The 41862-nt window shown below is 71.2% G+C and carries 43 protein-coding genes (1 of these 43 only partly in view); 24 read left to right on the plus strand and 19 right to left on the minus strand.

Features of this window, described 5'->3' with window-relative positions; all coding sequences use genetic code 11:
- Positions 1 to 622, plus strand: partial view of a LysR family transcriptional regulator gene (locus tag FV218_RS03520; protein WP_147708718.1) — the 3' portion only. Its footprint begins 257 nt before the window's first position; only the last 622 of its 879 coding nucleotides appear in the window; its start codon lies beyond the left edge, outside the window; its stop codon occupies positions 620 to 622.
- A gap of 76 nt (positions 623 to 698) precedes the next feature.
- The gene (locus FV218_RS03525) at positions 699 to 1427 is read left to right on the plus strand and encodes an amino acid racemase (protein WP_147708719.1); all 729 of its coding nucleotides are present in this window, start codon (positions 699 to 701) and stop codon (positions 1425 to 1427) included.
- A gap of 4 nt (positions 1428 to 1431) precedes the next feature.
- Here FV218_RS03525 and FV218_RS03530 read toward each other — a convergent pair whose 3' ends face one another.
- Positions 1432 to 3219, minus strand: a complete 1788-nt coding sequence (locus tag FV218_RS03530) for a hypothetical protein (protein ID WP_147708720.1) — start codon at positions 3217 to 3219, stop codon at positions 1432 to 1434.
- A gap of 104 nt (positions 3220 to 3323) precedes the next feature.
- A complete protein-coding gene (locus tag FV218_RS03535) occupies positions 3324 to 3650 on the minus strand; it encodes an iron-sulfur cluster assembly accessory protein (protein ID WP_056096100.1) in 327 nt (108 codons plus the stop codon).
- Between the two features lie 94 nt (positions 3651 to 3744).
- On the opposite strand from FV218_RS03535, the gene FV218_RS03540 reads away from it, so the two are divergent.
- From FV218_RS03540 to FV218_RS03590, 11 genes are all read left to right on the plus strand, one after another.
- Entirely contained in the window at positions 3745 to 4992 is a 1248-nt protein-coding gene (locus tag FV218_RS03540; protein WP_246684977.1) for a deoxyguanosinetriphosphate triphosphohydrolase, read from the plus strand.
- 86 nt (positions 4993 to 5078) lie between these two features.
- Positions 5079 to 6842 carry an arginine--tRNA ligase gene (gene argS / locus FV218_RS03545; RefSeq protein ID WP_147708721.1) on the plus strand — a complete coding sequence of 588 codons (1764 nt, stop codon included), beginning with the start codon at positions 5079 to 5081 and terminating at the stop codon, positions 6840 to 6842.
- 30 nt (positions 6843 to 6872) lie between these two features.
- Positions 6873 to 8318, plus strand: coding sequence for an SPOR domain-containing protein (locus FV218_RS03550; protein WP_147708722.1), 1446 nt, complete (start codon positions 6873 to 6875; stop codon positions 8316 to 8318).
- A gap of 119 nt (positions 8319 to 8437) precedes the next feature.
- Positions 8438 to 9439, plus strand: coding sequence for a beta-N-acetylhexosaminidase (nagZ, locus tag FV218_RS03555; RefSeq protein ID WP_147708723.1), 1002 nt, complete (start codon positions 8438 to 8440; stop codon positions 9437 to 9439).
- 234 nt (positions 9440 to 9673) lie between these two features.
- Positions 9674 to 9925 carry a twin-arginine translocase TatA/TatE family subunit gene (locus FV218_RS03560; RefSeq protein ID WP_056096112.1) on the plus strand — a complete coding sequence of 84 codons (252 nt, stop codon included), beginning with the start codon at positions 9674 to 9676 and terminating at the stop codon, positions 9923 to 9925.
- A 144-nt stretch (positions 9926 to 10069) separates the two neighbouring features.
- Positions 10070 to 10603 carry a Sec-independent protein translocase protein TatB gene (tatB, locus tag FV218_RS03565; protein ID WP_147708724.1) on the plus strand — a complete coding sequence of 178 codons (534 nt, stop codon included), beginning with the start codon at positions 10070 to 10072 and terminating at the stop codon, positions 10601 to 10603.
- A complete protein-coding gene (gene tatC / locus FV218_RS03570) occupies positions 10600 to 11400 on the plus strand; it encodes a twin-arginine translocase subunit TatC (RefSeq protein ID WP_056096118.1) in 801 nt (266 codons plus the stop codon). The genes tatB and tatC overlap by 4 nt, the downstream gene beginning before the upstream one ends.
- A 96-nt stretch (positions 11401 to 11496) precedes the next feature.
- Positions 11497 to 12774, plus strand: coding sequence for a serine--tRNA ligase (gene serS / locus FV218_RS03575; protein WP_147708725.1), 1278 nt, complete (start codon positions 11497 to 11499; stop codon positions 12772 to 12774).
- Positions 12774 to 13538: a 5'/3'-nucleotidase SurE gene (surE, locus tag FV218_RS03580; protein ID WP_056096123.1), complete on the plus strand. Its 765-nt coding sequence runs from the start codon at positions 12774 to 12776 to the stop codon at positions 13536 to 13538. The genes serS and surE overlap by 1 nt, the downstream gene beginning before the upstream one ends.
- Positions 13539 to 13570: 32 nt before the next feature.
- Positions 13571 to 14224: a protein-L-isoaspartate O-methyltransferase gene (locus FV218_RS03585; RefSeq protein ID WP_147708726.1), complete on the plus strand. Its 654-nt coding sequence runs from the start codon at positions 13571 to 13573 to the stop codon at positions 14222 to 14224.
- A 115-nt stretch (positions 14225 to 14339) separates the two neighbouring features.
- A complete protein-coding gene (locus tag FV218_RS03590) occupies positions 14340 to 15707 on the plus strand; it encodes a M23 family metallopeptidase (RefSeq protein ID WP_147708727.1) in 1368 nt (455 codons plus the stop codon).
- A gap of 81 nt (positions 15708 to 15788) precedes the next feature.
- Here FV218_RS03590 and FV218_RS03595 read toward each other — a convergent pair whose 3' ends face one another.
- From FV218_RS03595 to FV218_RS03625, 7 genes are all read right to left on the minus strand, one after another.
- The gene (locus tag FV218_RS03595) at positions 15789 to 16685 is read right to left on the minus strand and encodes a YncE family protein (protein WP_147708757.1); all 897 of its coding nucleotides are present in this window, start codon (positions 16683 to 16685) and stop codon (positions 15789 to 15791) included.
- Between the two features lie 74 nt (positions 16686 to 16759).
- Positions 16760 to 17293, minus strand: a complete 534-nt coding sequence (locus tag FV218_RS03600; RefSeq protein WP_147708728.1) for an SRPBCC family protein — start codon at positions 17291 to 17293, stop codon at positions 16760 to 16762.
- Between the two features lie 28 nt (positions 17294 to 17321).
- Positions 17322 to 17918 carry a DUF447 domain-containing protein gene (locus FV218_RS03605; protein WP_147708729.1) on the minus strand — a complete coding sequence of 199 codons (597 nt, stop codon included), beginning with the start codon at positions 17916 to 17918 and terminating at the stop codon, positions 17322 to 17324.
- 4 nt (positions 17919 to 17922) lie between these two features.
- On the minus strand, positions 17923 to 19530 hold the full coding sequence (locus tag FV218_RS03610; protein ID WP_147708730.1) for a DUF6513 domain-containing protein: 1608 nt from the start codon (positions 19528 to 19530) through the stop codon (positions 17923 to 17925).
- A complete protein-coding gene (locus tag FV218_RS03615) occupies positions 19527 to 20105 on the minus strand; it encodes a uridylate kinase (protein WP_147708731.1) in 579 nt (192 codons plus the stop codon). Before FV218_RS03615 ends, FV218_RS03610 begins: the two co-directional genes overlap by 4 nt.
- On the minus strand, positions 20102 to 20824 hold the full coding sequence (locus FV218_RS03620) for a (5-formylfuran-3-yl)methyl phosphate synthase (RefSeq protein ID WP_246684978.1): 723 nt from the start codon (positions 20822 to 20824) through the stop codon (positions 20102 to 20104). The genes FV218_RS03615 and FV218_RS03620 overlap by 4 nt, the downstream gene beginning before the upstream one ends.
- Positions 20825 to 20929: 105 nt before the next feature.
- Positions 20930 to 21460: a DUF3280 domain-containing protein gene (locus FV218_RS03625; RefSeq protein WP_147708733.1), complete on the minus strand. Its 531-nt coding sequence runs from the start codon at positions 21458 to 21460 to the stop codon at positions 20930 to 20932.
- 241 nt (positions 21461 to 21701) lie between these two features.
- Between FV218_RS03625 and FV218_RS03630 the strand changes: the two genes are divergently transcribed.
- From FV218_RS03630 to FV218_RS03670, 9 genes are all read left to right on the plus strand, one after another.
- A complete protein-coding gene (locus tag FV218_RS03630; protein WP_147708734.1) occupies positions 21702 to 22928 on the plus strand; it encodes an ABC transporter substrate-binding protein in 1227 nt (408 codons plus the stop codon).
- Between the two features lie 181 nt (positions 22929 to 23109).
- A complete protein-coding gene (locus tag FV218_RS03635) occupies positions 23110 to 24126 on the plus strand; it encodes a YVTN family beta-propeller repeat protein (protein ID WP_147708735.1) in 1017 nt (338 codons plus the stop codon).
- Positions 24127 to 24192: 66 nt separating this feature from the next.
- Positions 24193 to 24627, plus strand: a complete 435-nt coding sequence (locus tag FV218_RS03640; RefSeq protein ID WP_147708736.1) for a hypothetical protein — start codon at positions 24193 to 24195, stop codon at positions 24625 to 24627.
- A gap of 9 nt (positions 24628 to 24636) precedes the next feature.
- Entirely contained in the window at positions 24637 to 24879 is a 243-nt protein-coding gene (locus FV218_RS03645; RefSeq protein ID WP_147708737.1) for a hypothetical protein, read from the plus strand.
- 11 nt (positions 24880 to 24890) lie between these two features.
- Positions 24891 to 25634, plus strand: a complete 744-nt coding sequence (locus tag FV218_RS03650; protein WP_147708738.1) for an ABC transporter ATP-binding protein — start codon at positions 24891 to 24893, stop codon at positions 25632 to 25634.
- Positions 25631 to 26506 (plus strand): ABC transporter permease, encoded by an 876-nt coding sequence (locus FV218_RS03655; protein WP_056096155.1) that lies wholly within the window; start codon positions 25631 to 25633, stop codon positions 26504 to 26506. Before FV218_RS03650 ends, FV218_RS03655 begins: the two co-directional genes overlap by 4 nt.
- Positions 26503 to 27123, plus strand: a complete 621-nt coding sequence (locus tag FV218_RS03660; RefSeq protein WP_147708739.1) for a hypothetical protein — start codon at positions 26503 to 26505, stop codon at positions 27121 to 27123. The genes FV218_RS03655 and FV218_RS03660 overlap by 4 nt, the downstream gene beginning before the upstream one ends.
- Before the next feature lie 203 nt (positions 27124 to 27326).
- On the plus strand, positions 27327 to 27725 hold the full coding sequence (locus tag FV218_RS03665) for a calcium-binding protein (RefSeq protein ID WP_056096160.1): 399 nt from the start codon (positions 27327 to 27329) through the stop codon (positions 27723 to 27725).
- Between the two features lie 41 nt (positions 27726 to 27766).
- Positions 27767 to 28126 (plus strand): hypothetical protein, encoded by a 360-nt coding sequence (locus FV218_RS03670; protein ID WP_147708740.1) that lies wholly within the window; start codon positions 27767 to 27769, stop codon positions 28124 to 28126.
- 60 nt (positions 28127 to 28186) lie between these two features.
- On the opposite strand, the gene FV218_RS03675 is transcribed toward FV218_RS03670, so the two are convergent.
- From FV218_RS03675 to FV218_RS03690, 4 genes are all read right to left on the minus strand, one after another.
- On the minus strand, positions 28187 to 29497 hold the full coding sequence (locus FV218_RS03675) for a leucine-rich repeat-containing protein kinase family protein (RefSeq protein WP_147708741.1): 1311 nt from the start codon (positions 29495 to 29497) through the stop codon (positions 28187 to 28189).
- Positions 29498 to 29550: 53 nt separating this feature from the next.
- Entirely contained in the window at positions 29551 to 31092 is a 1542-nt protein-coding gene (locus FV218_RS03680) for an undecaprenyl-phosphate glucose phosphotransferase (protein WP_147708742.1), read from the minus strand.
- 125 nt (positions 31093 to 31217) lie between these two features.
- Positions 31218 to 32402, minus strand: a complete 1185-nt coding sequence (locus tag FV218_RS03685; protein WP_246684979.1) for a glycosyltransferase — start codon at positions 32400 to 32402, stop codon at positions 31218 to 31220.
- Between the two features lie 168 nt (positions 32403 to 32570).
- Entirely contained in the window at positions 32571 to 33158 is a 588-nt protein-coding gene (locus tag FV218_RS03690; RefSeq protein ID WP_082476657.1) for a polysaccharide biosynthesis/export family protein, read from the minus strand.
- A gap of 267 nt (positions 33159 to 33425) precedes the next feature.
- Between FV218_RS03690 and FV218_RS03695 the strand changes: the two genes are divergently transcribed.
- Complete coding sequence (locus FV218_RS03695; protein WP_147708744.1) at positions 33426 to 35723, plus strand: GumC family protein; 2298 nt, start codon at positions 33426 to 33428, stop codon at positions 35721 to 35723.
- A gap of 45 nt (positions 35724 to 35768) precedes the next feature.
- On the opposite strand, the gene FV218_RS03700 is transcribed toward FV218_RS03695, so the two are convergent.
- The gene (locus FV218_RS03700) at positions 35769 to 36932 is read right to left on the minus strand and encodes a GNAT family N-acetyltransferase (protein ID WP_147708745.1); all 1164 of its coding nucleotides are present in this window, start codon (positions 36930 to 36932) and stop codon (positions 35769 to 35771) included.
- 181 nt (positions 36933 to 37113) lie between these two features.
- On the opposite strand from FV218_RS03700, the gene FV218_RS03705 reads away from it, so the two are divergent.
- Complete coding sequence (locus FV218_RS03705) at positions 37114 to 38163, plus strand: polysaccharide deacetylase family protein (protein WP_147708746.1); 1050 nt, start codon at positions 37114 to 37116, stop codon at positions 38161 to 38163.
- A 34-nt stretch (positions 38164 to 38197) separates the two neighbouring features.
- Here FV218_RS03705 and FV218_RS03710 read toward each other — a convergent pair whose 3' ends face one another.
- The 5 genes from FV218_RS03710 to FV218_RS03730 form a co-directional block, all read right to left on the minus strand.
- A complete protein-coding gene (locus FV218_RS03710) occupies positions 38198 to 38569 on the minus strand; it encodes a hypothetical protein (protein ID WP_147708747.1) in 372 nt (123 codons plus the stop codon).
- 118 nt (positions 38570 to 38687) lie between these two features.
- Positions 38688 to 38900 (minus strand): DUF2842 domain-containing protein, encoded by a 213-nt coding sequence (locus FV218_RS03715; protein ID WP_056096178.1) that lies wholly within the window; start codon positions 38898 to 38900, stop codon positions 38688 to 38690.
- 183 nt (positions 38901 to 39083) lie between these two features.
- Positions 39084 to 39842, minus strand: coding sequence for an ABC transporter ATP-binding protein (locus FV218_RS03720; protein ID WP_187272953.1), 759 nt, complete (start codon positions 39840 to 39842; stop codon positions 39084 to 39086).
- A complete protein-coding gene (locus tag FV218_RS03725) occupies positions 39839 to 40591 on the minus strand; it encodes an ABC transporter permease subunit (protein WP_147708749.1) in 753 nt (250 codons plus the stop codon). Before FV218_RS03725 ends, FV218_RS03720 begins: the two co-directional genes overlap by 4 nt.
- Before the next feature lie 22 nt (positions 40592 to 40613).
- The gene (locus FV218_RS03730) at positions 40614 to 41624 is read right to left on the minus strand and encodes an ABC transporter substrate-binding protein (RefSeq protein WP_056096182.1); all 1011 of its coding nucleotides are present in this window, start codon (positions 41622 to 41624) and stop codon (positions 40614 to 40616) included.
- Between the last annotated feature and the right edge of the window lie 238 nt (positions 41625 to 41862).

Below are 41862 nucleotides of genomic sequence, written 5' to 3' on the forward strand. Positions count from 1 at the left end.
CGGATCGGGCGGTCCGGTGGTGCGTGTCGCCGCCCTGCACACCCTGGCCCTGGCCTTCTTCCCCGCCTGGGTCCGGGCCGTCGAAGCCCGCACCGGCCCCATCGGGACGCGCCTGCTGCCGGACGATTTTCACAATTGCCTCCAGGCCATCGCCGAGGGCGGCTGCGACTTCCTCCTGACCTTCCATCATCCGGGCGTGCCGATCCTCCTCGACCCGGACCTCTATCCGCACCGCGTCGTCGGGGCGGACGGGCTGGTGGCGGTCCGCAGCCCGGCCCTGTCCGGGGCCGACATGCCGCTCCTGGTTTATGCCGCCGACACCTTCCTCGGGCGCGTGAGCCTGTTCGCGCAGGCCGGGGGCGATGCCCCGCCGGGGCGGATCGTCCACACCAACCCCATGGCCGAGGCGCTGAAGGCCATGGCGCTCGAGGGGCACGGCCTCGCCTATGTGCCGCGCAGCCTCGTCGCCCGCGAACTCGCCGAGGGCCGGTTGGTCGCCGTGGGGACCGACGTCCCCCTGGAGATCCGGCTCTACCGCAACCGCGCCCGGACCCGCGCCGCCGTCGAGGCGGTGTGGGCGGCGGTCGAGCCTTGTTCGCCACCTTATTCTTCGACGGCATGAGGCGTTCCGATACGGCATTGGCCCTCGGCGCCACGCCGCGTCATGCCTCTTCCCGTCAGGCGATGGGGAGGGAACGATGCTGGGAATCCTCGGGGGCATGGGGCCGATGGCCACCGTGGACTTCATGCGCAAGCTCGTGGACGCCACCCCGGCGACGCGCGATCAGGACCATCTCGGCGCCCTGGTGCTCCAGGCCCCCGACATCCCCGACCGGACCCGGGCCATCCTCGGGGGCGGTCCCGATCCCCTGCCCGCCATGGCAGCGGGCCTGCGCCGCCTCGAGGCGGCGGGCGCCACCCGCATCGCGATCCCGTGCAACACCGCCCATCACTGGCACGCCGTGCTCCAGGCGCGGACGGCCCTGCCGATCCTGCACATCGTCGAGGCCGTGGCCGGCACGCTGCTCGCCCGGGGGTATCGCGGCGGGTCCGTCGGGCTGCTCGCCACCAGCGGAACCCTGGCAGCCGGAATCTACCCCGAGCGCCTGGCCCGGCACGGCTTCGTCTGCGTGAGCCCTGCGGATCAGGACGCGGTGATGCGGGCGATCCGCCTCGCGAAGGCCGGGGCCGTGGCCGAGGCCGGCCTCATCCTGCGCGACCAGGCGCGCGGTTTGATCGCGGCCGGCTGCGGGCCGGTGGTGCTCGCCTGCACGGAGATCCCCCTGGCCCTCGCCGCGTCCGGTGAGAACCTTGGCGATCCCTTTCTCGATGCCACCCGGGCCCTGGCCGAGGCCTGCGTCGCGGCCTCCCGCGCGCCCGAGGGCCGCGTCGCCGGGTGCCGCGTTGCCGGGTGCCTTGCCGCGTAGACGCTCAATTCGCCTTGGCGTCGATGGTGAGGCGGTCGAGGACGGCGGCCGGCGTCGGGGCGGCGCTGAATTCCAGCATGCCGATGCCGGTGCCGTTCTTGGGCCGGACGCTCAGGAACAGGGTGCCGGGCTTGGCCACGAACTGGCCCATGGCCGCGCCGATGGCCTTGGCGCCGGCCGAATTGCCGAGGATCGCCGGCACGCCGTAGAGGCTCGCCGTGGCATATTCCTGCTTCAGCTCCTCGGGCTTGAGGCTGAGCACCTTGGACTGGGCCGCGATGAAGCGCTCGAACAGGCCGGTGTTCTCGATGGTGAGATCGAGGGCTTTCGCCGTGGCCGACAGCATGGCGAAGCCCGACACGCCCGCATCGGGATCGAACACCTCGGGGCCGATGCCGCCGAGCATGCCGTTGATCCGCACCGTGCCCATGTCCTTGCCCGAGATGGAGACCTCGCCGAGCTTGAGTTCCTTGGCCGCCGCGTCCCAGGCCGTGTCGGCCACCACGTTCAGATCGAGGTCGCGGTAGCCGTAGAGGCCGAGGGAGCCCAGACCGGGCACGCCGGCCACGGCGGAGGCCGGCAGGGTCAGGCCCGACAGGTTGACGCGCCCGGCCGTGGGGACGCCGTCGCGGGGGGCGCCGAAGTTCATGGCGGCCGTGCGCAGGCCGACATGCATCGGCTCGGCCTTGACCGCCGGGTCCGGAGACTTGGCGCCCGGATCGCCCGTGAGATCGAGGCTGAGATCCGTGAGCGCCACCGTGCCGATCACCGGGGTGAGCCGGCGCAGGTCCTCGTCCGTGGCGTCGGGCATCGCCGCGAGCTTGCGCAGGGCGGCGATGGTGGGGGCGAGGGAGAAGCCGTTGAGCGACAGGCGCGCGAGCTTGGCGTCGATCCCGTTGCTCGTGAGGACCACGTCCTCGAGGCTCGCATCCGAGCCGCCCACGAGAATGCGGCCGATGCCGAGGTTGAGCGGGGCGGGGCCCTTGGTGTGCTGGATGCTCAGGCCGGTGGCCTCGAAACCGCCCAGGGTCACCGATTCGGCGAGGTCGGCGGCCGTGGCCGACAGCTTGGCCCGGGTGGCCGGCGGCGCCTCGGCGAGACCGGGGGCGGTGAGCGCCTTGAGGGCGCCGGCCCAGGTGCCCGGCACCGGGCGGGCACTGAGGTCGCGCCCCTGAATGCGGGCGAGCTTCACCGCCGTGCCGTTCGCATCGACGAAGGCCACGTCCGCGACGGAGAAGGCGCCGTAGATCCGCTGCGGAGCGGCCTTGCCGTCGCCGGGCTCGGCGTAGAGCCGGGCCAGGGCCGCGAGATCGAGGTCGCTCGCCTGGAACGCGCCGTAGGAGCCGGCAGCCTTGCGGTCGCCCTCCGCGGCGAGCACGGCGCCTGTGGCGGTGAGCTCGGCGATCCGCCCGGCGCGGACGTCCTTGGCCACCACGTCGCGGTAGGTCACCGTCTCGCGGGCGCCCTCGATGCGGAGATCCGGAATCAGCAGGCTCGCGGCGTCGAGGCGGGCGAGGCGCGCCGCCACGGGCTCGGGGCCGGGCCGGAGCAGGGTGAGCAACTCGTCCTTCGACAGGCGCGTCCCGCCCACCGTGACGCGCGCGGCCTTCAACACCGTGTCGCCCAGCGGCAGCACCACGTCCGTCAGGGCCACGTCCTGAACGGCGGAGGCCGCTTCCTGGGCCCAGGCGGGCCCCGGCTGCGCCGGCAGGCCGGCACCCAGGAGAACGAGGACGCAGGCCGAGGCACCGGTCGCCCAGCGCAGGAGGGGGCGGCCTTTCGAGGGGGTCATGCGGTTTTCCGGATCGCTGGCGAACGGCGCTTCGAGGAGAGGGCGCATCCGTGCCGCGTTTCGGCGCCCGTGGCAAATGCCGGGTGGTCCGGCCGGGAGTGCCCTTACAGGGAGAACGAGGTGCCGCAGCCGCAGGAGGCGGTGGCGAGCGGGTTCTCGATCTTGAACGACTGGCCGATGAGGTCGTTGACGAAGTCGATGACCGCGCCGCTCATGTACTCGAGGGACATGGGGTCGACGAGGACGGTGGCACCGTCGCGCTCGATGGCGACGTCGTCGGAGGCCCGCGCCCGCTCGATGTCGAAGGCGTAGGAGAAGCCCGAGCAGCCGCCGCCGTTGACGCTGATCCGCAGGCTCGCGCCGGGGGGCTCGGCCCCCATGATCTCGTTGATGCGCTTCGCCGCGCGCGGGGTCAGGGTGATGTCGGCCATCGTGATGCTCGTCTCGTCGATTGCCAGGAACGCTCAGGTACACAAGATATGCGCGGCAGGCACGCGCTGCAACGCGGCGCGACGGGGGGATGACGTGCGGCACAACGGTGAGCGCTGGAGGGCGCCTTACGCGACGGACCCGGCCACGACGCGCGGGCGGCTCATCCCCGAGCCGTCCTCGCCGACGCGCAGCGATTTCCAGCGCGACCGCGACCGGATCATCCATTCCTCCGCGTTTCGCCGCCTCAAGCACAAGACCCAGGTCTTCGTGCACCATGAGGGCGACCATTACCGCACCCGCCTCACCCACACCCTGGAGGTGAGCCAGATCGCCCGGGCGCTGGCCCGCGCGCTCGGGCTCGACGAGGATCTCGCCGAGGCCCTCGCCCTCAGCCACGACCTCGGCCACACCTGCTTCGGCCATACCGGCGAGGATGCCCTGGACGCGCTGATGGCCGAGCATGGCGGCTTCGACCACAACGCCCAGGCCCTGCGCATCGTCACCCGCCTCGAGCGGCGCTACGCCGGCTTCGACGGGCTCAACCTGGCCTGGGAGACCCTGGAGGGCTTGGTCAAGCACAACGGCCCCCTGCTGGAGGCCGACGGGACGCCGACCCGGCGCTGGGCGGCGCGCGGCATCCCGGCGGCGATCCTCGAATACGACGGCCTGAACAGCCTCGAACTCGCACGCTTCGCCGGGCCGGAGGCGCAGGCGGCGGCTTTGGCCGACGACATCGCCTACGACAGCCACGACCTCGACGACGGCCTGCGCGCCGGCCTGTTCGACCTCGCCGACCTGGAGGCCGTGCCGTTCCTCGCCGAGATCCTGGCCGAGATCGACGGCCTCCATCCCGGCCTCGACCCCTCGCGAAAAATTCACGAGCTGGCGCGGCGGGTGATCACCCGCTTCGTCGAAGACGTCATCGCCGAGGGCGGGCGCCGCATCGCCGCCCTGGCGCCCGGCGACGTCGCCGCCATCCGCGCGGCGTCCGCCCCCGTCATCGCCTTCTCGCCGGCCATCGCGGCGGCGGATGCGGCGATCAAGACCTTCCTGTTCGCGCGCATGTACCGCCATCCCGGCGTGCTGGCCGTGCGGGCCAAGGCCGACATCATCGTCGCCGACCTGTTTTCGCGATTCACCGCCGAGCCCGGTGCGATGCCGGAGGAATGGTCGGCGGGATTGGAGGGGGCGGGCGAGGGCCGCGTCGCCCGGCGGGTCGCCGACTACATCGCCGGCATGACCGACACCTACGCGGTCCTCGCCCACAGGCGCCTGTTTCCGACGACGCCCGACCTGCATTGGAGCCCGGGGAGCAAGGGCCTGCCCCTGGCCGAGCCGTGACACCCGTGCCCCCGGTTGGTATGCCCCCCTCTTGAGGCGACGGCCGTCGTGACGCGGCGGCCGTCGCGAGCGGAAACCGATCACCGATGAACATCTTCGCCACCTTCGAGGCGCGCGTGCGCGCGGCCGTGCAGGGCCTGATCCGGGCCGGACAGCTGCCCGAGGGGCTCGACCTGTCGCGCGTGGTGGTGGAGCCGCCCCGCGACGCGAGCCACGGGGATCTCGCCACCAACGCCGCCCTGGTGCTGGCCAAGGAAGCCAAGACCAACCCGAAGGTCCTCGGCGAGGCCCTGGCGGCGGAACTGCGCCAGGACCCGGACGTGGTCGAGGCCAGCGTCGCCGGGCCCGGCTTCATCAACCTGCGCCTGGCGCCGGGCCTGTTCCACGCCGTGGTGCGGGCGGCCTTGAGCGAAGGCGACGCCTACGGGCGCGGCGCCATGCCAGGGGCGCAAGGCCCCGCGGGCAAAGTCAACATCGAGTACGTCTCCGCCAACCCCACGGGGCCGATGCATGTCGGCCATGGGCGCGGAGCGGTGTTCGGCGACGCGCTCGCCAACCTCCTCGTTGTCTCCGGGCGCGACGTGACGCGGGAATACTACATCAACGATGCGGGCGCGCAGGTCGACGTCCTCGCCCGCTCCGCCTTCCTCCGATACCGCGAGGCGCTCGGCGAAGACGTCGGGCCGATGCCGGAGGGACTCTATCCGGGCGACTATCTGGTGCCCGTGGGGAAGGCGCTGGCCGAGAAGCACGGGCGTGCCCTCCTGGATCAACCGGAAGCCGAATGGCTTCCCACCATCCGCGCCTTCGCCATCGATGCGATGATGGACCTGATCCGGGGCGACCTCGCCCGCCTCGGCATCCATCACAACGTGTTCTTCTCGGAAGCCACCTTGAAGGAGGCCGTGCCCGTCCTGCTGGCCGAACTCCGGGAGAAAGGCCTCGTCTACGAGGGCCGCCTGCCGCCGCCCAAGGGCCAGCTGCCCGAGGATTGGGAGGACCGCGAGCAGACCCTGTTCCGCACGGTGGAGTTCGGCGACGACGTCGACCGGCCGCTCCTGAAGTCCGACGGCTCGTTCACCTACTTCGCCTCCGACATCGCCTACCACCGCGACAAGATCAGGCGCGGCGCCACCGACCTCATCGACGTGCTCGGCGCCGACCACGGCGGCTACGTCAAGCGCATGCAGGCGGCGGTGAAGGCGGTGAGCGGCGGCGCGGCGACCCTCGACGTCAAGCTGTGCCAGCTCGTGCGGCTGTTGCGCGCGGGCGAGCCCGTGAAGATGTCCAAGCGCGCCGGCGAGTTCATCACCCTGGCCGAGGTGGTGGACGAAGTCGGGCGCGACGCGATCCGCTTCATGATGCTCTACCGCAAGAACGACGCGACCCTGGATTTCGACCTCGCCAAGGTGGTCGAGCAGTCCAAGGACAACCCGGTCTTCTACGTGCAGTACGCCCATGCGCGCTGCTTCTCGGTGTTCCGCCAGGCCCGGGACGCCATGCCGGGCGAGGATTTTTCGCGGGACGGCCTGCTGCGCGAGGCCGATCTCGCCCTGCTCACCGATTCCGGCGAGGCCGAGATCATGCGGCTCATCGCCCAGTATCCGCGGGTGATCGAGGCGGCGGCCGGGGCGCACGAGCCGCACCGCGTGGCGTTCTACCTCTACGAGCTCGCGAGCTCGCTGCATGGTTTCTGGAACAAGGGCAAAGACTTGCCGCAATTACGGTTTGTTAATCCAACCGACCGAAACTCGACACGGGCCCGATTGGCCCTCGTCGAGGCATTGCGGGGCGTGATCGCCTCCGGCCTCGCGGTGTTGGGCGTCACCGCGCCGGACGAAATGCGGTGAGGTGACCGCGGCGTGAAGGGGAATGCTGCCATGACGACGAACGCTTCGCGAGCGACGGTCGATTTCGACGCCTTCGCGCGTGATCTGCAGCAGCCTCAGGGGCCCGCTCCGCAAGGGGGGCCCTCACAAGGGCAGCCCATCCGCGCGCCCCAAGCCCACGCCAAATCCGATCCGCTTGCCGAACTCGCCCGCATTGTCGGCCAGGACGATCCGTTCCGTGCCATCCTCGAAGCCCGCGACGCGCGGTCCGATGCGGCCGCGGGCCGGCGCATCGAGCCGAGCTTCGTCGACGCGCCGGCGCAGGCCCAGTCCTACGCCCAGGCCCATCGGCCGGCCGCCGCGTCCTCGCCTACGGACGCCTTCGATCAGTATCTCGCCTCCGTGGAGCAGGACCCCTATCCGAGCCACGGGGCCGAATCCGCGCCCCAGGCCGAGCAGGACGCCTTCGCCTCCGGGGAGCGCCCCGTCCAGGACCGGCCGCGCCAGCGCAGCCGCCTCGTCTCCGTCGGCGCCGGCCTCGGCGTCCTCGCCGTCTGCATCACCGGCGGCCTCGCCTGGCGCGGCCTTCATTCCGGCGGCGGCAACAGCGGTGGCGTGCCTACCATCCTGGCCGATACCGCGCCCCTGAAGATCGCGCCGCAGAAGGCCGACGGCGTCGAGATTCCCGACCAGAACAAGCAGATCTACGACCGCACCGCCAAGGACGGGCAGATCCGCATCGTCAACCGCGAGGAGCAGCCCCTCGACGTGGCGCAGGCCGCCCGCTCGGCCCAGCGCACCGAGGGCGGCGCGACGCCCGGAAGTGCCGCGGGCACCACCGGCGGCGCCGGCCCGCAGCAGACCGGCACCCTCACGGAATCCCTCGGCGAACCGCGCCGGGTCCGCACCGTCTCGGTCAAGCCCGACACGCCCGTCCCGCCGCCGCAGGCGGAGGTGGCCGAGACCGCGCCCACCTCCGTGATCCCGACCATGACCCTACCGGGCGCCTCCGCCGAGGGCACCACGCCCGCCGGGTCCCTGCGCCCCCGCACCGCGCGGGTGTCCGCCCCCCTGTCGACGCCGATCCCGATGGCCGCGTCCGTGGCAGAGGCGCCAGCGCCCGAGCCCGTCGTCCCGGCGCCGGCGCCGGCACCCCGCGTCAAGGCGCCCCAGCGCGTCGCGGCCGTGGCACCCGAGACCACCGCCGCCGTGAGCCCGCCGGCCGCGACCGTCGCGGAGTCGCCGGCACCCGCCGCCGGCTCCTTCTCGGTCCAGCTCGGCGTGCGCACCAGCGCCGGCGAGGCCCAGGCCGCCTTCAAGCAGATGCAGGGTAAATACGCCCAGCTCGCCGGACAGCCGGCCCTGATCCGCCAGGCCGAGGTCAACGGCAAGACCCTCTACCGCGTCCGCGTCGGGCCCCTCGGCAAGAACGAGGCGACGAGCCTGTGCACCCAGCTCCAGGGCGCCGGCGGCCAGTGCTTCGTGGCCAAGAACTAAAACAGCCGAGAACCAAGGCCGCCTAAGGCTCGGCCGCACGGCCCCGGCGCGCCGCCTCGACGGCGTTTCGCCGGGGCCGGCAACCGGCATTCCGGACACATCGCAGGACGCGTTTTCCCATGACCACCCGTGCCCTGATCCTCGGTTGCGCCGGCAAGTCCCTCTCGGCCGAGGAGACGGCGTTCTTCCGTGACGTGGCGCCCTGGGGCTTCATCCTGTTCAAGCGCAACATCGGCACGCCCGACGAGGTCCGGGCGCTGACGCGGGCCCTGCGCGACACCGTGGGCCGCGCCGACGCGCCGATCCTCATTGATCAGGAGGGCGGCCGGGTGCAGCGCATGGGACCGCCGCACTGGCCGGCCTATCCGGCCGGCGGCCGTTTCGGGCGCCTCGACGGTTCGGCCACCGCCATGGCGGGGCTCGGCGCCCGGCTCATGGCACACGATCTCGCGAGCGTCGGCATCAACGTCGACTGCGCCCCCGTCCTCGACGTGCCCGTGGCGGGCGCCCACGACGTCATCGGCGACCGGGCCTACGGCACCGTTCCGGGGCGTGTCGCCGAGATCGGCCGCGCCGTGGCGCGGGGCCTGATCGAGGGCGGCGTGCTGCCGGTGATGAAGCACATCCCCGGTCACGGCCGCGCCGGATGCGACAGCCACAAGGGTCTGCCCGTGGTCGAGGCCGATCTCGCCACCCTCACGGAACAGGATTTCGCGCCGTTCCGGGCGCTGGCCGATCTGCCCATGGCCATGAGCGCCCACGTGGTCTTCACCGCCCTCGATCCGGACCATCCGGCGACCCAGTCGGCCATTGTCATCGAGCGGGTGATCCGCGGAATCATCGGCTTCGACGGCCTCCTGATGACCGACGACCTGTCCATGCACGCCCTCCAGGGCAGCTTTCGCGGGCGCACCGAGGCGGCGTTCGGCGCCGGCATCGATGTCGGACTGCATTGCAACGGCGACCTGTCCGAGATGCGCGGCGTCGCCGAGGGCGCCCCGGACCTCGCCGGTGCCGCCTTGCGCCGGGCGCACGACGCCCTGGCCCGCCTGCCGGCCCAGGCGCCGGCGTTCGACGTGCGCGAGGCTCGCGCCCGGTTCGAGGCCGCCCTGGCCGCCTGAGCTTGGTCGCGTGAGCTTGGTTGCGTAAGAGGGCGCCGCCCGGTGCCGCGCGGCATTCCGCCCCGTTCCGGCACCGCGGCGGCCCGTGGAGCCCATCCCGCCATCCCGGCGATAAGGGTGTTGGAATCCCGCACGGTTCTTGTGCTGGGGCGGCGCGATCCCTAGGTTCGCCCAAACTGGATCACACGCGTGGGTGCCGTGCGGGCTTCGAGCCCTCCGGCGCGGGAGGTTGCCATGGGCAGCATGAGTATCTGGCACTGGATCATCGTCGCCGGCATCGTGATGCTGCTGTTCGGGCGGGGCAAGATCTCCGACCTGATGGGCGACGTCGCCAAGGGCATCAAGGCGTTCAAGAAGGGCATGGCCGAGGACGAGGCCCCCACCGCCGTGCCGCCGCCGAGCGCCGGCGAGCCCGTGCGGACCCTGCCGCATCAGGGCGAGCCGGCGACCGCCAACCCCGTTGCCGCCGACCGCAAGGTCGTCTGAGGCGCGAGGGCTTCTCTTAGCCGGGACGGTGCGGGGCCATGAGGGTCCCGCGGCTACCCGGCGCGGGGTCTGGCGGAACCCCGCGCGACCTGCGATAGGCAGCCCGCCGTCACCGGCATCGCGCGAGCGCGGGACAGTCCACGAATGTTCGACATGAGTTGGGGCGAGGTGATGCTGATCGGCGGCGTCGCCCTCATCGTCATCGGTCCGAAGGACCTGCCCAAGGCCCTGCGCACGGTCGGGCAGATCACGACCAAGATGCGCCGCATGGCCGGCGAGTTCCAGTCGCAGTTCAACGAGGCCGTCCGCGAGGCCGAGTTCGACGAGATCCGCCGCGAGGTCGATGGCGTCCGCAAGTCCGCCGGGACCATGGGACCGGTGTTCAACCCGGTCCAGACCATCCGCGACGAGATCAAGGGCGCCGTCGACGGCCACACCAAGACCACGCCGTCGCCGACCCAGCCCCTCGCCGATGTCGCCGCCCAGCTCGCCGAGACCGATCCGGTGCCGCCCCCCGAGCCGGTCCCGTCCGGCTACGAGGCGGCGGCCCGTGACCTCGCCCGGCGCGAGACGCCCGCCGATCCCCTCGCTTCCCCGCCGCCCGCCGAGACGCCGGACCTTCCGGTCCCGGCCCAGATTTCGGCCCCGGCCAAGACACAGCCTGATTCCGCCCCATGACCAATGCGACGGATGACGCCGACATCGAGGCGTCGCGGGCCCCGCTCCTCGATCATCTCATCGAACTGCGGTCCCGGCTCATCAAGTCGCTGGCCGCCTTCGTGGTGATGTTCTTCGCGTGCTTCTTCGTCTCGCGGCACATCTACAACATCCTCGTCTGGCCCTACGTCTCCGTGGTCGGGGCGGAGAACGCGAAGCTCATCGCCACGCACTTCCTCGAGCAGGTGTTCACCAACATCAAGCTCAGCGTGTTCGGCGCCGGCTTCCTGGCATTTCCGGTGATCGCGACGCAGATCTACGCCTTCGTGGCGCCGGGGCTCTATCGCAACGAGCGTCAGGCCTTCCTGCCCTACCTCGTGGCGACGCCGGTGTTCTTCATCCTCGGCGCCCTGGTGGTGTTCTTCCTGGCGATGCCGCTGCTCATCCAGTTCTCGGTGTCCCTGCAGCAGATCGGCCAGCCGGGGGAGGCGACCATCGCCCTGCTGCCGAAGGTGGACGAGTACCTCTCCCTCATCATGACGCTGATCTTCGCCTTCGGAATCGCGTTCCAGCTGCCCGTTATCCTGACCCTGCTCGGCCAGGTCGGCATCATCGACGCGGCGTTCCTTCGCGAAAAGCGCCGCTACGCCATCGTCCTCGTCTTCGTGGTCGCCGCCGTGCTGACGCCGCCGGACGTGATCTCGCAGCTCTCCCTCGCGATCCCGATGATCCTGCTCTACGAGGCCTCGATCTTTTCCGTGGGCCGTGTCGAGCGGATGCGTGCGGCCAAGCGCAAGGCCGAGGGGCTTGAGCCGTAGGGCACGGCGGACCGGCCCTGACCCCGCCCTTGTCGCGCTGGCGCCGATGCTGCAAAGCCTCGTCGTCTGTTCAGAAGCCTGCGCCCGAGCGACCCCATGCACGACATCCGCGCCATCCGCGAGACTCCGGACGCTTTCGACGAGGCCCTGCGCCGTCGTGGGTTGGCACCGCTCTCGGCCGAGCTGATCGCTCTGGATGACGTGCGCAAGGGTGCGACGTCTGCGGCGCAGGCCAATCAGGAGCGCCGCAACGCCCTGGCGAAGGAGATCGGCGGCGCGAAGAAGGCCGGGGACGAAGCCCGTGCGACCGAGCTCATGGAAGAAGTCGCCCGCCTGAAGGACGCGGCGCCGGGGCTGGAGACGGCGCAGGCGCAAGCCGGCGCGCTCCTCGACGAGAAGCTCGCGGCGATCCCGAATCGCCCGAACCCCGACGTGCCCGAGGGGACGGACGAGCACGGCAACGTCGAGTACCGCCGGTTCGCGGCGATCCGCCCGCAGCTCGCCACGGGACAGCAGCATTTCGAGATCGGCGAAGCCTCCGGGCTGATGGATTTCGAGGCGGCCTCGCGGATGTCGGGTGCGCGCTTCGTCGTGCTCAAGGGCCAGCTCGCCCGGCTGGAGCGGGCGCTTGGCCAGTTCATGCTCGACCTGCACACGGGCGAGCACGGCTACACCGAGGTGGCGCCGCCCCTCATGGTGCGCGACGAGGCGATGTTCGGCACGGCGCAATTGCCGAAGTTCCGCGACGACCAGTTCGCGGTGCGGGAGCACTGGCTCATCCCCACGGCCGAAGTCCCGCTGACCAACCTCGTCCGCGAAAGCATCGTTCGCGAGGAGGAGCTTCCCCTGCGCTTCACTGCCCTGACCCCGTGTTTTCGCGCAGAGGCGGGCTCGGCGGGCCGGGACACGCGCGGCATGCTGCGCCAGCACCAGTTCAACAAGGTCGAGCTCGTCTCGATCACGACGCCCGAGCAATCGGCGAGCGAGCACGAGCGCATGCTCGGCTCGGCCGAGGCCGTGCTGAAGAAGCTCGATCTGCCCTATCGGATCATGACGCTGTGCACCGGCGACATGGGTTTCGCCAGCCAGAAGACCTACGATATCGAGGTCTGGATGCCGGGCCAGGAGACCTTTCGCGAGATCTCGTCCTGCTCGGTCTGCGGCGACTTCCAGGCGCGGCGGATGAACGCGCGCTTCCGGGCGGGCAAGGCGGTGAACTACGTCCACACCCTCAACGGCTCGGGGGTGGCGGTGGGCCGCGCCCTCATCGCCGTGATGGAGAACTACCAGAACCCCGACGGCAGCGTCACGGTGCCGTCGGCACTGAAGGCCTACATGGGCGGGATCGACCGGATCGAGGGACACAGGGTCTGATGCGCATTCTCGTCACCAACGACGACGGCATCCACGCGCCGGGGCTCGAGACCCTGGAGGGGATCGCCCGGGCCATCTCCGACGACGTCTGGGTGGTGGCGCCCGAGACCGACCAGTCCGGCGTCTCGCACTCGCTCTCGCTCAACGATCCCCTGCGCCTGCGTGAAATCTCCGAAAAGCGTTTCGCCGTGAAGGGCACGCCGTCCGATTGCGTGATCATGGGAGTGCGCCACATCCTCAAGGATCACGGGCCGGACCTCGTCCTGTCGGGGGTCAACCGCGGCCAGAACGTCGCCGAGGACGTGACTTACTCGGGCACCATCGCGGCGGCCATGGAGGGCACGATCCTCAACGTGCGCTCCATCGCCCTGAGCCAGGCCTACGGGGCCGGCGGCCGCGGCGCGATCAAGTGGCACTGCGCCGCCGAGCACGGCCCGGGGGTCGTCCGCAAGATCCTGGAGATCGGGATCGAGCCCGGCATCGTCGTCAACGTCAACTTCCCCGATTGCGAGCCGGGGGAGGTCCAGGGCACTTCGGTCACCGCGCAGGGGTTCCGCAACCAGGCTCTGCTCGCCATCGACGCGCGCCAGGACGGCCGCGGCAACCCGTATTTCTGGCTCGCCTTCGCCAAGGCGACGTTCCAGCCGGGGAACGGCACCGACCTCAAGGCCATCGCCGAGAAGCGCATCTCGGTGACGCCCCTGCGCCTCGATCTCACGGACGAGCCGAGCCTGACCCGATTCGCGCAGGGTTTTGCCGGCTGAGCAGGGCTTCGCGGGCTGAGACCGACACCGCTATGACGACGGACGGCTCCATCGAGGCGGCGGCCTTCGTCATGGCCCTGCGGGGGCGGGGGGTGCGCGACACCGACACCCTGCGAGCCCTGGAGCGGGTGCCGCGCGAGCGCTTCGCCCCGGCCCATCTGCGCGACCTTGCCCGGCGCGACCTCGCCCTGCCGCTGCCCTGTGGGCAGACCATGACCGCGCCGAGCGTCATCGCCACCATGCTGACGGCCCTCGGCGCCCGCCCGGGCATGCGCCTCCTCGAAATCGGCACGGGGTCGGGCTACGTCACCACCCTGCTGCTGCGGCTGGGGGCCGCCCATGTCCACAGCCTCGAGCGCTACGCCGTGCTGGCGGAGGATGCCGGTGCTGCCCTCCTGCCGGAGGACCGGGTGCGGGCCACCCTCGCCACGGGCGACGGCCTCGATCCGGCCTGCCTGCCCGAGGGACGCTTCGACCGCATCCTCCTCAACGGGACCCTGTCGGACCTGCCACCGCACCTTTTCGCGGCCCTGGCGCCGGGTGGTCGCCTGGTCGGGGCGCTGGGCACGGCGGAGGCGGCCCGCCTCGTCGTCGTCGCGGCCGGGACGGACGGGGCCATCCAGGAGCGGACCGAGGACCGGTTGCGCCTGGGCTCCCTGACGCCGGGGCGCGCCCGCGTCCTGTAACGGGGCAACCGAATGGTTCCGAACCGCCGACAACGTGGTGAATCGGAACGGTTGTTTAACCTGAATCCCGTTTGAATGACGTCATCAAGTTGCGTCAGGTCAGACAGGTGCGTCGATGCGGGTTCGCGGGACTGGTCGAGGGTTGAAGACGCTGTCGCGCTTCGCGCTCATCGGAGTGATTGGGGGCGGTGCGGCCGCCTGTTCGTCGGATGCGTCGCGCTTGGGCGACCCGTTCGGCAATCCATTCGCCTCCAACGTGGCGAGCGAGCCCGCCGCCACGGGAAGTCTTCCGGACGGGGAGATCGCCCCAGCCCCGGTGGTGCGCACGAGCCGCATCCAGTCCCAGGCGCTGGGTGCGCCCGGGGTGGCGATGTCGCCGCGCCCCATGGCCGCCGCGCCGCAGGCCGCGCCCGTGCAGACGAGTCGCCTCGCCTCCACGGAGCCCGTCTCCGGCATGGTGTCGGGCTTGAACCCGGATGCGGGCCGCGCCATGACCACCCGCAGCGTACCGGCCGCCCCGGTGCCGAAGGCCATTGACCGCGTTGCCGAGCGCAAGGCCGCCGAGGCCGCGGCGCTCGCCGCCCGCAAGGAGGCCGAAGCCGAGAAGATCGCCGAGGCCCGTCGCGCCCTCGAGGCCGGCAAGGTCGCCGAGCGGAAGGCCGCCGAGGCCAAGGCTGCGGATGCCCGGAAGCTCGTCGACGCGAAGAAGCTCGTCGAGACCCGCAAGGCCGAGGCCGCCAAGGCGGTGGCCGACGCCAAGAAGGCGCATCCGCGCCCCGGCCAGACCGTCGCCAAGGCGGACGACAAGCCCGTGCGCAAGATCGAGATCAAGGAGGCCAAGGCCGACGCGAAGTCCGAGCCGAAGGTGGATGCCGCCAAGGTGAAGGCCGAGGCGAGCAAGGAGGCCGCCAAGGACGCGGCGAAGAAGGCCGCCGAAGCCGAGGCCAAGCTCGCCAAGCTCGAGGCCGCCAAGGCGTCCAAGCAGGTGGCCGACGCCAAGGCCGCCGAGGCCGCGGCCAAGGAAGCCGCCAAGGAATCCGCCAAGGCGCCCGTGAAGGTCGCCGCCGTCGAGGCGCCGAAGGCCGAGCCAGCCAGCACCGGGTCGGTGGCGTCCGACGCCTCGTTCCGCTGGCCCGCCAAGGGCCGGGTGATCTCGGGCTACGGCTCGTCGGGCAACGAGGGCATCAACATCTCGGTGCCCGAGGGCACGGCGGTGAAGGCGGCCGAGGACGGCACCGTCGCTTACGCCGGCTCCGACGTGAAGGGCTACGGCAAGCTCGTCCTCGTGCGCCACACCAACGGCTACGTCTCGGCCTACGCCCATAACGGCGAACTCGACGTCCGCCCCGGCGAGAAGGTCAAGCGCGGCCAGACCATCGCCAAGTCCGGCGCCTCCGGCAACGTGACCTCGCCCCAGCTCCACTTCGAGATCCGCAAGGGCGCGACCCCCGTCGATCCGATGCCGCACCTCGCAAGCAACTGAAGCAACCCGCTACGGCTGAAACGAAGAACGGCGGCTCCCCGGGGAGCCGCCGTTCTTCGTTTCAGGAGAGAGGGTGCAGGGTCAGCGCAGAAAATCGCCGAAGGACCGGGGACCGTCGGGCACGGGAATCTCCTTCGTCACCTTGAGGGTGCCGGCGTCGACGAGGCTGAGGGTGTTGGAGCCCCAGTTCGCCACCACGAGGCCGGTGCCGTCGCGGGTGGCGGCGATGCCCTCGGGGTGGTCGCCGACCTCGATGGCCGCGACGTTGGTGAGGGTCTGGAGATTGAACACGCTCACCGTGCCGGCGTACTGGTCGGTGACGAAGCCGCGGTTGCCGGCGAGCGCCACCACGTAGGGCCGTTCGCCCGTGGTCACCCGGCCGACCTCCGTGCCGGCGGCGACGTCGATGACCGAGACGTCGTTCGAGGTGACGTTGGCGGTGTAGGCCCGCAACCCGGCCGCATCGAGGGTGAGGCCGAACGGATGCCGGCCCACGGGAATCGTGCGCTTCAGGGCGAGGGTCGCGGCATCGACGATCGATACCGAATCGCCCTCGCGGTTGGCGACCAGGATGGTGGCGCCGTCCGGCGTCACGGCGATGCCGGAGGGCGATGCGCCGACCTGGAACTCGGTCTCGAGGCGGGACCCGTCGGCGGGCACCACGAACACCCGGCTGCCGTACCAGTCGGCGACGTAGACGAGGCCGGTCTTGGGATTCACGGCGATGCCGAGCGGGCCGCCGGGGAGCGCCAGGGTGGTGGTGACGGTGCGGGTGACGAGATCCACCACGGCGAAGCCCGGCCCCTCCGGGCGGGTGACATAGGCGGTCTTGCGGTCGGGCGAGAGGGCGATGCCGGCGGGCGCGCCGTCGAGGGCGATCTGGCCCACCACCGCGCCGGCGTCGAGATCGACGATGGCCAGCGCGTTGGCGCCCTGCGCCGTGATCAGGGCCTCGTCGGCGCGTGCCGGGGCGGCCATCAGCGCCAGGACGAGGAGGAGAGGGCCGGCGCGCGGCCGGCCCTTCCGTGTTGCGTACTGGGAGCGGAAGCCGCTCAAGAACCGCTCTTCTCGACCTTGGCCTTGAGGGCGTCGAGGCCCGTGCGGTAGAGGCCGCGCACGGCCTTCTGGGCGGCCTCGTCGTTGAGCTCCGCCGGCGGATCGTTGTTCATGTAGCCGCGGTAGAACGCGCCGTCCCACGACACCTTGGTCTTGCCGCCGGCATCCTCGACCTTGAGGGTGGACGAGTAGTCGTTCACCGGCAGGGTCTTCACGTCGACCTTGGTGATCCGGTACGAGTAGCTCATCTTCTCGGCGGAGTACTTGTACAGCTCCTCGTCCACCGTGGCGCCGCCCTTGAGGGTCAGGGTGCGGGTGGCCTTGATCTCATTGCCGCCCTTGCCCTCGGTCTTCTCGACCGGAGGCAGCCAGCTCATGTCCTGGAAGTTCGAGATCACGGCCCAGACCTTATCCGGGGCGGCGTTGATCTCGACGGTCTCCTCGACCTTCTTGCGGGTTGGGCCGTGCGCCTGGGCGCCGAACGAGACGAGGGCGAAGGCCGCCGCCGTCGTGAGTGCCAAAAACTTCATCGGGTCGTCTCCTCGGGAACACACACTCTTAAGGTGCTGCGGGGGGCTTATCGAGGATGCGGTCGCTGCGCCCCAGGGCGGCGGCGACCTTGTCCTCGATCCAGTCCCAGGCCTCGCGCTCGGCGGGCCCGGCGGTCTTGGTGATCGCGATGGCGTGGTAGCGCATCTCGGTCAGGATCTTGTCGGGCTCCAGCATGTGGAGGCGGGTCGAAAGGATCGCCGCCTCCAGGACGGCGGCCTGGGCCCGGTTGTAGCCGAAGAACGGGATGTGGGCGGCGGCATACACCATCCGCCCCCGATAGCGCGGACGGGTCTCGTCCGGTTCCACGGCCACCACCTCGAATTCGGCGTGGCCGAAGCTGTCGGCGAGCCGCCGGCCGGGAATCCGGTCGCAGGGCAGGGTCGCCCAGTCGCGCCGTCCGGTGACGGCGCCGGCGATGACCCGGACGTCGCTCGGGCTCGACGCGGCGAAGACCGGGCTGGATTCGAGGTTGAGGATGGTCGGCGACGGCCGGAACGGGGCCAGCACCCACTCCGCCCCGTCCTGGATCAGGCCGAACGGCACGAGGTGCAGGTCGCCGGTGGACGACGTGGTGGTGACGATGGTCTCGAGGATCAGGGGCACGAGATCACGCCTTCCCGGCCGGCACGGGTTTTTCCGCAGGCACGAGTTTTTCTGCCGGGACGAGCTTTTTTGCTGGGACGAGCTTGCCGCAGACGATGCGGGCCCCGGCATCCGGGGGCGTCTCCGACACCGCATCGGCGGCCGACGTCTCGCCCGGTTCCACGGTCTCGGGCCGGCCCGCATCGGCCTCGGGCGACGTGCGGTCGCGCGTCGCCCCGTCCGGGCCGGAATGCTTGGTGTGCCCGGCCTTCTTGAACGCGGTGGTGTCCTCGACCTCGGCGTCGGCGGCCGCACCCCAGGCCAGGGCCTCGTCCTGCACGTAGCGCTTGCCGAGCCGCCAGGCGGTCTCGGCCTTGGTCAGCTCGCCGCCGAGGTAGAAGGCGTGGGCGCCGTCCTGGGCGACGTCGAGGTCGGGGAAGAACGCCATGGCGTCGGTGCCGATGGAATGGGTGTCGCGGTTGAACACGTGGATGCCGTCCTCCGCGACCGCGATGCGGTAGTTCGGGTCCTTCACCTCGGCCGCCTGGGCCGCGATCTCGTCAGGGGTCTGCACATAGGGGCGCTTGTCGTGGAGCGCCAGGAGGGAGCGGCCGTAACCTTTCGGCAGGGCCGAATCCGCCTTGGCCGCGTACATCACCCGGCGCGCCGCGTCGTGCTCCTCCACCGTGCGGCGGGTGTGGTTCGAGACCTGGACGATGAGCACGTTGCGGATGGCGAGTTCCGAGCACATGCCGACGAGGAGTGCGGTCACCCCGAGGCTGTCGGCCTCCGTGAGTTCGGTGAGGTTGCCGGTGCCCATCATCATCTCGATGCCGGGCCAGCGGCGGCGGGTCTCGTGATAGCGGGTGATGGATTCGACGAAGCCGAAATGGATCGGCTCGAGGATGGGGTCGGCCATGTAGGGGCGCCCCGCCTTCTCCATCCGCTCGATGGCCCGGTCGAGGGAGGCGAGGTCGTCGGGCCGCACGGGGACGAGGACCGGCACCGCGTCGGTCTCGAAGGCGAGATCGAGGGTGTCCTCGTTGAGGCTGAGCAGAAAGTCGGCACCCGCCTTGGCGCCGCGGGTGAGTTCGTCCAGGGAGAACGAATCGACGCTGACCTTGAGGCCGGCGCCCTTCAGGAGGCGCACGCAGTCCTCGAGGTGGGGGAATTCCGTGTCGGGCAGGCCGCCGAGATCGATGACGTCGGCGCCCCGGTGGGCGAGGTCGAGGCCCTTCGCGAGGATCTGGTCGGGATTCATCTTCGAGGCGTCGACGATCTCGGAGAAGATCCGCAGGTCGTGGCGCGACAGGTCCACCTTCCGACCGGCGAGGCCGAGATAGGCGGGCAGATCGACGATCTCGTCGGGGCCGCGCTCCACCGGCAGGCCGAAATGCCGGGCCAGAGCCTCGGGGTTCGCCCGGCAGCGGCCGGGCAGGACGATGCGGGTGGCGCCCTCCGGAATCGTCACCCGGCGCCGGATGATCTCCTCCGTCATCAGGGCCGCGACCTTCACCCCGGCATCGGCGATGCTCCAGGTGAAGCGCTCGGCCGGGAGCGTGGCGGCGACCTTTTCGAGGCGCGCCTTGGCCATGCGGCCGGTGATGAAGACGAGGTGCTCGGGGGCGCTCATGCGGCGTCCCGCATGTCCGAGGGACCGCGCAGGACGATGGCGCCCGCGTAGCGCGCCGCGAAGGCCGGGAAGGCGGCATCGACGAGGCCGAGACGGGCGAGGTCCTCGGGCCGCGCTCCGATGGGCACGAGGGCGGATTTCACCAGGACGCAGCGCGGCGCCCGCCAATGCGTGGCGAGCCACACGGCGAGGCTGTCGGAGGTGACGGCCCAGGTCTCGGGGATGTCGGGATGCCCGGCCTTGAGGATGACGGGGTCCCAGACCGGGACGCCGCCCCGGGCGAGGATCGCCCATGCCGCATCCCCCTTCGTCGCGATGCGCAGGCGCGGCTCGAACTCCGAGAAGATCTCGGCCACGCGGCCCATGGCGTCGAGGGCGAGGCGGTGGGCCAGGGCATCGCCGAAGCCCAGGGCCGCCTGGGAGGTCCGCACCGCCTCGGCGAACGGGCCGCCGCCGGGGACCACCACGCAGGGGCCGTCCCGGCCGTCCGCGAGGCCGGCCAGGACGCCGCGCAGGCGAGGGGCATCGGACAGGAGGCTGCCGCCGACCTTCACCACCGTGAGTTCGGAGCTCATGCGGCGTCCCGCCGGGCATGGGCGCGCAGGGACCGGACGGCCTCCGCCACCCGGGCCGGATCGAGGCCCTTCGTGCGATCGCTGTCGCGGCACAGGCCGCCCCGGAAGCCGAGATAATGCGCGCCGAGGGAGGCCAGACGTTCGATGTCGGCGAGGGCGAGGGAGCCGGCGAGGCCCGAGACGAGGCCATGCCGGCGGCAGGCGCGGGTGAAGGCCGCCAGGGTCCGGGCCGGCAGGAGGTCGAGCAGGCGGCGTCCGTCCTTGGTCGCCGTGTCGATCATGGCGCCGACGAAGCCGGCTGCCGCCAAGCGCGCCACGAGGCCGGGGGCGGGGTCGTGCCCGGCGAACAGCACGGCGATGAGCCGGCCGGGCGCGGCCGCGGCGGCCTCCGTCAGGGCCGCGTCGGAAAATTCTGCGCGGACGGCGACCTTGACGTAATCCACCCCCGTGGCGGCCATGGCGGCGACGTGAGGGGCCAGCGCAGCCGCGTCCGCCGGCTCACCCGCCACCGCACTGGTGACGGCGCGGCCCGCGACGCGGGCGACGAGGGCACGGACGGTCGCGACGGGGAGGGCGCCGAGGGCGCCGCGCGCCGGGTCCTTGGCATCGACGAGGTCGGCACCCGCGAGCGCGGCCGCGAGCGCCTCGTCGGCGTCGCGCACGCTCACGAGGAGGCGCGGTGCGGTCTCGTCTTGATCGAAGGGGGAGGGCGTCAACACGACGGATTCGACTCGCTCGGACTGGTGTTGATCGTCGGCGCGCGAACGGTGTCCCGCGCGGGACCACGCTCGCATGCGGTTGGCCCTACCAAAAAACCGATGCGATCACGAGCGGTTCGGCAGGGGCTCGGCGAGGAGGCGGTTCTTCACCACCCAGCGCATGGCATGCGCCCAGGTGTCGTCGGTGTCGGCGCGGATCACCACCCGGCCGCCGCGCACGATCTTGCCGGTGGCGGCCTCCGCGATGGTGACCGTGAGGTTGAAGATCTGGTTGGAGCCCTTCTCGACGTAGCCGCTCACGGCGAGGTCGGCCCCGAGGGTCTTGGCGATGGTGGCGGCGCAGCCGTCGCACTTGTAGAGGGGCGCCTGCTTGGCGATCTCGGCGGCCTGCGGTGCGACCTCGACGGGTTCGACCGCGTCGCCCAGGGCCTTGCGCAGTTCCTCGGTGACGAGGCCGAGGCGCCGGGTCTCGTCCGGCCGCGCCTTGCGGCCCCCGACCACGCCCGGATCGAACAGTTCGATCCCGAAGATCGCGGCCTTCTCGGGCGCGGCCTGCGCGGGCGCCGCGAAAGCGAGGACGAGCACGAGGCTCGCGCAAACGTGTCCGGCACGGGGGAGGGGAATCGGTCGCGTCATCAACTCGCTCGTTTCGTGTCCGGCGCAAGGCTCGGGAACCATCGGCAGCATGATGCCCGACACATCGGCAGGCAACGCCGGGAAACGCGGGGCGATCCCCGCACCTCTGCAGCATTCTGCCGAGGGCCGAACGCCGCACGGCACGGCCGAGGCCGCAATGAGAGCTTATGATTTCCTTATCAAACGCCGATTGAGCGCGGCGGGACAATGTTGTTAGCGTGCCGGCCACATGCAGGCTTCGATGCGCTCCCCCCTCGCCCCGCTCGCCCTTATCCTCGGGCTCGGTGGCCCGTGGTGCCTCCCGGCCACCGCGCAGGAACCGGCGCGTTCGGGCGAGGCGGCGGCACCGGCGCCCGCCGCGACGGAGACCCGCGTCGGGCTGATCTACCGGCCTGAACTCGCCCCCTCGTCCTACGATGCCGAGGCCGCCCCCGAGGACGAGGGCGTCGCCGGTGCGCGCATGGCGATCAAGGACAACAACACGACGGGCCGCTTCACCCGGCAGACCTACGCCCTCGACGAGATCGCCCTCGACGCCACGAAGGGCGCCGTCGCGGCCGCCCGGGACCTGGCGGGCCGGGGCATCAAGTTCCTGGTCCTGGCGCTCCCCGCCGACGAGGTTGTGGCCGTCGCCGACGCGGTGAAGGGAGAGGGCGTCACGGTCTTCAACGTCGCGGCGCCCGACGACCGCCTGCGCGGGGCCGATTGCCGGAAGAACGTGTTCCACGTCCTGCCCAGCCGGGCCATGCAGACGGACGCCCTGGCGCAGTTCTTCACCCTCATGCGCTGGCGCAAGATGTTCCTCATCACCGGCCCGCAGGACGGCGACCGGCTCTACGCCGAGGCGTTCAAGAACTCGGCGCGCAAGTTCAACCTCAAGATCGCGGCGGAGAAACCGTGGACCTTCGGGCCCCTGGCCAAGGCGCGGGGCGACACGCCGACCCGGTCCGAGGCCATGGTGTTCACCCGGGGCGTCGATTACGACCTCGCCATCGTGGCCGACGAAGCCAATGATTGGGGCGATTACGTCCCCTTCCGCACCGTCGATCCGCGCCCCGTCGCCGGCACCCAGGGGCTCATCGCCACCACCTGGCATCCGACCCTGGAGACCTGGGGCGCGGCCCAGGCGCAGAACCGGTTCCGGCGCCAGGCCGGGCGCCTGATGCGGCCCCTAGACTATCAGGCCTGGGCGGCCGTGCGCTCCATCGGCGAGGCGGCGACGCAGAAGAAGACGGCGGACCCGGCCGTGCTCGCGCCCTACTTCGCGGAGCCTGCCTTCAGCCTGCCGGCCTACAAGGGTGTGTCCCTCACCTACCGCCCATGGGACCACCAGCTGCGCCAGCCCGTGATCGTGGTGCAGCCCAAAGCCATGGTTTCCGTGGCACCCGAGCAGGGCTTCACCCACCAGCGCACGCCGCTGGATACCCTGGGGATCGATCTGCCCGAGACCACCTGCAAGTTTCCCTGACCGCTTGGGGGGCGACCCGCCGGGGGCTCCTGACCCGCCGGGGGCTGCGGCAACGCGTGACCGCGCGGCTTGCGGTCCGGCGCTCCCCGTGAGACGGGGCTGCACTATAGTAACGCGTCATGATGGTGACGGACCTGCCCAACCGCGCGCGAGACAGCGGTGGGCCCGAGGAGGACACAGGATGAGCCGCGGCTTCAGGGCGAACGCGTCGGGATCAGTTGTGGCACGGGCGCTTCTCGCCGCTGCGGGCTTGGCCGCCACGAGTCTGGCCGGTGCCGGTTCGGCCAGCGCCTACACGGTCTACGTGACCAACGAGAAGGGCAACTCCGTCAGCGTCATCGACAGCGAGACCCTGGCGGTGACCGGCACCTGGAAGGTCGGCCGGCGCCCGCGCGGCGTCACCACCAGCAAGGACGGCAAGGAGCTCTTCGTCTGCGCCAGCGACGACGACCGCATCGACGTCCTCGACACCAGCACCGGCAAGGTGGTGCGGTCGCTCCGGTCGGGTCCGGACCCGGAGCAGTTCATCCTGGGGCCGACGGGCAACCTGCTCTACGTCGCCAACGAGGACGACAGCCAGGTCACGGTCATCGACGTCGAGAAGAACAAGGTCATGGCCGAGGTGCCGGTGGGCGTGGAGCCGGAGGGCATGGGCCTGTCGCCCGACGGCAAGATCCTGGTGAACACCTCCGAGACCACCAACATGGCCCACTTCATCGACACTACCACGTTCCAGGTGATCGACAACGTGCTGGTGGATGCGCGGCCCCGGTTCGCCGAGTTCACGGCCGACGGGAAGTTCCTGTGGGTCTCGGCCGAGGTCGGCGGCACGGTGAGCATCATCGATGTCGCGGCGCGCCGGGTGGTGAAGAAGATCACCTTCAAGATCCCGAGCGTCAACGACGAGGCGATCCAGCCCGTGGGCATCCGCATCACCAAGGACGGGTCGAAGGCCTTCGTCGCCCTCGGACCCGCCAACCGCATCGCGGTCATCGACGCCAAGACCCACACGGTGGAGAAGTACCTGCCCGTCGGCCAGCGGGTCTGGCAGCTCGCCTTCACGCCGGACCAGAAGCTGCTGTTCTCCACCAACGGCTCGTCCAACGACATTTCGGTGGTGGATGTGGCGGCCGAGAAGGTGGTGAAGAGCATTCCGGTGGGCTTGCTGCCGTGGGGCGTCGCGGTGTCGCCGAACTGACTTTTGGGGCGTGATGCCGAAACAGCCGCCGTCGAACGGTGGCGAACGGGAGGATCGACGGACGTGATGAAGCGAACGATGCGTGCGGCGGCCCTCGGGCTCGCCGCCTGGACGATGGCCGGGCCGGCGCTCGCCCTCGATCTCACGAAGAAGCGTGCCAACCTGCCCGACCTCGTCCTCGGCAACGAGGAGGGAAACGACTTCGTCGTCGAGAACCGGGAAATCGAACTCGAATCCGGCAAGGCCTACCGCCTGCGCATCGTCGCCAAGGGCCGGCAGGAGTACAAGTTCTACGCCACGGAGTTCTTCCGCAACATCTGGTTCAACCAGATCGTCATCCAGCACATCGAGATCCACGGCAGCGGTCCGCCGGATCACCTCGAGTTCGACGATCCGGGCGAGATCGCCATCGAATTCGTGACGATCAAGCCGGGCGAGTACCCCTGGTCCGTCCACGGACTGGAGTCCAAGGGCATGACCGGCAAGTTCATCGTGAAGTAGGGGATGTTCATGCGCCTGCCCCTCTTCGCCCTCGCCGCCGCGACGCTGGCGAGCCCGGCGCTTGCCGACGACAAGGCCGCCTGCACGGACGGCATCGCCATGATCCGGATGGAACTCGGCAAGGACCCTGCTGAGCCCCTCCAGGGCAAGCTCAAGAAGGCGCTTCGGGTCGCCGAGCGCGAGATGGGCGAGGGCGAGTTCGACGAGTGCCTCGATGCCATCGGCGATGCCCGCCGGGCCCTGAAGCGTTGAGGACCAGCAGCATGGCTGAGACCGCCGCCCTCGAGGTCGCGAACGTGAGCCATCGCTTCGGCACCCGCGTGGCCCTGGCGGACGTGTCCCTCACCGTGGTGCGCGGCCAGTTCACCGCCCTGCTCGGCCCCAACGGGGCGGGCAAGACGACGCTGTTCTCGGTGGTCACCCGCCTCTACGCCAGCCAGGACGGCCGGGTGTCGATCCTTGGCCATGCCCTCGACCGCGAGCCGAGCCGGGCCCTCGCCCGCCTCGGCGTGGTGTTCCAGGCCCGCACCCTGGATACCGACCTCACGGTGGCGCAGAACCTCCTGTACCACGCCAGCCTGCACGGCATGACCCGCAGGGCGGCCAAGGAACGGATCCAGACGCTGCTCACCCGCGTCGGCCTCGTGGACCGGCGCGACGACAAGGTCCGTACCCTCTCGGGCGGCCAGTCCCGGCGCATCGAGATCGCCCGCTCCCTCATCCACGGGCCGCGCCTGCTGCTGCTGGACGAGCCCACCGTCGGCCTTGATCTCGAATCCCGTGCCGACATCGTCGCCATCGTGCGGGCATTGGTGCGGGAAGAGGGGCTGTCGGTCCTGTGGGCCACCCACATCTTCGAGGAGATCGAGGCGGGCGACGCGGCCATCGTCCTGCACAAGGGCCGCATCGTCGCGCGCGGCACCGCCGGTTCCATCGCGCAAGGAACCGAATCCCTGGAGGCCGCCTTCCGCCGCCTCGTCGCCGAACCCGCCAGGCAGGCCGCATGAGCGACACCCTCACACCGGCCACCGCCGACGGACCCGTGACGCATCTCGGACGCCTCGACGCCGTCGGCTACCTGATCTGCCTCGGCGGTATCGTCCGCCGCGAATTGCTGCGGTTCTTCAACCAGAAGGAGCGCTTCTTCTCCGCCCTGGTGCGGCCGCTGGTGTGGCTGTTCATCTTCGCGGCGGGGTTCCGCAACACGCTCGGCGTCTCCATCGAGCCGCCCTACCAGACCTACGTGCTCTACGAGGTTTACGTGGTGCCGGGGCTCGCCGTGATGATCCAGCTCTTCAACGGCATGCAATCGTCCCTGTCGATGGTCTACGACCGCGAGGTCGGATCGATGAAGGTGCTGCTCACCAGCCCCTATCCGCGCTGGCTGCTGCTCCTCGCCAAGCTCATCGCCGGCGTCACCGTCTCGGTGGTGCAGGCCTATGCGTTCCTCGCCATCGCCTGGTTCTGGGAGCTCGACATCCCGGCGATCGGCTACGTCGCGGCCCTGCCCGCCTTCATCGCGGCGGGGCTCATGCTCGGTTCCATCGGCCTGCTGCTGTCGTCCATGGTCAAGCAGCTCGAGAACTTCGCCAGCGTGATGAACTTCGTGATCTTCCCGATGTTCTTCGCGTCCTCGGCCCTCTACCCGCTCTGGCGCATCCGCGAATCCTCCGAGACGCTCTACCTCATCTGCATGGCCAACCCCTTCACCCATGCGGTGCAACTCGTGCGCTTCGCCCTCTACGGGCAGTTCGCGCCCCTGGCCTGCGCCGTTGTGCTGGGGACAACGCTCGCTTTCTTCACCCTCGCCGTCGTCGCCTACGATCCCGGCCGTGGCATCATGGCCCGGCGCGGTGGCCCGGCCGGAGACCCCGCATGATCCGCTCCTTTACCCTCCCGGTCCTCGCCCTCGGCCTGCTGGCCGGTCCCGCCCTCGCCCAGCCCAAGGGCGACCCCGACTGGCCCTGCGTCCAGCGCAAGGTCTCCACCCTCAGCCCCGGCACGGTTTGGACCGGGCCGGACCTCGCCGAGGCCGGCGCCTGGGGAGACGATTTCGAGGCGGCGTCGCTCGCCCAGAAGATCGCATCGCGCCGGACGCCGCTCGGCGAGGTCGATCCTCTCCTCGATGCCTTCGCCGAGACCGCCGGGGCCGAGAAGGGCAAGCGCCTCACCCGGGTGTTCGCCGGTGTGTTCGAAATCCTCAACGGCGAGCGCAACAAGGTCATCGCCGGCATCGGCCGCTATGCCCAGGGGCAGCGCCGCATGGCCGAACGCATCCGCGACGAAGCCGACAAGATCAGCGCCACCAAGGACGGGCCGAGCGCGCAGGATGCCCGCGACATGCCGAAGGAGGCCTCGGAACTGGAGACCAAGTTCGCCTGGGACCGGCGCATCTTCCAGGAGCGCAGCCAGTCCCTGACCTATGTCTGCGAGGTTCCGACGCTTCTGGAGCAACGCCTGGGCGAGATCGCACGCCGGATCCAGACGCGTCTCTGAGCCATCGGACCAGCCCGGCCCGGCCGGGCACCGTCTTTCCGAAGTCCGGGAAAAATCCGAACCGACTCTTGCCGGATTCTCCCGGGTGAATTAGGCAATGCGGCGAGACGGCGTGACGCGGGGCGGTTTGACACCCCGAGACGCGGCTCGCCCTTGCCTCGGAGGACGGTTCCGTTCTCCGCCTCGACCTAGGAGATTCGACCATGGCTTTCCGTTTGTCCGCTGCCGTCCTGCTCGCCGCCACCCTCGGCCTCGGCGTGGCTGCGCCCGCCTTCGCCGCACCCGCCACCGTCGCGGCGTTCGATCCCGACAAGGACGGCACCATCGACCTCAAGGAGGCCCAGGCCGCCGCGGCGAAGCAGTTCGACATGCTGGACCCGGACAAGGACGGCACCCTCGACGCCAAGGAGCTGAACGGCCGCCTCACCGCCGCCGAGCTCAAGGCCGCCGATCCGGACAGCGACGGCACCCTCGACAAGAAGGAATACCTCGCCGTGGTGGCCGCGCGCTTTAAAGCCGCAGACCCGGATGCCGAGGGCACCATCGACGCCAAGGAACTTGCTTCGCCCGCCGGCGCTTCTCTCGCGACGCTGTTGCAGTAAGCCGTTCCGGAAGGGGCGGCCGTCCCTCAAGGAAACCGTTGATGCAGGTTCGTTACATTCTGCCGGCCGCCCTCGCGCTGCTCGGGTCCGCCGGGCCCGTCCTTGCTTCCTCCTGCACCGATCAGATCGCCACCATCGAACGGCGACTCGATAGCGTCGGTGCGGAGAAAGTCACCGGCAAGGAGCCGGCAGGTGGTCCGACGTCGTCGCACTCGGCCAAGGCCCTCGACCAGCCCCCGGCCGGCAAGCCCACGGACCCGTCGACGACGGCGAGCGCCGGTGGCGTGTCCCAGGCGCGCGACCTGATCAAGAAGGCGCGCGCCCAGGACAAGGCCGGCGACACCAAGGCCTGCGAGGACACCATGACCCAGGTCAAGGAAAAGGCCGGCGCCCTGCCGTAGCCGCTCGTGCCTCGCCTTCAGGAAGGGCCGTCCCCAGCTGGGGGCGGCCCTTTTTTGTGGTCAGGGCGCGCGCAGGGCGGCGGCGATTTCGGCCATGAGGGGCCGGCGCGCCACCTCCGCCTGGACGCAGGTCTCCGCCAGGGCCGTCAGGTCGGGCAGGGGGGAGGGGCAGCGGGCCAGCATTTCGCCGAGCAGGATTCCCCAGGCCCGCACCTCGATGCGCTGGAGGGCTTCGCCCCCGGCCCCCCCGGGCAGGCGGCACGCGGCGCCGAAATCGCTCAGGACCGCTTCGCCCGCCGTCCCGTCCCACAGGACGTTGTGGCCGTAGAGGTCGCCGTGGAGAAGGCCGCGGGCGTGGAGATGGACGGTTGCTGCCGCAACGCTTCGGGCGATGCGCCGGACCGTGTCGGCCTCGAAGCACAGGTCGGCTCGGTAGATGTCGCGGCTGCAGCTCGCGAGGCTCGGGGGACCGGCGAGACCCCGCCAGTCCTCCGCCAGGCGCGGCATCACCAATCCCTGGGCGCCCGTCGGATGGCCGACGAGGCGGCCGAGTCCGCCCGTGAGGTTCGGGTGCGTCCCGGCCGCGAGGCAGGCCTCCATCTCGCGCTCGGGCAGGCCGTCGCTGGTCATGGCGCCCTTGAACAGTTTGACGGCGACGGCCGCTCCGGGCCCGGTGCCGTCCCGGCGCCACAGGGCGGCGAACACCTCTCCCGAGGCGCCCTCTCCGAGCCGGTCACCGGTCACGAGGTCGGCCCAGGGGATAGTTCTGCCGGCGGCTGGTGCGGGTGTGCCCTCCAGCGGATTGCCGGCCCAGGTCGGCCAGGCCAGGGCCGGCAGGGTCGCGAGCCAGCCCGGCAGGGCGTCGAAGCCGTTGGCGGAGAGCCGAATCAATTCGAGGTTCCGGGCGTCGGCGAGGCTTTCGGGGAGGGCGGTCAGCCGGTTGCCCGACAGCATCAGCTTCTGCAGGAAGGGCCGCCGTCCGAGGGCGTCGGGCAGCACGACGATCCGGTTGTCCGTCAGGGTGAGCCAGCGCAGGGCGGGCGGCAGGGCCTCCTCGGGAACCTCGCCGAGGCCGCAGCCGCGAAAGCCGATCTGGGCGAGGGCCGGGCAATCGCCCAACGATGGCGGCAGGCGGTCGAACGGGTTGCCGGAGCAGAACAGCACCCGGAGCTTCGTGAACCGCCCGAGATCGTCCGGCAATCGGGTGAGGCCACCGGCGCCGAGGTCGAGGACCTCCAGGCTGTCGGCGAGACCGAACAGGTCGCGCGGAAACTCCGTGAGGCCGCCCGCGAGACGCAGTTCGCGCGTCCCCGCAAGGTCCCCGCGCGCCAGGGATTCCAGGTGTCGGGCCGTGTCCGCGTTCGTCGCCATGCCCTGCCCTTCCGTCGGCCCCGGGGAGGGGGTCGCTGATCCGGGCGGCGGGATCAATACGCGTTCTGGGTCCGGAACAGCGACAGGGGCGTGGCGAGCATGATGCGGATGTCGAACAGCACGGACCAGTTCTCGATGTAGTGCAGGTCGTGCTCGACCCGGCGCTGGATCTTGTCGCTGGTGTCGGTCTCGCCGCGCCAGCCGTTGACCTGGGCCCAGCCGGTGATGCCCGGCTTGACCTTGTGGCGGGCGAAGTAGCCGTCCACCACTTGGTCGTAGAGGGTGTTGGCGGCCTTGGCCTGGAGGGCGTGGGGGCGGGGTCCGACGAGGGACAGTTCGCCCTTGATGACGTTGAACAGCTGCGGCAGCTCGTCCAGGGACGTCCGACGGATGAAGCGGCCCACCGGGGTCACCCGCGGATCGCCCCGGGTGACGAGCTTGGCGGCGGTGGCGTCGCCCTGGTCCACGAACATCGAGCGGAACTTGTAGACCTCGATGAGCTCGTTGTTGAAGCCGTAGCGCTTCTGCCGGAACAGGACCGGCCCGGGCGAGGTCAGGGCGACGGCCGCCGCCACGGCGAGCATCACGGGGCTGAGCGCCACCAGCATGGCGAGGCCGACGAGGCGATCGAACACGCTTTTCGCGATGATGTCCCAGTCGGCCATCGGCTTGTCGAACACGTCGAGGACCGGCACCGTGCCGAGGTAGGAATAGGCACGCGGGCGCAGGCGCAGCTTCGAGGCCTGGGCCGAGAGGCGGATGTCGATGGGCAGGACCCAGAGCTTGGCGAGCATCTGGAGGATGCGGTCCTCGGCGGCGATGGGGATGGTGAAGATGATGAGGTCGAGGCGGGTGGTGCGGGCATAGGCGACGAGGTCGTCGACGGTGCCGAGCTTGGGGTAGCCCGCCACCACGGTGTCGGAGCGCCGGTCGCCGCGGTCGTCGAACACGCCGACGATGCGGATGCCGGACTCGGCCTGGCCGTCGAGGGCGCGGATGAGGTCTTCGGCCACGGGCCCGCCGCCGACGATGGCCGTGCGCCGGTCGAAGCGGCCCGCCCGCATCTGGGCGCCGATGATCCGGGACAGGGTGAAGCGCCCGGCCACGAGGAGGCCGAGGCCCGCGACGAACACGGTTCCGAGCCAGACCCGCGAGTAATGGTCGGCGACCTTGGCGAAGACCATCACGGTCGCCACGACGAGGAAGACGAGGGTCCAGGCCGCCAGGAGGCGCAGGGCCGGTTTGACGAAGCCGCGCAGGGCGCCGATGCGGTAGAGTCCGGCGACCTGGAACAGGATCACGGCGAGGGCGGCGATGCCGAGGATCGCCGTGACGTAGCGCGGACCGAGGAGCACGAGACCGGACAACTGCAGCCAGTGCGTGGCGAGCCCCGTGACGCCGATGACGGCGAAGTCGGCCACTCGCACGCAGCCCGCCAGGACCACGGGCGAGAAGACCGAAGCCGGTGCCGGTCGGGCCGTGGCCTCGGCCGGGGGGATGGCCGTCATGGCGTCGCGTTCGGTCGATTCCTGACCGGTGGCCGGGAGCGGTCGTGCGGCGGCTTCCAGGAGGTCACGGACGTCGAAGGCGCTCATCGTCAAGGCTTTCGGACTTCAATCAGCGTCGCTGCGGCGGCGACAACGCCCGTACTCTGTCGCGGAGGCCTCACGGAACGCTTAACGGGCGACCGCTCCCGCTCCGATCACGGCGCCCGTTCTGTTCACCCGGCGACGGAACGCGCGTCCGCGCGGGCCCGGAACGCCGCGGCGTAGCCCGACAGCACGTCGGCGCCCATGCGCTTCATGGAGAAGCGCGCCTGCACCGACGCGCCGAGGTCGGCGAACCATGCCGCGCGCACATCCGGAGCTTCGTCGATCACCCGGGCGATGGCGTCCTCGAGGGCGCCCGCATCCCGGGGCGGGACGAGGCGGGCCGCCGCCGTCCCGAAGATCTCGGGGATCCCGCCGACATTCGTCGCCACCAGGGGATGCTGGGCGGCGGCCGCTTCGAGGACCACGTAGGGCAGGGATTCGGCCAGGGACGGCACCACCATGATCCGGCCGCGGGCGAGCACCGCACGGATGGGCTGGGGCGGCTCGAACGCCACGGCGTGTCCGAGTCCCATGGCCCGGACACGGGCGGCCAGGAGGTCGGCATCGGGACCGGACCCCACCATCAGCAGGCGCAGGCTCCGACCCTTCCGGCGCAGGTTCGCCAGGGCTTCGAGGAGGAAAGGCACGCCCTTGGCGTCGCGCAGTTCGCCGATGTAGAGCAGATCGTAGGCGTCGGCCGTCGGCGGCACGGGCAGGAATTCGGCCTCGCAGATGCCGTTGTGGACGATGCGGGCGAGGCGGGGCCGCCCCGCATGGGCGCGGTGACGCCCGGCGACATACTCGCTCTCGAACAGGAAGACGTCCGTGCGCAGGGCCAGGAGCCGCTCGACGCCCATGTAGAACCGGTGCCGGAGGGTGCCGGGCTTGTAGTTGTAGCTGCCGCCATGGGGGGTGTAGGCGCGGATGGGGGCGGCTCCGGTCACCCGCGCCGTTCGGGCGTAGACGCCGCCCTTGGCCCCATGGCCGTGCAGCACCGTGGCGCCCGTGTCACGCGCCCGCTCGGCGAGCGTCCGCAGGGCCGCGAGATCCGAATGGTGCGGGTTGCGCTGCATCGGGACGCGCACGACCCCGAGGGACAGGCTGGGCGCGAGCTCCGCGAGCGCCTGAGCCGCCCGTTCGCCGCCGGTGCGCGCGTCGCAGACGATTCCGACCTCGTGCCCGGCGGCCGCCTGGAGCCGCGCGAGATCGACGACGTGGCGGAAAAGGCCACCGACGGGTGCCCGGAAGACGTGGAGGATGCGGTGCGGGGCGGGGCAGGCACCGCCGGTGGCGGTCTCGGGGCGGGAGGCGATCGAGAGGGTTGCGGACGCGCTCACGGCGGGGTCTCCAGGGACGGGCGCCAGCGGCGACGCCCGGCTGCCCGTGATCCTGTCCCGGCACGGTGGGTGGAGCGTTAAGGTCCCGGCCTTCGCCCGACGCATCTCGGAATTGGGTTAGGCGATGCCTAACGGGACGCGGCCCTAGAAGAAGCGCTCCTTGATCACGATGGTGTCGCCGGGCCGGACCGGATAGGTCATCGGCACGATGCCGGAGACGAGGCCACCCTTGCCTTCGCGCGTCAGGACCGCGTAGTCGCGCGCCGCCCGTGGGCCGAATCCGGCCGCGATGGCGACCGCCGTCTCGACGGCCATGCCGTTGACGTAGGGGTACTGACCCGACGTCGTGACTTCGCCGAGGATGTAGAACGGTCGGTAGGCATCGACCTCCACGGTGACGTGGGGCTCGCGCACGAAACCCGAGGCGAGCTTGGCCTCCACGGTGCGCGCCGCCTGCGCGGTGGACTGGCCGCCGACCTTGACGAGGCCGATGAGGGGCATCGCGATGCTGCCGTCCCCGTCGACGGCGTAGATGTTGGAGAGGTTGTCCTGCCCGAAGACGATGACCCGCAACCGGTCGCCCGCCGACAGGGTGTAGCGAGCACCGATGGAACCCGTTGCGGTGGCATCGAGCTGGTCGGTCCTGAAGTCGGGCCGCAGGCAGCCGCCCAGCGCAAGGCTGGATGACAGAGCGAGAAGAAGTGTGCGCCGGTTCATCACCAATGCCGCCATGACCGAGAGTTCTGGACCGTAAGTTCTTGTCCCGACTCCTAGGGCCATATGGTTAATGAATGTTGATCCGGCCCCCGGGCGGCCGGTGTCGAAGTCGGACGCTCCGATCGTTTGCCGAAGCCGGACTTGAAATGCGTCCGGGCCAGGGGCGTTTCGCGTTCGGGCGATCGCGCCCTGTCTTAACCTGTAATCAACCTTAACGGACTTGAATGGCATGATGACGGCCTCCCACGGCCGACGCCTCGCCCGAGGGTAGAGATCCGAACCATGCCGCGTTCCCCGCTGATCCGCCCCGGTCCGTCCCCATCGTCCAACCCGCTTGCATCGTCCGGCCCGTTTCCATCATCTGGGGCCGCGGATGGGCTCGGGCTCAGCCAGCTCGCCCGTCTCCTGCGCCGGTCCTGGCGCTGGATCGCCGTTCCGACGGTGGTGGCCGGCCTGAGTGCCGTCGCCTTCGTGCAGGTGGTGCCGCCGCGCTACACGGGTGAGGCGAAGATCCTCCTCGAAAGCCGCGAGGCCGCCTTCACCCGCTCGAGTCAGGAGCGGGGGGAGCAGGCGGTCCCCATCGACGAGCAGGCCGTGGCGAGCCAGGTCCAGGTCGTGATGTCCCGCGATCTCGCCCGCGAGGCGATCCGCCGACTCAAGCTCGTGGGCAATGCCGAGTTCGACCCCGATGTCGCCGGCATCGGTCCGGTGCAGCGCCTTCTCATGATGATCGGCGTCGCCAAGAACCCCCTGGAGCGGGCGCCGGAGGACCGGGTGCTCGAAGCCTATTTCGACCGGCTCCTCGTCTACCCGGCGGGCAAGTCGCGCATCCTCACGGTGGAGTTCCGGGCGAAGGACCCGGCACTGGCCGCGCAGGCGGCCAACACCATCGCCGAACTCTACATCGCCTCCCTGGAGGCGGCCAAGACCGACACCGCCCGCTACGCCTCGACCTGGCTCGGGGGCAACATCGAGGCCCTGCGCACCCGCCTGGCCGAGGCCGAGGCGAAGGTGGAGGCGTATCGCGCCCGCCACGGCCTCATCGGCGGCGGCACGGCCAGCCAGCCCCTGAGCGCCCAGCAGCTCGGCGAACTCTCGACGCAGCTCTCGCAGGCCCGCACCGTCAAGGCGGACCTCGCCGGCCGGGCCAAGCTGATCAAGGAGATGATCAAGGACGGCCGCGCCTTCGAGATTCCGGACGTGGCCAACAACGAGATCATCCGCCGCACGGTGGAGCAGCGCATCACCCTGCGCGGTCAGCTCGCCCTGGAATCCCGCACGCTCCTGCCGGCCCATCCCCGCATCAAGGAACTCACGGCGCAGATCTCCGACCTCGATTCCCAGATCAAGGCCACCGCCGAGCGCATCGTGCGCACCCTGGAGAACGATGCCCGGATCGCGGAGGCCCGCGTCGAGAGCCTGGGCGCGGCGGTCGATTCCCAGCGCGACGTCGTCTCGAAGGGCAATTCGAGCGAGGTCCAGCTCAGGGCCCTCGAGCGCGAGGCCAAGGCCCAGCGCGAGCAGCTCGAATCCTACCTGTCCCGCTACCGCGAGGCCTCGGCCCGCGATGCCGAGAGTGCGACGCCGGCCGATGCCCGCATCGTCTCGCGCGCCGTGGTGCCGGATGTCCCGTCCTTCCCCAAGAAGGCGCCGATCATCATCCTGGTGGTGGTGATGGCCCTGCTGTTCTCCATGGGCGGCGTCATCGCACGCCACCTCCTCGTCGATCCCGACAACGGCCGCCGCCGGGGCGAGGACGAGGAACCCGGTGCCGGGGCCGAGGCGGCCCAGCCGTTCGCACCCGGACGCTTCGCCTTCCCGGAGGCCTCGCCGGGCCTGTCCCGCTCCGGCGTCGCGGCCGCGACCCCCTTCGAACCCCTGGTCGCCGCAGCCCCCGCTCCGGTCTCCCCGGGCCGACCATCCGTCCGCCCCGGCGCCCCGGCCCCCGGCCGGTTCGCCCTCGACGGCCTCGTGTCCCGTCTCGGCGAGGATGCGCGCGCCGGAATCGGACGGCGGATCCTGCTGGCGGAGACCGGGGATCAGGCGGGCGACGACGGTCTCTCCGGCACCCTGTCGGGCGCGCTCGCGGACCTCCTGGCCCCGGGCGCCCGCACCGTCATCCTCGATCTGAACGGGCCCCCCTGCGGAGCCGAGGATGTCGGCCTGACGGACCTCGTCGCCGGCGAGGCGCCCTTCCTCGACGTGATCCAGCGCATCCCGGGCTCGCGCCTGGACATGGTTCCGCGCGGCTTCCTCGACATCGACGTCCTGAGCGAGGAACCCGAAGCCCTCGAGATCACCCTCGACGCCCTGGCCCAGGCCTATGATTGGGTGCTGTGCCGCCTGCGCGAGGCGGATGGCGAGGCCGCACGGGCGCTCCTGTCGGCGGTGGGCGGCGCCATGGATACGGTGGTGATCGCCTCGAACCGGGATGCGGACGATCCCGAACTCGTCGATCTCTACGCCTTGGCGGAAGCGTCCGGGGCCAGCCGCGTCCTCGTCGCCCGGGACCGGGCCGTCGCCGACATGGCCGCCCGGGATTTCGGCTCCGACCTCGAACTGCGCCGTTCCGCCGCCTGATACGGCCGCCTCGGCGAGGCCGCGCGGCGTGTCCCCCTCGGGGCCCTACGGCGCCGCGCGCCAGCGGCGCAGGCGGGTCACGAGCGCCGACAGGCGGGGGTCGCGCTTGATCCGGCGCTTGAGCCGGGCGGTGCCCACGGCCTTGAGGGCGAAGATCCGGCCCCGCAGGGTCACCGGGATCGTGACCTCGCCGAGCTCGATGGTCTCGTCGCAGGTGTTGGTCTTGTAGCGCGCCTCGCCGACGCCGAGGTCGAGGGCGCGCCGTCCGCGCTCCGCCTGGTCCCGGACGAGGGACTGGAGCAGGAGGTCGCCGGGGCTCGACCGGCCCACCGAAGGGTCCTGGTCGAACGACGTCATCATGCCGCTGTAGCGGGCCGCGTCGACGGCGCCGGCGAAGACCGCGAAGACCCGCCCGCTCTCCGTGGCCACCAGGGCCGCGACCTCGATGGCCGGCGCGTCGGAGCGCGCGTCCCGGCCCGCGCCCGCGGCGATGAACGCGCGCACGGCCGCGTAGGCATAGGGGTTGGGGATGCCCATGGCGGCAAAGCGCGACGCCTTCTGGGCGTAGAACGCATCGAGGTAGGCCGTGACCTCCGCGTCCGTCCGGGCCACCCGGTAGGCCACCGGGCCGAAGGTTTCGACGAGCTTCTTCTCCTTGGACCGCAGCTTCTTGCGGGCATCCCCGCTGAACACCCGCCTGACCGTCGATTCGGCATCGGGCCCCAGCAGGAGGCCGTAGGCGTCGCTGGGCGAGGGCTCGGATCGGAAGCACAGGGGATTGGCCGCGCCGTCCCAGAACCGGGGCTGGTGCGAGAACGCATAGGCGTCGATGCCGGCGCCCCGGGCCGCCGCGCGCAGCTGCTCGGCCAGATCCGCCGGCTGCAGGGACGCCGCCGCGCGCGAGGCGAACACCGGCATGTGATAGTTGGCGTGCTTGGCCCCGACGACGCGGGCGACGCGCAGGCCGTGCTCGCGCGTCACGTGGCAGGGGATCAGCACCTGGGGGCGCCCGGAGGCGTCGCGCACCACGAGGACCCGCACGTCGGTGCCGGGTTCGGCGCGGGCGTAGGCGGAGACCCAGTCGAAGCGCTGATAGGGGGTGGCGAGGACGGCCGGATCGGCCTCGAGGCCACGCCACAGGGCCTCGACGCTCGCCAGGTCGGAAAAGACCTCCGTCGTCAGGCTGCCGCGTGCCGTGTCCCGGACCATCCCCACTCCGCTCAGATCGTGTACGCCACCCGTCACCGCCGTCGCTCCCGCCCATCCGACGGGCCACTGGGCGCCCCGTCCCTTAAACGCCGGGTGAAGCGCCCGCGCCGTCCTGTCGGCGTGGGTAACGAAACCTTGCCGATCCGCGGGGCAGGATCGCCGGCGCACGCCCGGAGGTCCGATGTCCACAGCCCGCCGCCACCGCCTGTTCGAGGCCGGGTTCCGGACCATCGCGGCCACGGGCGCCGACCGCTGGCTCGCGCCCCTGGCGCGGGGCCGGGGCATGATCCTCACCTTCCATCACGTCCGCCCCGAGGCGCTGGGCGTCTACGCCCCGAACCGGCTGCTCGCCATCACGCCGGCCTTCCTCGATCATGTCCTCACCACCCTCAGGCGGCGCGGGTTCGCGGTGATCGGCCTCGACGCGGTGCCGGACCGGCTCGCCGGGACGGCGGGCGCGCCGTTCGCCGTCCTCACCTTCGACGACGGCTACCGCGACAATGTCGAGCACGCCGCCCCGATCCTGCGGCGCCACGGCGTGCCCTGGACCCTGTTCGTGACGAGCGACTTCGCCGGGGGGCGCGGGCGCCTGTGGTGGCTCGAACTCGAGCGGGCCATCGCCCGCCTCGGGCGGGTGCGCCTGCCCGGAACGGCCATCGACCTGCCGGCGGGCAGCGACGCCGAGAAGTCGCACGCGTTCGAGACCGTCTACCGCCACCTGCGGGCCGGGCCGGAGGCGGACCTCCTCGCGGCCATCGCCGATCTCTGCGGGCGGGCGGGCCTGCGGCCGGGCGATCTGGCGGCGGAGCTCTGCCTGACCTGGGACGACCTGAGGGATCTCGCCCGCGACCCGATGGTCACCTTCGGCGCCCATACGGTGAGCCACCCGATGCTCGCCAAGCACGACGCCGCGACCCTGCGCCGGGAGGTGGAGGCGGGCCGCGACCGCCTCATGCGCGAACTCGGCCGCCCCGTGCGGCACCTGTCCTATCCCGTGGGCGACCCGACCTCCGCCGGCCCCCGGGAATTCGCCCTGGCGCGGGACCTCGGCTTCGCCACGGCGGTGACGACGCGCCCGGGCCACCTGTTCGCGGGCCATGCCGACCACCTCCACGCCCTGCCGCGGGTGTCGGTGAACGGCTGCCACCAGAGCCCGGCCGCCCTCGCGGCCCTGCTCTCCGGGGTGCCGTTCCTCGCCTGGAACCGGGGGCGGCGGCTCAACGTCGGCTGAGCGGATCTTCGTTTCGGATCAGGGGGATGCGCGGTCAGCGCCGGCGGTGGCGGCGATACGAGCGCGACCCGCCGCCGGTGTCGAAGCTGGCGCTCTGGCGGCCGTGGCGGGTGTAGCGCCCGCGCCGTCCGCGCCGGCCGGTCTCCGCCAGGGCCGGCAGGGCGGCGGCGATGCCGGGCGGGATGGCAGCGAGCGCCGTCGCCACGGAGGCCGAGGCGGACGCGGCGCCCTCGGCGAAGCCCCCGGCGACGTTCTTGGCGGCCGGGCCGAACATCGCCAGGCACTGGTTGTAGGCGAGATCGTTCTTCAGGCGCTCGCACTCGCCCACCGAGCGCGGGGCGCCCTGGGCCAGGGCGAGGGTCGGGGCGAGGAGGGTCAGGAGGACGACGGCCGGACGAATGAGCATGGTGCGGGGGATCGACCTTCGGCACGGGCGGTTCGGGGAGCGGGACCGTCTGTGCCCCCGGAGTGCGGCGAAATCCCGACGCGCCGGGTTTCGGGGCCGCATCGGCCGTGTCCGAGGCTCAGGTCTCGGGATCGGGCCGCTGCATCCAGCGGATGAGGGGCATCAGGGGGACGATCCAGGCGATGCCGAGAATGGCGTAGAGCACCGCCTGCACCGGAGCGGGGGTCTGCGAGATGCGGCTGTCGGCGAGCGCCATGGCCAGCGGCGCGTAGACGATGACGAAGGCCAGCATCGTGATGGTGCCGATCAGGGAGCGGGTGCGGCGGCGCATCGGCCTTCTCCTCGGGCGGTTTCGCGAAACAATCGGCCGCCCGGAGCCGGGGGTAAGCCCGGCGCGCGCGCGGCGCAATGCGCCGGTCCGTCGCCGGAACGGAACGGCGCACGCCCCCCCATGCGCCGGAGGCGCCGTCACAGTTCGGCCGAGGGCGCCGTCACGGTTCGGCCGGGCGCGCCGTCACAGTTCGGCGGAGCGGCCCGACAGCTCGGCCCGGAGCTGGCGCGCCGCCTCCAGCAGGGCCCCGTCGCGGCGGCGGCGGGGCCGGGGCACCGTGACGGTCACCTCGGCGGCGACCCGGCCGGGGGCGCCGGCCAGGACCACGACCCGGTCGGCGAGGGTGACGGCCTCGTCGATGTCGTGGGTGACGAACAGGATGGTCTTGCCCGTGGCGGCCTGGATGCGCTGGAGCTCGTCCTGGAGGCCTTCGCGGGTGAAGCTGTCGAGGGCCGAGAACGGTTCGTCCATGAGCAGCACGTCGGGGTCGACGGCCAGCGCCCGGGCGATGGCGACGCGCTGGCGCTGGCCGCCGGAGAGCTGGTGCGGCCAGCGCTGGCCGAGGTCGGCGAGGCCGACGAGCGCCAGCATCTCGGCCGCCTTGGCGAGGCGCTGGGCCTTGGACAGGCCGCTGCCCTCGAGGCCGAAGACCACGTTGGCGACGACCCGGCGCCACGGCAGCAGGCGGGCGTCCTGGAACACCAGGGCCATGGGCGTGCGGCAGCCGGGGCGGGGCTCGACGCGCACGGTGCCGGCGCTGGGCTTGGCGAGCCCGATGAGCACCCGCAGCACCGTCGACTTGCCGACCCCGGATTCGCCGACGATGACCAGGAATTCGCCGCGCGCGATGGTGAGGTCGAGGTCGGCCAGGATGGTGTTGCGCACCCCCTCTCGCTCGTAGGCGAGGCTCAGACCCTGGATGGCGATGATGGGCGAGCTCACGCGCGCCACCGCAGGAGCCGGCCCTGGAGGGCGACGAAGCCGGTGTCGAACAGGCCGTAGAGGCCGGCCATGGTGAGCATGTAGACGACCACGATGTCGGTGGAGAGGAGGCTGGAGGCCTGCATCATCCGCGCGCCGACGCCCGGCACGCCAAAAATCTCGGCGGCGACCACGGCCATCCAGGCCTGGCCCAGGGCGGTGCGCAGGCCCACGAGGATGCCGGGGGTGGCGGCGGGCAGCAGGATCTTGGTGAGGCGCGCCCACGGCGAGCGGAATCCGAAGGCCTGGGCGACCTCGACGAGATCGCGGTCGACGCCGCGCACGGCGCCTTGTGTCGCGAAGAACACGATCCAGAACACGCCGATGGCGATGATGAACACGGCGGCCGAGGGCTGGACCCCGAACCAGATGATGGCGAACGGCACCCAGGCGAGGCCGGGGATCGGCCGCAGCAGCCGCACGATCCAGGCGGTGACGGCCTCGAACCCCGAGAACATGCCGCTGAGGAGGCCCAGCCCGATACCGGCCCCGGCGCCGACGGCGAGGCCGACGACGTAGTGGCTCAGGCTCGACCACACCGCCTCGCCCCAGACCCCGAGCGCGATCTCCTTCAGGAAGGCGGCCGGAATCGTGCTCGGCGGCGGCAGGAAGGCCGGGTTGATGAGGCCGAGGCGCGGCATCGCCTCCCAGAACACCAGGAAGGCGAAGAGGCCGAGGGCGGAGAGCGCCGTGGCGCGGAACGCGGGCATGCGGGTCAGGCGGGGGCGCGGGTCAGCGCGCCGTCGCCTTCTCGTAGGGGCGCGGATCGAACAGGCCGTCGAGGGGCACGTCCTTCTCCAGCGTGCCGATGGAGACCTGATAGGCCTGCATCGCCTTGGTGGCCTCGACGATGGCACGGGGATCGGCGGTGAACTTCGCCGCCGGCGAGGTGATGGCCTTCTGGATGGTGGCGAGATCGGTGATGCCCTTGCCCAAAGCCGCCTCGACGGGCTTCGCCGCCCGGGCCGGATCGGACTTCAGCAGGTCCGTCGCCTTCACCACGGCCCTGACCAGGCCCTCGACGGCGGCCGGGTTCTTGTCGGCGAAGGCGCCGAACACGCCGACCACGGTGCCGGGCTGGTTCGGGAACATCTCGCCGCCCGTGGCGATGAGGGTGATCGCCGGGTTGCGCTGCTGGACGATGGTGAGGGCCGGCTCGCGGATGGAGGCACCGTCGACGGCCCCGGCCAGCACCGCCTGCTGGGTCGCGTCGATGCCCATGGCGACGACCTCGGCGTTGGCCTTGTCGGCCTTGGCGACCTGCCACAGCCAGTGCTGCAGGGTGGTGTTGGGCACCGAACCCGCCGGCTGGGTGGCGAGGCGCGCCGCGCGGCCCTCCTTGGCCTTGAACCGGGCGAAGGCCTCGGCCTGGCTGGCGCCGCCGGCGAAGTAGGGGGCGAGCTTGGGGCCGGCCACGAACACCATCTCCTCGATGGCGGTGGCGGCCACCACCCGGACGTCGATGCCCTTGGAGCGGGCCACCGCCAGGGGCGCGACGCCGGCGACGTAGACGTCGATGGTGCCGGATGCCAGGGCCTGGATCATGTTGGGGCCGGATTCGAAGGTGGTGAAGCTGGGGGTGAGGCCCGCCTCCTTGAGCCAGCCCTCGCCGTTGGCGACGAAGATCGGGGCGGCGCCGACGACCGGGATCACGCCGATGCGCACGGGCACGGGGGCGGGGCTCTGGGCCGAGGCGACGCCCGTCAGGGACAGCAGCAGGGCGAAAGCGGGCAGCAGGCGCATCGGTCAGGTCCGGTCAGGGGGCGTCGAGCAGAAGGCGTCTGGCAAGAGGCGTCGGGCAAGAGGCGTCGAGAAAGACGGTCGATGGTACGGGGAACGCCGGGGCGCCGCCGCACGGATCGGTCGGGGCTTATCCCCGGGCCTTGGCACGGGGCGCCGGGGCACGCAAGAATTTGCTCGCTCCTGCCCGGCGCCACCGCGCGATTGGGAAGATCCCTCTCCGGCGGCGGGGGCGGGGAGG

Origin of the sequence: Methylobacterium sp. WL69 (assembly GCF_008039485.1) — a bacterium.
Taxonomy (GTDB): Bacteria; Pseudomonadota; Alphaproteobacteria; order Rhizobiales; family Beijerinckiaceae; genus Methylobacterium.

Coding starts and splice junctions, on each gene's coding strand:
- FV218_RS03625 (WP_147708733.1), bottom strand. CDS start 21,460: ATGACGCGACCGATTCCCCTCCCCCGTGCCGGACACGTTTGCGCGAGC.
- FV218_RS03585 (WP_147708726.1), top strand. CDS start 13,571: ATGACGACGGACGGCTCCATCGAGGCGGCGGCCTTCGTCATGGCCCTG.
- FV218_RS03645 (WP_147708737.1), top strand. CDS start 24,637: ATGCGCCTGCCCCTCTTCGCCCTCGCCGCCGCGACGCTGGCGAGCCCG.
- FV218_RS03695 (WP_147708744.1), top strand. CDS start 33,426: ATGCCGCGTTCCCCGCTGATCCGCCCCGGTCCGTCCCCATCGTCCAAC.
- argS (WP_147708721.1), top strand. CDS start 5,079: ATGAACATCTTCGCCACCTTCGAGGCGCGCGTGCGCGCGGCCGTGCAG.
- tatC (WP_056096118.1), top strand. CDS start 10,600: ATGACCAATGCGACGGATGACGCCGACATCGAGGCGTCGCGGGCCCCG.
- FV218_RS03660 (WP_147708739.1), top strand. CDS start 26,503: ATGATCCGCTCCTTTACCCTCCCGGTCCTCGCCCTCGGCCTGCTGGCC.
- FV218_RS03535 (WP_056096100.1), bottom strand. CDS start 3,650: ATGGCCGACATCACCCTGACCCCGCGCGCGGCGAAGCGCATCAACGAG.
- FV218_RS03590 (WP_147708727.1), top strand. CDS start 14,340: ATGCGGGTTCGCGGGACTGGTCGAGGGTTGAAGACGCTGTCGCGCTTC.
- FV218_RS03560 (WP_056096112.1), top strand. CDS start 9,674: ATGGGCAGCATGAGTATCTGGCACTGGATCATCGTCGCCGGCATCGTG.
- FV218_RS03715 (WP_056096178.1), bottom strand. CDS start 38,900: ATGCGCCGCCGCACCCGCTCCCTGATCGGCACCATCACGATGCTGGCC.
- nagZ (WP_147708723.1), top strand. CDS start 8,438: ATGACCACCCGTGCCCTGATCCTCGGTTGCGCCGGCAAGTCCCTCTCG.
- serS (WP_147708725.1), top strand. CDS start 11,497: ATGCACGACATCCGCGCCATCCGCGAGACTCCGGACGCTTTCGACGAG.
- FV218_RS03595 (WP_147708757.1), bottom strand. CDS start 16,685: ATGGCCGCCCCGGCACGCGCCGACGAGGCCCTGATCACGGCGCAGGGC.
- FV218_RS03665 (WP_056096160.1), top strand. CDS start 27,327: ATGGCTTTCCGTTTGTCCGCTGCCGTCCTGCTCGCCGCCACCCTCGGC.
- FV218_RS03670 (WP_147708740.1), top strand. CDS start 27,767: ATGCAGGTTCGTTACATTCTGCCGGCCGCCCTCGCGCTGCTCGGGTCC.
- FV218_RS03635 (WP_147708735.1), top strand. CDS start 23,110: ATGAGCCGCGGCTTCAGGGCGAACGCGTCGGGATCAGTTGTGGCACGG.
- FV218_RS03630 (WP_147708734.1), top strand. CDS start 21,702: ATGCGCTCCCCCCTCGCCCCGCTCGCCCTTATCCTCGGGCTCGGTGGC.
- FV218_RS03680 (WP_147708742.1), bottom strand. CDS start 31,092: ATGAGCGCCTTCGACGTCCGTGACCTCCTGGAAGCCGCCGCACGACCG.
- FV218_RS03530 (WP_147708720.1), bottom strand. CDS start 3,219: ATGACCCCCTCGAAAGGCCGCCCCCTCCTGCGCTGGGCGACCGGTGCC.
- FV218_RS03600 (WP_147708728.1), bottom strand. CDS start 17,293: ATGAAGTTTTTGGCACTCACGACGGCGGCGGCCTTCGCCCTCGTCTCG.
- FV218_RS03725 (WP_147708749.1), bottom strand. CDS start 40,591: ATGCCCGCGTTCCGCGCCACGGCGCTCTCCGCCCTCGGCCTCTTCGCC.
- surE (WP_056096123.1), top strand. CDS start 12,774: ATGCGCATTCTCGTCACCAACGACGACGGCATCCACGCGCCGGGGCTC.
- FV218_RS03640 (WP_147708736.1), top strand. CDS start 24,193: ATGAAGCGAACGATGCGTGCGGCGGCCCTCGGGCTCGCCGCCTGGACG.
- FV218_RS03710 (WP_147708747.1), bottom strand. CDS start 38,569: ATGCTCATTCGTCCGGCCGTCGTCCTCCTGACCCTCCTCGCCCCGACC.
- FV218_RS03615 (WP_147708731.1), bottom strand. CDS start 20,105: ATGAGCTCCGAACTCACGGTGGTGAAGGTCGGCGGCAGCCTCCTGTCC.
- FV218_RS03610 (WP_147708730.1), bottom strand. CDS start 19,530: ATGAGCGCCCCCGAGCACCTCGTCTTCATCACCGGCCGCATGGCCAAG.
- FV218_RS03675 (WP_147708741.1), bottom strand. CDS start 29,497: ATGGCGACGAACGCGGACACGGCCCGACACCTGGAATCCCTGGCGCGC.
- FV218_RS03700 (WP_147708745.1), bottom strand. CDS start 36,932: ATGGTCCGGGACACGGCACGCGGCAGCCTGACGACGGAGGTCTTTTCC.
- FV218_RS03690 (WP_082476657.1), bottom strand. CDS start 33,158: ATGGCGGCATTGGTGATGAACCGGCGCACACTTCTTCTCGCTCTGTCA.
- FV218_RS03650 (WP_147708738.1), top strand. CDS start 24,891: ATGGCTGAGACCGCCGCCCTCGAGGTCGCGAACGTGAGCCATCGCTTC.
- FV218_RS03550 (WP_147708722.1), top strand. CDS start 6,873: ATGACGACGAACGCTTCGCGAGCGACGGTCGATTTCGACGCCTTCGCG.
- FV218_RS03655 (WP_056096155.1), top strand. CDS start 25,631: ATGAGCGACACCCTCACACCGGCCACCGCCGACGGACCCGTGACGCAT.
- FV218_RS03705 (WP_147708746.1), top strand. CDS start 37,114: ATGTCCACAGCCCGCCGCCACCGCCTGTTCGAGGCCGGGTTCCGGACC.
- tatB (WP_147708724.1), top strand. CDS start 10,070: ATGTTCGACATGAGTTGGGGCGAGGTGATGCTGATCGGCGGCGTCGCC.
- FV218_RS03525 (WP_147708719.1), top strand. CDS start 699: ATGCTGGGAATCCTCGGGGGCATGGGGCCGATGGCCACCGTGGACTTC.
- FV218_RS03730 (WP_056096182.1), bottom strand. CDS start 41,624: ATGCGCCTGCTGCCCGCTTTCGCCCTGCTGCTGTCCCTGACGGGCGTC.